This is a genomic window from Morganella morganii H1r, from assembly GCF_000633515.1.
Classification (GTDB): domain Bacteria; phylum Pseudomonadota; class Gammaproteobacteria; order Enterobacterales; family Enterobacteriaceae; genus Morganella; species Morganella morganii_B.
This window is the reverse complement of record NZ_AYMP01000004.1, coordinates 57672-115342: the sequence shown is the minus strand read 5'-3', so window position 1 is coordinate 115342 and position 57671 is coordinate 57672. Positions and strand designations below refer to the sequence as shown.

General features: G+C 49.7%; 52 protein-coding genes, 1 other RNA gene and 1 pseudogene (1 of these 54 only partly in view). 42 read left to right on the top strand and 12 right to left on the bottom strand.

Features of this window, described 5'->3' with window-relative positions:
* Window positions 1-193: 193 nt before the first annotated feature.
* The 18 genes from lon (at window position 194) to U868_RS0101365 (ending at window position 16487) form a co-directional block, all read left to right on the top strand.
* Window positions 194-2551 (top strand): endopeptidase La, encoded by a 2358-nt coding sequence (gene lon / locus U868_RS0101455; RefSeq protein ID WP_025151741.1) that lies wholly within the window; start codon window positions 194-196, stop codon window positions 2549-2551.
* 220 nt (window positions 2552-2771) lie between these two features.
* A complete protein-coding gene (gene hupB, locus U868_RS0101445; RefSeq protein ID WP_004240390.1) occupies window positions 2772-3047 on the top strand; it encodes a nucleoid-associated protein HU-beta in 276 nt (91 codons plus the stop codon).
* A gap of 157 nt (window positions 3048-3204) precedes the next feature.
* Window positions 3205-5073, top strand: coding sequence for a peptidylprolyl isomerase (gene ppiD, locus U868_RS0101440; RefSeq protein WP_025151740.1), 1869 nt, complete (start codon window positions 3205-3207; stop codon window positions 5071-5073).
* 175 nt (window positions 5074-5248) lie between these two features.
* Window positions 5249-6514 (top strand): tyrosine-type recombinase/integrase, encoded by a 1266-nt coding sequence (locus tag U868_RS0101435; protein WP_025151739.1) that lies wholly within the window; start codon window positions 5249-5251, stop codon window positions 6512-6514.
* Between the two features lie 93 nt (window positions 6515-6607).
* Window positions 6608-7501, top strand: coding sequence for a hypothetical protein (locus U868_RS0101430; RefSeq protein WP_025151738.1), 894 nt, complete (start codon window positions 6608-6610; stop codon window positions 7499-7501).
* A 101-nt stretch (window positions 7502-7602) separates the two neighbouring features.
* Window positions 7603-7839, top strand: coding sequence for a helix-turn-helix transcriptional regulator (locus U868_RS0101425; RefSeq protein ID WP_025151737.1), 237 nt, complete (start codon window positions 7603-7605; stop codon window positions 7837-7839).
* Window positions 7800-8267 carry a hypothetical protein gene (locus U868_RS0101420; protein ID WP_345840318.1) on the top strand — a complete coding sequence of 156 codons (468 nt, stop codon included), beginning with the start codon at window positions 7800-7802 and terminating at the stop codon, window positions 8265-8267. The genes U868_RS0101425 and U868_RS0101420 overlap by 40 nt, the downstream gene beginning before the upstream one ends.
* Window positions 8268-8280: 13 nt before the next feature.
* Window positions 8281-8877: a BRO-N domain-containing protein gene (locus U868_RS0101415; protein WP_025151735.1), complete on the top strand. Its 597-nt coding sequence runs from the start codon at window positions 8281-8283 to the stop codon at window positions 8875-8877.
* Window positions 8877-9992 carry a host cell division inhibitor Icd-like protein gene (locus tag U868_RS24955; RefSeq protein ID WP_240182639.1) on the top strand — a complete coding sequence of 372 codons (1116 nt, stop codon included), beginning with the start codon at window positions 8877-8879 and terminating at the stop codon, window positions 9990-9992. The genes U868_RS0101415 and U868_RS24955 overlap by 1 nt, the downstream gene beginning before the upstream one ends.
* Window positions 9989-10177 (top strand): hypothetical protein, encoded by a 189-nt coding sequence (locus U868_RS0101405; RefSeq protein ID WP_025151733.1) that lies wholly within the window; start codon window positions 9989-9991, stop codon window positions 10175-10177. The genes U868_RS24955 and U868_RS0101405 overlap by 4 nt, the downstream gene beginning before the upstream one ends.
* Window positions 10174-10383, top strand: a complete 210-nt coding sequence (locus U868_RS0101400) for a hypothetical protein (RefSeq protein ID WP_025151732.1) — start codon at window positions 10174-10176, stop codon at window positions 10381-10383. The genes U868_RS0101405 and U868_RS0101400 overlap by 4 nt, the downstream gene beginning before the upstream one ends.
* Entirely contained in the window at window positions 10380-10922 is a 543-nt protein-coding gene (locus tag U868_RS0101395) for a hypothetical protein (RefSeq protein ID WP_025151731.1), read from the top strand. The genes U868_RS0101400 and U868_RS0101395 overlap by 4 nt, the downstream gene beginning before the upstream one ends.
* Window positions 10923-10933: 11 nt before the next feature.
* A complete protein-coding gene (locus U868_RS0101390) occupies window positions 10934-11293 on the top strand; it encodes a hypothetical protein (RefSeq protein WP_025151730.1) in 360 nt (119 codons plus the stop codon).
* Complete coding sequence (locus U868_RS0101385) at window positions 11280-13664, top strand: primase-helicase zinc-binding domain-containing protein (protein ID WP_025151729.1); 2385 nt, start codon at window positions 11280-11282, stop codon at window positions 13662-13664. Before U868_RS0101390 ends, U868_RS0101385 begins: the two co-directional genes overlap by 14 nt.
* A 287-nt stretch (window positions 13665-13951) precedes the next feature.
* The gene (locus U868_RS0101380; protein ID WP_025151728.1) at window positions 13952-14449 is read left to right on the top strand and encodes a ProQ/FINO family protein; all 498 of its coding nucleotides are present in this window, start codon (window positions 13952-13954) and stop codon (window positions 14447-14449) included.
* Entirely contained in the window at window positions 14446-14658 is a 213-nt protein-coding gene (locus U868_RS0101375; protein ID WP_025151727.1) for a PerC family transcriptional regulator, read from the top strand. The genes U868_RS0101380 and U868_RS0101375 overlap by 4 nt, the downstream gene beginning before the upstream one ends.
* Before the next feature lie 18 nt (window positions 14659-14676).
* Entirely contained in the window at window positions 14677-14868 is a 192-nt protein-coding gene (locus U868_RS0101370) for a hypothetical protein (RefSeq protein WP_025151726.1), read from the top strand.
* Window positions 14869-15206: 338 nt separating this feature from the next.
* Window positions 15207-16487 carry a DUF4225 domain-containing protein gene (locus U868_RS0101365; protein WP_025151725.1) on the top strand — a complete coding sequence of 427 codons (1281 nt, stop codon included), beginning with the start codon at window positions 15207-15209 and terminating at the stop codon, window positions 16485-16487.
* 1021 nt (window positions 16488-17508) lie between these two features.
* Here the strand turns inward: U868_RS0101365 and U868_RS23315 are convergent.
* Window positions 17509-17926, bottom strand: a pseudogene (locus U868_RS23315) (hypothetical protein).
* 863 nt (window positions 17927-18789) lie between these two features.
* Here U868_RS23315 and U868_RS0101340 point away from each other — a divergent pair.
* The 3 genes from U868_RS0101340 to U868_RS0101330 all read left to right on the top strand — a co-directional run bounded on the left by U868_RS0101340 (window position 18790) and on the right by U868_RS0101330 (window position 20459).
* Window positions 18790-19071 carry a hypothetical protein gene (locus tag U868_RS0101340; protein WP_029990457.1) on the top strand — a complete coding sequence of 94 codons (282 nt, stop codon included), beginning with the start codon at window positions 18790-18792 and terminating at the stop codon, window positions 19069-19071.
* 569 nt (window positions 19072-19640) lie between these two features.
* Window positions 19641-19970, top strand: a complete 330-nt coding sequence (locus U868_RS0101335) for a ComEA family DNA-binding protein (RefSeq protein ID WP_025151720.1) — start codon at window positions 19641-19643, stop codon at window positions 19968-19970.
* Window positions 19971-20048: 78 nt separating this feature from the next.
* Window positions 20049-20459, top strand: a complete 411-nt coding sequence (locus tag U868_RS0101330; RefSeq protein WP_025151719.1) for an acyl-CoA thioesterase — start codon at window positions 20049-20051, stop codon at window positions 20457-20459.
* A gap of 51 nt (window positions 20460-20510) precedes the next feature.
* Here the strand turns inward: U868_RS0101330 and queC are convergent, their stop codons facing one another.
* Both queC and U868_RS0101320 read right to left on the bottom strand, forming a co-directional pair.
* The gene (queC, locus tag U868_RS0101325; RefSeq protein WP_025151718.1) at window positions 20511-21209 is read right to left on the bottom strand and encodes a 7-cyano-7-deazaguanine synthase QueC; all 699 of its coding nucleotides are present in this window, start codon (window positions 21207-21209) and stop codon (window positions 20511-20513) included.
* 46 nt (window positions 21210-21255) lie between these two features.
* The gene (locus tag U868_RS0101320; protein ID WP_025151717.1) at window positions 21256-22296 is read right to left on the bottom strand and encodes a PLP-dependent cysteine synthase family protein; all 1041 of its coding nucleotides are present in this window, start codon (window positions 22294-22296) and stop codon (window positions 21256-21258) included.
* A gap of 114 nt (window positions 22297-22410) precedes the next feature.
* Between U868_RS0101320 and U868_RS0101315 the strand changes: the two genes are divergently transcribed.
* From U868_RS0101315 to amtB, 5 genes are all read left to right on the top strand, one after another.
* Window positions 22411-22887, top strand: coding sequence for an Lrp/AsnC family transcriptional regulator (locus U868_RS0101315; protein WP_025151716.1), 477 nt, complete (start codon window positions 22411-22413; stop codon window positions 22885-22887).
* 30 nt (window positions 22888-22917) lie between these two features.
* Complete coding sequence (locus tag U868_RS0101310) at window positions 22918-24657, top strand: SmdA family multidrug ABC transporter permease/ATP-binding protein (protein WP_025151715.1); 1740 nt, start codon at window positions 22918-22920, stop codon at window positions 24655-24657.
* Window positions 24650-26446 (top strand): SmdB family multidrug efflux ABC transporter permease/ATP-binding protein, encoded by a 1797-nt coding sequence (locus U868_RS0101305; RefSeq protein ID WP_025151714.1) that lies wholly within the window; start codon window positions 24650-24652, stop codon window positions 26444-26446. The genes U868_RS0101310 and U868_RS0101305 overlap by 8 nt, the downstream gene beginning before the upstream one ends.
* Window positions 26447-26647: 201 nt before the next feature.
* Window positions 26648-26986: a P-II family nitrogen regulator gene (locus U868_RS0101295; RefSeq protein ID WP_025151713.1), complete on the top strand. Its 339-nt coding sequence runs from the start codon at window positions 26648-26650 to the stop codon at window positions 26984-26986.
* A 19-nt stretch (window positions 26987-27005) separates the two neighbouring features.
* Window positions 27006-28295, top strand: coding sequence for an ammonium transporter AmtB (gene amtB, locus U868_RS0101290; protein WP_025151712.1), 1290 nt, complete (start codon window positions 27006-27008; stop codon window positions 28293-28295).
* A gap of 70 nt (window positions 28296-28365) precedes the next feature.
* On the opposite strand, the gene tesB is transcribed toward amtB, so the two are convergent.
* Window positions 28366-29229 (bottom strand): acyl-CoA thioesterase II, encoded by an 864-nt coding sequence (gene tesB, locus U868_RS0101285; protein ID WP_025151711.1) that lies wholly within the window; start codon window positions 29227-29229, stop codon window positions 28366-28368.
* A 223-nt stretch (window positions 29230-29452) separates the two neighbouring features.
* Between tesB and ffs the strand changes: the two genes are divergently transcribed.
* An RNA gene (gene ffs, locus U868_RS24355) (signal recognition particle sRNA small type) lies at window positions 29453-29549 on the top strand.
* A gap of 551 nt (window positions 29550-30100) precedes the next feature.
* Here the strand turns inward: ffs and U868_RS0101280 are convergent.
* The 4 genes from U868_RS0101280 to U868_RS0101260 all read right to left on the bottom strand — a co-directional run bounded on the left by U868_RS0101280 (window position 30101) and on the right by U868_RS0101260 (window position 35674).
* Window positions 30101-30304, bottom strand: a complete 204-nt coding sequence (locus U868_RS0101280; protein WP_024474604.1) for an HHA domain-containing protein — start codon at window positions 30302-30304, stop codon at window positions 30101-30103.
* Window positions 30305-30367: 63 nt separating this feature from the next.
* A complete protein-coding gene (tomB, locus tag U868_RS0101275) occupies window positions 30368-30727 on the bottom strand; it encodes an Hha toxicity modulator TomB (RefSeq protein ID WP_025151710.1) in 360 nt (119 codons plus the stop codon).
* Between the two features lie 562 nt (window positions 30728-31289).
* Window positions 31290-34466, bottom strand: a complete 3177-nt coding sequence (locus tag U868_RS0101265) for an efflux RND transporter permease subunit (protein ID WP_025151709.1) — start codon at window positions 34464-34466, stop codon at window positions 31290-31292.
* Window positions 34467-34480: 14 nt separating this feature from the next.
* The gene (locus tag U868_RS0101260; protein WP_025151708.1) at window positions 34481-35674 is read right to left on the bottom strand and encodes an efflux RND transporter periplasmic adaptor subunit; all 1194 of its coding nucleotides are present in this window, start codon (window positions 35672-35674) and stop codon (window positions 34481-34483) included.
* 125 nt (window positions 35675-35799) lie between these two features.
* On the opposite strand from U868_RS0101260, the gene acrR reads away from it, so the two are divergent.
* The 3 genes from acrR to mscK are packed head-to-tail and all read left to right on the top strand — an operon-like array spanning window position 35800 to window position 40309.
* Complete coding sequence (gene acrR, locus U868_RS0101255; protein WP_025151707.1) at window positions 35800-36447, top strand: multidrug efflux transporter transcriptional repressor AcrR; 648 nt, start codon at window positions 35800-35802, stop codon at window positions 36445-36447.
* A gap of 37 nt (window positions 36448-36484) precedes the next feature.
* Window positions 36485-36838 carry a DsrE/DsrF/TusD sulfur relay family protein gene (locus U868_RS0101250; RefSeq protein WP_025151706.1) on the top strand — a complete coding sequence of 118 codons (354 nt, stop codon included), beginning with the start codon at window positions 36485-36487 and terminating at the stop codon, window positions 36836-36838.
* Window positions 36839-36892: 54 nt separating this feature from the next.
* Complete coding sequence (gene mscK, locus U868_RS0101245; RefSeq protein ID WP_051583009.1) at window positions 36893-40309, top strand: mechanosensitive channel MscK; 3417 nt, start codon at window positions 36893-36895, stop codon at window positions 40307-40309.
* Here the strand turns inward: mscK and rsmS are convergent.
* Window positions 40297-40461, bottom strand: a complete 165-nt coding sequence (rsmS, locus tag U868_RS24350; protein WP_071997680.1) for a pleiotropic regulatory protein RsmS — start codon at window positions 40459-40461, stop codon at window positions 40297-40299. The two genes, mscK and rsmS, sit on opposite strands and share 13 nt — an antisense overlap.
* A gap of 19 nt (window positions 40462-40480) precedes the next feature.
* The gene (gene priC / locus U868_RS0101235) at window positions 40481-41026 is read right to left on the bottom strand and encodes a primosomal replication protein PriC (RefSeq protein WP_025151704.1); all 546 of its coding nucleotides are present in this window, start codon (window positions 41024-41026) and stop codon (window positions 40481-40483) included.
* Between the two features lie 165 nt (window positions 41027-41191).
* Here priC and apt point away from each other — a divergent pair, with 165 nt between their 5' ends.
* The 9 genes from apt (at window position 41192) to U868_RS0101190 (ending at window position 51581) form a co-directional block, all read left to right on the top strand.
* Entirely contained in the window at window positions 41192-41755 is a 564-nt protein-coding gene (apt, locus tag U868_RS0101230; RefSeq protein WP_392496458.1) for an adenine phosphoribosyltransferase, read from the top strand.
* Between the two features lie 94 nt (window positions 41756-41849).
* Complete coding sequence (dnaX, locus tag U868_RS0101225) at window positions 41850-43784, top strand: DNA polymerase III subunit gamma/tau (protein ID WP_025151702.1); 1935 nt, start codon at window positions 41850-41852, stop codon at window positions 43782-43784.
* A gap of 44 nt (window positions 43785-43828) precedes the next feature.
* The gene (locus U868_RS0101220) at window positions 43829-44158 is read left to right on the top strand and encodes a YbaB/EbfC family nucleoid-associated protein (RefSeq protein WP_015422952.1); all 330 of its coding nucleotides are present in this window, start codon (window positions 43829-43831) and stop codon (window positions 44156-44158) included.
* Window positions 44158-44775: a recombination mediator RecR gene (recR, locus tag U868_RS0101215; protein WP_025151701.1), complete on the top strand. Its 618-nt coding sequence runs from the start codon at window positions 44158-44160 to the stop codon at window positions 44773-44775. The genes U868_RS0101220 and recR overlap by 1 nt, the downstream gene beginning before the upstream one ends.
* A 162-nt stretch (window positions 44776-44937) precedes the next feature.
* Window positions 44938-46812 (top strand): molecular chaperone HtpG, encoded by a 1875-nt coding sequence (htpG, locus tag U868_RS0101210; protein WP_025151700.1) that lies wholly within the window; start codon window positions 44938-44940, stop codon window positions 46810-46812.
* 211 nt (window positions 46813-47023) lie between these two features.
* Complete coding sequence (gene adk / locus U868_RS0101205) at window positions 47024-47668, top strand: adenylate kinase (RefSeq protein WP_025151699.1); 645 nt, start codon at window positions 47024-47026, stop codon at window positions 47666-47668.
* A 338-nt stretch (window positions 47669-48006) separates the two neighbouring features.
* Window positions 48007-48963 carry a ferrochelatase gene (gene hemH, locus U868_RS0101200; protein ID WP_025151698.1) on the top strand — a complete coding sequence of 319 codons (957 nt, stop codon included), beginning with the start codon at window positions 48007-48009 and terminating at the stop codon, window positions 48961-48963.
* 222 nt (window positions 48964-49185) lie between these two features.
* Window positions 49186-50175: a Wzz/FepE/Etk N-terminal domain-containing protein gene (locus U868_RS0101195; protein ID WP_025151697.1), complete on the top strand. Its 990-nt coding sequence runs from the start codon at window positions 49186-49188 to the stop codon at window positions 50173-50175.
* A 95-nt stretch (window positions 50176-50270) separates the two neighbouring features.
* Window positions 50271-51581 (top strand): inosine/guanosine kinase, encoded by a 1311-nt coding sequence (locus tag U868_RS0101190; protein ID WP_025151696.1) that lies wholly within the window; start codon window positions 50271-50273, stop codon window positions 51579-51581.
* 40 nt (window positions 51582-51621) lie between these two features.
* On the opposite strand, the gene U868_RS0101185 is transcribed toward U868_RS0101190, so the two are convergent.
* On the bottom strand, window positions 51622-53319 hold the full coding sequence (locus tag U868_RS0101185) for a calcium-binding protein (protein ID WP_051583006.1): 1698 nt from the start codon (window positions 53317-53319) through the stop codon (window positions 51622-51624).
* A gap of 384 nt (window positions 53320-53703) precedes the next feature.
* On the opposite strand from U868_RS0101185, the gene U868_RS0101180 reads away from it, so the two are divergent.
* Together U868_RS0101180 and U868_RS0101175 are read left to right on the top strand one after the other, a co-directional pair.
* Window positions 53704-53994 (top strand): hypothetical protein, encoded by a 291-nt coding sequence (locus U868_RS0101180; protein WP_025151694.1) that lies wholly within the window; start codon window positions 53704-53706, stop codon window positions 53992-53994.
* 1 nt (window position 53995) lies between these two features.
* A complete protein-coding gene (locus tag U868_RS0101175) occupies window positions 53996-54286 on the top strand; it encodes a hypothetical protein (protein WP_025151693.1) in 291 nt (96 codons plus the stop codon).
* A gap of 57 nt (window positions 54287-54343) precedes the next feature.
* Here the strand turns inward: U868_RS0101175 and ybaL are convergent, their stop codons facing one another.
* Window positions 54344-56161, bottom strand: a complete 1818-nt coding sequence (gene ybaL, locus U868_RS0101170; RefSeq protein ID WP_025151692.1) for a YbaL family putative K(+) efflux transporter — start codon at window positions 56159-56161, stop codon at window positions 54344-54346.
* Window positions 56162-56769: 608 nt separating this feature from the next.
* On the opposite strand from ybaL, the gene ushA reads away from it, so the two are divergent.
* A protein-coding gene (gene ushA / locus U868_RS0101165; RefSeq protein WP_025151691.1) for a bifunctional UDP-sugar hydrolase/5'-nucleotidase UshA crosses the window boundary here: on the top strand, window positions 56770-57671 show its 5' portion. It continues 766 nt past the right edge of the window; the window shows 902 of its 1668 coding nt (coding positions 1-902); it begins with the start codon at window positions 56770-56772; its stop codon lies off the right edge, out of view.

The following is a 57671-nucleotide window of genomic DNA, read 5'->3' as shown; positions in this document are numbered from 1 at the left end:
CGGAAAGTTAGCGCAGTTGTTATCAGTATTAACCAAATGAGGGAATTTTCCCTCATTTTGCTTTTCTTACTAAATAAAGTGTTGAATGTGAGAAATGCATCCCCATATATTGATTATTCTATGGAGTGGAACCCGTGATAACGCGTTTCACGACGTTCCCAACAAGGCGTAAGCTAAACGAAGAGAGTGCTCTATGAATCCTGAGCGTGCTGAACGCATTGAAATCCCGGTACTGCCTTTGCGCGATGTGGTGGTCTACCCCCACATGGTTATTCCTTTATTTGTCGGACGCGAAAAATCTATCCATTGCCTGGAAACAGCGATGGATATGGATAAAAAAGTGCTGCTGGTCGCACAAAAAGAAGCGTCAACGGATGAGCCGGGCGTCAATGATTTATTTTCCGTCGGGACAGTCGCATCAGTATTACAGATGCTGAAACTGCCGGACGGTACCGTCAAAGTGCTGGTCGAAGGCCTGCAACGTGCGCATATCAAAACATTAAGTGACAACGGCGATTTCTTCTCTGCCCAGGCAGAGCTGATGGAATCCCCTGTTGTGGACGAGCGTGAGCAGGAAGTGCTGCTGCGCACGGCGATCAATCAGTTTGAAGGCTATATCAAACTGAATAAAAAGATCCCGCCGGAAGTTCTGACATCTCTGCACAGTATCGAAGATGTCGCCAAACTGGCTGACACTATCGCTTCTCATATGACACTGAAATTACAGGACAAACAATCCGTCCTGGAAATGTCAGATGTGGTTGAGCGTCTCGAATATCTGATGGCGATGATGGAATCGGAAATCGACCTGTTACAGGTTGAGAAACGCATCCGTAACCGCGTCAAAAAGCAGATGGAAAAAAGCCAGCGCGAGTACTATCTCAATGAGCAGATGAAAGCTATCCAGAAAGAACTGGGTGAGATGGACGATGCGCCGGATGAAGCGGAAGCGCTGAAACGCAAAATTGAAGAAGCGCAGATGCCGAAAGAGGCGAAAGAGAAGGCCGAAGCGGAATTACAGAAACTGAAAATGATGTCGCCGATGTCAGCGGAAGCCACGGTTGTCCGCAGCTATATCGACTGGATGATTCAGGTTCCGTGGGTCAGGCGCAGTAAAGTGAAAAAAGATCTGCTTAAAGCGCAGGAAATCCTCGACAGTGACCATTACGGCCTGGAGCGGGTGAAAGAGCGTATCCTTGAATATCTGGCGGTCCAGAGCCGTGTCAGCAAAATCAAGGGGCCTATTCTGTGTCTCGTCGGACCACCGGGGGTGGGTAAAACCTCGCTGGGGCAGTCCATTGCCCGCGCAACCGGCCGTAAATATGTGCGTATGGCGCTGGGCGGCGTGCGTGATGAAGCGGAAATCCGTGGTCACCGCCGTACTTACATCGGTTCTATGCCGGGTAAACTGATCCAGAAAATGGCAAAAGTCGGCGTGAAAAACCCGCTGTTCCTGCTGGATGAGATCGACAAAATGTCATCGGATATGCGCGGTGATCCGGCTTCCGCACTGCTTGAGGTGCTGGATCCGGAACAGAATATCGCGTTTAACGATCACTACCTGGAAGTGGATTACGATCTGTCCGACGTGATGTTTGTCGCGACATCCAACTCCATGAATATTCCGGCACCGCTGCTGGATCGTATGGAGGTGATCCGTCTGTCCGGTTATACGGAAGATGAGAAACTTAACATTGCCAAGCGTCACCTGCTGCCGAAGCAGATTGAACGCAACGCACTGAAGAAAACAGAGCTGCATATTGATGACAGCGCGATCCTCGGCATCATCCGTTATTACACCCGCGAAGCGGGCGTGCGCGGACTGGAGCGTGAAATCTCCAAACTGTGCCGTAAAGCGGTGAAACAGCTGCTGATGGATAAAACACTGAAACACATCGAGATTAATCAGGATAACCTGAAAGATTACCTCGGTGTGCAGAAAGTGGATTACGGTCGTGCTGATACTGAAAACCGCGTGGGTCAGGTCACCGGTCTGGCGTGGACTGAAGTCGGCGGTGATCTGCTGACCATTGAAACCGCAGCCGTTCCGGGTAAAGGAAAACTCTCCTACACCGGTTCACTGGGTGAAGTGATGCAGGAATCTATCCAGGCAGCGTTAACTGTGGTTCGTGCCCGTGCGGATAAATTAGGGATCAACAATGATTTCTATGAAAAGCGTGACATTCACGTCCACGTTCCGGAAGGTGCAACACCAAAAGACGGCCCGAGTGCCGGTACCGCGATGTGTACCGCACTGGTTTCCGCGCTGACCGGTAACCCGGTGCGGGCGGATGTGGCGATGACCGGGGAAATTACCCTGCGTGGTCTGGTGCTGCCAATCGGAGGTCTGAAAGAAAAACTGCTGGCAGCACATCGCGGCGGCATTAAGACTGTTCTGATTCCGGACGAAAACCGCCGTGACCTGGAAGAAATTCCGGATAACGTAAAAGCGGATCTGGATATTCATCCGGTTAAAACGATAGATGAAGTTCTTTCACTTGCCCTGGTTAATCCTGCTTTCGGTATGGAAGTGGTAAGTAAAAAAGCGTAGGAAATAGTGACCTGCGTCAAGAAGTTCAGATAAATAAAGGGCTGACAGGGACTTTAGGACTTGTCAGCCTTTTTTTGTCCCGCTAATTTAGCGAACATTCTTACGCAACATGCGAAGTCAGCAATCTTGCCAAGAGCGAAAAGGCTTGATATAACGGCTGTGGCTGTCAGGAACATACTTCGTAAATCCGGGCCGAAAATTCTGAAAGGGGATGATAATAGTGAATAAGTCACAATTGGTCGATAAAATTGCTGCAGACGCTAATATTTCTAAAGCTGCGGCTGGTCGCGCGTTAGATGCAATTATTGGTTCAGTAACCGATTCTCTGAAAGGCGGGGATGACGTGGCTCTGGTTGGTTTCGGTACTTTCACTGTTCGTGAGCGTGCAGCACGTACAGGCCGTAACCCGCAGACCGGTAAAGAGATCAAAATCGCCGCTGCGAAAGTCCCGGCTTTCCGTGCAGGCAAAGGTCTTAAAGACGCAGTAAACGGCTGAGTTTTTCCTCAGGCTCCGGGATATTTATTTGTCCCGGACACAAAAACTGTATAAAGCCAGACAGGAAGCGCATCTGAATGATGCGCTTTTTTTTGTTTTAGGGCATAATTTCCCCTGACCTGATTTTTCTTTTACCAAAGCGGAGTTTGGATTTCTTATGATGGAAAACCTGCGCACAGCGGCGAACAACCCTGTGATTAAAATTGTCTTCGCCATCATTATCCTGTCATTTATTCTGACAGGTGTGGGTGGTTACCTCGTCAGCGGTTCTAACTATGCTGCCAAAGTGAACGATACGGAAATATCGGTCCAGCAGTTAGAGCGCGCCTTCCAGGAAGAGCGTAACCGCCAGCAGGCTCAGCTCGGTGACCTGTTCTCGCAGTTAGTCAGTACAGAACAGGGTGTTAAACAAATCCGTTCTCAGGCACTGAACCAGATGATTGATACTATTCTGCTGGAACAGTACGCCCAAAAATTAGGTATCACTGTCAGTGATGAGCAGATCATTAACGCCATTCGTCAGGAACCTGATTTCAGGGTTAACGGTCAGTTTAGTCAGGACGCTTACGGCACATTCCTGTCCCGTAACGGTATCACAGGTGACGCTTATGCCGCCTACCTGCGCAAGCAGATGATTCAGGCGCAGCTTGTTCAGCCGTTTGTCCGTGATTCGTTTGTGCTGGATTCCGAAGTGACCGGCGCGGCAGCGATTTTACTCCAGTCGCGGACTATCCGTACCGCGACACTGGATCTGGCGTCCGCTCAGGCAAAACAGACTGCAACCGATGAAGAGTTACAGGATTATTACGCGAAGAATAAAAACAATTTCATCGCGCCGCAGGTGTTAAAAATCAGTTTTGTTGAGCTGGATGCTGCGAATATCCAGGACAACACTGAGGTCACTGAAGAGCAGATTCAGGACTACTACGACAAAAATACCCCGCGTTTTACCGTGCCGGCTAAAGGCGAATACAGCCAGATCACCCTGGCCACGGAAGATGATGCCAAAGCGGTACTGAATGAACTGAAAAACGGGGCGGATTTCAAAACCCTGGCGAAAGAAAAATCCACCGACAAACTGACTGCCCGTAACGGCGGTGTGATCGGCTGGATGGAAGACGCTGCGCTTGTCCCTGAAATCAAAGGTGCCGGGCTGACAACTGCCGGTCAGCTTTCAGACGTTCTGAAAGTGGATAATGGCTACGCGATTTTCCGTCTGGATGTGTACGAGCCTGAAACCGTCAGACCACTGGCGGATGTGAAAGAAGAAGTCACCCGTCTGGCCAAAGGCGAAGCGGCCAGCAAGGCATTTTTTGACCTCCAGCAGAAAGCCAGTGAAGCGGCTGCCAACGATAATGAATCCCTGATGGGGGTTGAGCAGGCAACCGGCGTTAAAGCCGTTCAGACTGACTGGTTCGCCCTCGGCAACCTGCCGGATGCTGTCAACTATCCGGAAGTGTTAAAAGCATTAACAGAAAACAAACTGTTTGATGAGAAAGGGCCGTCCGGCGATAACTCGGATATCATCACCGTTTCCGGTGACCGTGCCTTTGTGATCCGTGTTGATGAGTACCGCCCGGAAGCAGTGGAATCCTTTGATAAAGTGAAATCAGACATTGATGCACTGGTTAAACGTAAAAAAGCTGAAGCCGCGCTGAATGCGGAAGCGGATAAACTGCTGGCGGCATTGAAAGAAGGTAAAGGGGACGCGGCGTTAACAGAGGCCGGTGTGAAATTCGGTGCGGAACAGACTGTTCAGCGCCTGAATCCTTCAGACCCGGTGATCAATGCTGCCTTTACCCAGCCGCATCCGGCAGACGGTAAGCCGACCTACAGCCGCACTATTGACGGTAAAGGCAACATTGTTCTGGTTCAGCTGGATAAAGTGACAGCCGGTGTTGCCACAGATAAAGAAAAAGCGGAGTTGTATGACGTACTGCGTCAGCAGATGGCCTCCGCTGACCTGGAATCATTACTGCTGAACCTGCGTGCTAACGCAGATATTGATGTGAGAAATATGGACTAGCTTTTCAGAGCATACCACACCAAATCAGAAAGCCAGATAATTCACTGTGATTACTGGCTTTTTTGTTGTCAGAGCATTGCAGAGTGAATCACAATAGCGCATGATTGGAGTGTACCCGTGGGTGTACCCGAGTATACGGATATTTCAAAATTGCTTTTTTGTTGGAAATTGCACAATGCCTAAATTCACCGATAGAGAGATCCGCGCATGGATGAAAGCGGGTGAAACGTTCGAGGGAAGAGCCGACGGAAATGGGCTGTATCTCAGACTAAGGGCAGCAGGCAGCAGCCCGGAATGGCGGTTCAGGTACAAAATAGCAAAGGTGGCGCGAGTTATGGCACTGGGGAAGTACCCCGATTTGTCACTGGCAGGTGCGAGAGCCATCACCCGGGAGTTATCCGCTCGGGTTGCTCTTGGGTATGATGTCGCGGCAGACAGAAAGCGGTCACGGCTTGAGGCAGCGGCGCAAGATGAGGCTGACAAAAAAGCCGTGCGAGTGTCTGGCTTAATTGATGAGTATTTTGAGCGGCAGATAGTCCCTAACTGGAAGAATCATAAAATCATCAGGCAGCGATTTGATAAAGACGTACTGCCCGCTATTGGTGCGATTAAGCTGTGCGAACTCACACCCCGCGATATTGACGGGATGATTAAACAGATATTAGACAGAGGGGCTAACACAGTCGCTAAGAGTGTGCTCAGTTTAGTTACGTCTATGTTTAATTATGCGGTAAGGCGTGGCGTTATAGATAACAACCCAGCTGCGGCGTTTAATGTCTCAGATGCTGGCGGAAAGAGCGAGGCACGTAACCGCTGGCTATCCCGTGATGAGATTGTGGTGACTTTCAGGGCGTTTAAAGACTCGAACTTACGCCGCAGTAATGAACTGGCTTTTAAGTTACTGATGGCGTTATGCGTTCGTAAAATGGAGCTTGCCGCCGCCCGCTGGGATGAATTTAATCTTGCTGGGGCTGTCTGGAACTTTCCGGCAGAGCGCAGCAAAAACGGTGATCCTGTAGATATTCCACTGTGTTCTGATGTGATTGGCTGGCTGAAAGAGTTAAAAGCCTTGTCATGTGATAGCCAGTACTTGTTTCCGTCCAGAGCAATACAGGGCGGAAAGCGTGGACATATCGAAGCCTCAACACTGGATTCAGCACTGACGAAGGTTCGGCGATATCTGCCGCCCGATATGCCAAACTTCACTATCCACGACTTCCGGCGGACAGCCCGCTCACACCTTGCCGCGCTGGGCGTTGACCCCTTTGTTGCTGAACGCTGCCTGAATCACCGGATAAAGGGCGTTGAGGGTATTTATAACCGGCATGATTACTTTGATGAACGGCGGGCAGCACTGACCCAATGGTGCGCACTGTTGGTATCGCTGGAGAAAGGTGAAGATTACAACGTGATCCCTATGGGTACACGGAAAGCAAAATAACCTGACAAGCCGTATCTAGCCCGACGGGGCGAAAAGTGGGGAAGCCTTACTCACCTGATACGGTAATTTCTAAGGCACATAAAAGGTGATGTGATGAGTGTTAAATCGGTATGGGACAAAAATAGCTTACCTGTATTAGAGTATTGCCGGATTGACAGAGCAGCGGAGTTATTAGGCTGTAAGGTTATAGATATCCTTAATCTTGCAGATACAAAAAAGATTAAACTATCATTATTACTCAATGAGTTACCAGCTTTTCCTATGTTAAGTGAAGAATCAATATCAGCGTTGTACCAATATTATGATGAATCAAACCACTATAGAAGATTGGTATTTTCCCCAGCAGCGAGTATGCAGATGGGGTTTTATGATAATACTAAAAAGAATATTCCAGATTTAGGTGCTAACCCTATTTATTATTTGTCAGGGATTTGGAATTTTTCGATATTAGACGAAAATGCGATTGGCGGGGGGTTCTTTCAAAGTTTGGAACAGAATAGTTACAATCTAGATTATTCACATTTAAATCTAAACCTTAGCGAATTTAATAATGTTATTTTTTTAGATGATGGTGAAATTTCTACTGCGCTCTCAGATGTTGATTTTAAACCAATAGATATTTTTTATTCTCACAGTATAACCACTCTTGATCTTTACCTGTCAAGAATTGAAATTGAGAGAATATACACTTGTCGTGGTGCAAGTATTGTAAATACATGGGAAGATACTTTTTCCAGAAACAGCCAAAACAAAGAAATTTCTGATGAAAAATCTAGAAATAGGACAACTGCGAATCAGGCGACATATATTAAATTTTTATTGTTAATGAATGGATTTAGCGATGATGATCTAAAAAAATCACCGCAAACGTTAATTGATGCGATCAGCGCTATGGCTTCTAAGGCTAGGTTAGAAATGCCAATCATATCTGAAAATACAATGAAAGACTGGCTTTCTAGGGCGCGAGATATCAAACAAGTTAAATAAGTTATTAATAATTTCCATAAGTTTTCAATAACTGACTAAAAAGTAAGAACATCATCCGCTTTACTGTGCTCAGTAACCTACAGAAAGGAGCTGAGCACAGCATGACGCAACAACGTAAACCACGAGCTAAAATCAGTACCCCATACCCTACCTGCGGTAACGCCCGCAAACGCCATACTGCCGATTTTTTAGGCATTTCAGACGCAACCCTTAACCGCTGGGAAAAAGCCGGTAAAATCCCGAAATCTTTCGAGCTGGAGAAAGGTTTATCTGTCTTTGACGCTGCGGAAATCCGTTCATGGGTGGACGCGAAGAAAGCACAGCGCGAGGGGGTTTAATGATGAAAAAAAACCGCCCTTGTGGTGGCGGCTTAAATCTTTCAGATATTGAAAATCGCCCCACCATTATAACTATTTCCACCACGGAACGCACGAAGAAACGCACGCCGAAAAAGCACCGCGCCCGTATTGCTGTACTTGGAGCGGGTACTTCCGGAATCACTGAAAACGACATCCTGCGCCGCTGCGGATTGTCGTCAGGCCGGAATTATTGCTCAGAAATTGAAAGGCTGACCGGTATCACATTGAACCGTGAGGACGAGCCGAACCCGGACGGTATTGCAAGCCATTACCGTTACAACATCAGTAACCGTCAGGATGCTCAGAAAGTGATTAATTTGGTTAATAACAGCGCACATTATGGCGGCTATCCCGGGTTATCAAAGCAGCAAGCCGATATTTATCTGAACCTGTACCCGACCGAATAACGGAGTAATCAAAATGGAAAATTTAAAAAGTGGCTTTAATGCCACCAGCCAAACTCACCCTAAATTTGAGTCTGCCGGTATTTTGAATATCAACTCTGATGATATTTCTTTCATCAGGTTTGAAGGTGTACAGGTGCGGATTGTTAAAATTAATAATGAGCCGTGGTTTATTGCTAAAGATGTTTGTGATGCCTTGGGTATTACAAACCCAAGCAAGTCGTTAAAAGCGTTGGATGTGGACGAAAAAAATACTGTAACTTTAAGTTATGGTATTCAGGGCAATCCGGAACGTGGTGTCGTATCTGAATCCGGTTTTTATAAACTGATTGCCCGCAGCCGCAAAGCAATCACTAAAGGAACTTTTGCACATCGTTTCACTAATTGGGTATTCCGTGACGTTATCCCGTCTATCCGCAAGACCGGCGCGTATGGTGTTCCGTTCGGTGAACTGAATGACCTGACCAAACGCCAGCAGCAGTACAAATTAACCTCATCACAGCGCGGGCGTGACCTGCAATCATGCAAAACTGAAAAAGCCAGCTTACAGCGTGAGGAAGTCGAACTGTGGCGGAAGTATCAGCCTGATTTTCTCGATGAGGAGATCCGCTGATGACCGTCACCCCAACCATGTTTGATACACCCAAATCGGTGTATCAAAGCGCAAATATTAATCACATGGCCAGCCAGTGGAAAGGCTCTCTCCTGGACGGCGAGGGGGTAAATTTAATTTACTCCCCTGCTGATTCTGTAGCTTTAAACTACGGTATTACCGGCAACCAATCAGACAAACTTTCGTCCGGCCACTCAGCCAATATTTTGGCTCAGTCATCGGCTAAAGTTTCAGCCGGTCAATCAGCGAAATTTTACGCCGGTCTCAAATATGAAACCCTGAACTATCCGGATATCCCGAATCGTGGGGAAATTACACCATTTAAAGGTTTTATCGGGGTCACTACGCGGGGCGAAATTGAGTTTTGTCAGCCCATAAATGATAGGCGTGTAGAGTTTTCGGAGTCCATAAAAAAGGACTGTGTAGAGTTTTGCGAGTCCATAAAAAGTGATAGAGGCGTAGAGTTTTTTGAGTCCATAAAAAAGGGCAGCGTTTCCACCACCCTTTGCGTGTTCGATATTAAATATCGAGCAAATCAGCCATTACAGAGTAGTCAATGGTTAAAGCCGGGTAAACAGAATATTTCCGGGGAAGCGAAGAACTTTGATGATAATCACTTGTTTTTATCGTCAGATGTTCGTTATAGTGATCGAGCACCGGCAAAATCCGGTGTCAGGTTTCGCAGCCTGAATATACAAACGGCGACACATGACGCGCCTTGCGTCTTTTTTTGTGTCCGTGCCTACGCACACCTGCAAAATACGGTATTATGCCGTCCTGATTCAATGGTGGCGTTGGTGGGGCAGCCTTCGGGCTGGCTGGTTTCCGTTTGTGCCAGTACTGCGAACCCTGTCAACGTCACCACCCTCAATGAGTTTCGCAGCTCAGGTGGTGACTCCGCGTTAATACAAACGGAGATCATCGTTATGATGGCTATCCCTACCCAAACTCAATTCAAATTCCTGTTTCTGGCGGTAAAACGCACAGACAGCACAGATATTCCTCACCGCATCGAAGCCACAGCACCAAACGAGCATAGTGCCCGCCTGCTGCTGGTACGCGATTACATCCTCGCCTTTGCCGGACGTTTACCGGTTCGGGAGGTGACAGCATGAGTAAGCCACTTCCGTTAGATGCCGCCACCTACAAAGCGCAGCAGGCCAGTTCGCTGTTTACTGTCATTCTGGAACAGGCGGCAAATGAATGCTCCAGCGAATTATTAGACCTTATTTCTATCGTTTGTGACCTGAACGGTGAAATCTGGCAATCACTCAGTCATGTGACAGGAGTAAAGCGATGAAAACCATCAAATTATCGGAAGGTGATATGGCGCGGTTTGAGTCTGCTTTACATGTCAGTGAGGAGATCATCGCGCTACTGCTTCCGGTGCTGACCGCTGTAGAAAATGAGGCTGAACCCGATACACACCTGATGGTCAGGGCAATCAAACGCATTGCGGTTGAGCAGTATGAAAAACTGAGAGGACTGGCGGAGGTGCTGAAATGAGCGAATACCGCACCGAAGTCACCGGCTCCGCCGTGGATGTGATGAAACGCAACGCTGCCGGTAAATATCAGCATATCGCCCTGATACCGCTGGCAGACATTCCCGCCCGTGCGGATGCCGGAGAGTGGGACAGTGACATGCTGCTGGGGCTGCGTCTGACTGCGGCATATTTAGACCACGCTCAGGGTGACAAAGAGAAGGATTTACGGGCTTTCCGCTGGATGGTTGCCGTGCTGTATATCCGTGAAACCACCGCAAAGAACGGGATGCCGTACTACCGCAATCACGGGGTTATGCTGCCGCTCCTGCCGGACTGTGAGCGGATAGCAATGGCGAACCACATCGAGGGCGCAATGACTGAACGCCACGGTACAGACAACGCAGAGCACATCGTCAGCCTGTACACCTCAATGATTGACGGCAGCGGCACGTTACGCCTGTCTGAGTGGGGCACTGACATCATGGATGCTATGCACGAAGCACTGACACTGGATGTAGCGGGCGGCGTGCTGGATCAGCCGGAACTGCGGACACACTGAGGATAAATAACATGGCACTAATCACAAAAAACTTCCGTGTGAATGCGCTGGCAAACGAATTTGCCGGAGCGGTTTATCACGATGTCACCACACAGAACGGCGGCGACTGGTTCCCGATGAATATCGGCAGCAAATCCATTGAGGTGGCAATTATTGACGGTGTGAAAGGTATCCGGATGCTGATGGACAGTTACCTGCTGGAAGCCTTGCAGCAGAATTTTGAGGCATGGGAGCCGGTGGCGGTTCAGATGCTGGAACGGTGCGTTACTAACGGGTTTATCACCGGGTTTGGGCGCGAGGTATGGCAGAGCATGATTAACGATATGGGCGACACGCTGGCGGACAACGGAGGTATTCATGAAATCCATTGATGTTATCCGCGAGGTGAAACTGAAAGCCAACGGACAATGGCAGGGAATTCTGTCAGCCGTGGGCGCGGATGTGCCGGTCAATACCCACACGGCGTGTCCTGCGTGCGGTGGCAAAGACCGGTTCCGCTTTGATGATAAAGACGGTAACGGCACGTTTATCTGTAACCAGTGCGGCTCAGGTGACGGGTTAGACCTTGTTCAGCGTGTGCTGGGCGTGGGTGTGACGGAGGCCGCGAAAGAAGTCGCCGGGATTATCGGTATTGATACCCGTTCAGACCATCTGCCCGCCAGAGAACAGATTACGGTTAACGGGCAGCAGGAGAGTCACAGAGCGGCGCAGCAGCAGAAAGAAGCCCGTAACGCAACAGAGCGGTTAAAACTTTTTACCGCCCGTTACAGCAGTCTGTTATCGCAGGTTCAGCAGGGAGAGTCTGTCTATCTGGCAGGTAAAGGGCTGACCGGCTTCATGCTGCCGTTACTGCCTGACGGGTCAATCCTGATCCCGCTGATGAATGCGACCGGTACAGTGACCGGCGCACAGACCATTAAGCCTGACGGCGGGAAACGCCTGTTAACGGACAGTACGAAGAAAGGCAGTTACTACCCCGTCAATGCGCCTGAGAACGTTTCTGAGGTGATTATTGCTGAGGGACTGGCAACCGCACTCACCTGTCACGTAATCCGCCCTGACGCGCATGCAGTCGCAGCAATCGATGCAGGTAATTTAATTCACGTTGCCGAGGTGATGCGGGGTAAATATCCGGCAGCACTGATAACCATTGCGGCAGATAACGATGCGGACAATACGGTTAACACCGGCAGAGAGAAAGCAGAAGCGGCGGCACGGGCTGTTAACGGTCAGGTGACGATACCAGCCACCAGCGGCGACTGGAACGATGTGTATCAGGCAGAGGGGCCGGATGCCGCAGCACAGGCATTTGATCAGGGAATGTATGAGGTTCAGGGAGAAGCAGCAGTGATTATTACAGGCCACCGGAAAAAACGGAGTATTGATACGGACAGCGAGATCGGGAAGCTCGCCCCTAACCAGCTTGCGCAGTTGCTGATAGAACGGTACGGCAGACTGTCCGTTAACCCTGACTCTCTCACGGTATACACCTATAACGGGATAACGTGGGAGCCAGTCAAAGACAGTGAACTCTCCCGCGAAATGGCTGATTTTTTCATCGAAAACGACACCCATTTCAGCATGAGGCGGATCAGCGGCGTGATTGATGTGCTGAAAGTTATCGCGGAGCCGATGGGGGAACCTGATATTGACCTTATCGGGTTTACCAACGGGGTTCTTGATACCAAAACACACCATTTCAGGCCGCACCGGGCGGACGACTGGCTGCTTAATGAGAACGGGATCACCTATACCGAACCGGCGGCAGGGGAAAACCTGAAAACGCACGCGCCTAACTTCACCAAATGGCTGAACCACGTCTCTGGCGGGAATGAGCGTAAAGCACGCCGCATAAAAGCCGGGCTGTATATGGTGTTTGCCAACCGGTATGACTGGCAGATGTTTATTGAGGCAACCGGTGCGGGTGGCAGCGGGAAAAGTGTGTTTGCACATATCGCGGAACTGCTGGCCGGAAAGCACAACACCTCAAGCGGGGATCTGAAATCACTGGATGATGCCAGAGGGCGGGCGCAGTTTGTCGGTAAAAAGCTGATCCTGCTGCCAGATCAGCCGAAATATGTCGGGGATGGTGCGGGACTGAAAGCCATTACCGGCGGCGACCCGGTAGGGATTGACCCGAAGTATGAAAAGCAATTCTCAACCGTGATGAAGTCCGTAGTATTCATGACCGGAAACCGTCCCATGCAGTTTACCGAACGCAGTAACGGGGTGGCACGGCGGCGGGTTATCTTCCACTTTAACGACACGGTGGCCGAAGATAAAAAAGACCGGAACCTGCCAGAAAAGATACAGACGGAGATCCCGGTCATTATCCGTGATTTGCTGCGGGAGTTTCCGAACCCTGAAACCGCTAACACTTTACTGATTGAGCAGCGCGGCTCCGGTGAGGCGACAGAGGTCAAGCGCGAGACTGACCCGCTGATAGACTTTTGCGCTTATCTGGTCGCACTGGAGAGTGTTTCGGGGATGTTTATGGGGAATGCCAATATCGCACCACCTGCCCCGAGAAAGTATCTGTATCACGCCTACATTGCATATATGCAGGGGAACGGCAATAAAAACCCGCTGACCCTGACAACATTCGGTCGGTCTATTGATGGAGCGTTGAAAGAGCTGGGGAAAAAATATATTAAGGATAGGTTCACTCATGGAGTAAGAACAAACCTCGAATTAAACGAAGTGGAAGCGGAAGACTGGCTTCCTCGGGTACCGTCAAAATAGTGTGCGGGTAAAGTTTTAAGAAAAAGTGTTCATACTGTTCATTATTAAAAAATAGATATAAATATCAATACATAAAGAATGAACACTTGAGTTTTAAGTATTCATCAAGTGTTCATAACTGTTCATTGTTTTATGTAGAGTGATCATCAAGTGTTCATAACTGTTCATTGTAGTGTTCATTAGTAACATGCTGTTATTTATAGATATTGTCTTTTTATGAACAGATGAACAGTTGAAGCATAAAACTTTTTGCACACCGTACGCACAAATATAATTAAGGATAAAAAATGAACAACACATCGGAAAAATCGAAAAGATATTGCGTTACTTCTGGCCGATCTGTACTCACGCTGAAACGAAAAGCACCACACGTTACCGCACCTGATAAAACGCAGCAGGAAGCCCTACAGCAACCGCAGAAGAAAAACAAGGCAGAGGCTCACGCGAAGAAACGGAAACGCCGTACAGACCGGATAGCGCAGCACTGGCCTGTATTCGCAATGCAGGGAGTCAGACCGCTGACAATCGGCATACGGGAACAGATGATTGCGGATGCTGAGGCGCGGGGGCTGGATATTACTGTCTCACACATCAAACAGGGGCTGTACGACTACATCAACCGCGTGGTGTATCTGAAAGCCCTTACTCTGGGCGGCAGTCGCTTTGATATGACCGGACAGCCAAACGGCGAGGTTACAGCGGAACAGCAGCAGGACGCACAGCGGAAATTGGATAAGTGGGACAGTGCCAAAACTGGGCAGTCAGTGAATGAGGTGAGCCGGTGAGAAAGGATTCTAAAGCGGAGGCACTGGAGGAAGCCGGATTGTATTACAGAGCAGCGCGGCGGTGGCTGGAGGTGTTCGACCTTTGTGAGGATGAACAGGGACGCAATTACGCAATAGAACAGCGTGAAAGATGCCTTACTCTGGCAGGCAATCCGGCAGAAGCAAAAGCGCGGCGCAAGCGGGAATACAAAGCCCGTCACCGCCTGTAGTGATAACGGAGGCAGACCATGCAGCAAAGCACAAAGAAACAGACTAACCGCTACTTTAACGGTACACCGACAACACGCCTGATAGTGACCTGTGAGCAGTCTGTCATTGACGCGGTAGACAGTCACATTAAGCGCAGCAGGTACATGCGGGGCAACCGTGCAGAGTTTGTCAGACAGGCTATCATTGAGAAGCTGGGGCGTGAACTTTGATGATTTAGACACCAGTACGCGCACGCGCACGAGGCTGGCAGCTTTGATGATTTTCGGACACCGTAGTAAGCCCGTGAAAGCGGGCTGAATAGCGACAAATACAGACCGTAAATCTTAACAAATCCTAACTAAAATTGGGTTTTGAGAGTCTGCCACGATTATCAGGGCGATATTAATGATCGCTCAGTATAAAAATTATGCGATATCCTGCTGACCAAAGAAAAATATAATGACTTTCCTGACTGAGTTTCACTTATGGGTTAATATTCTTACGTGATAATAACTAACCCAGAGATAATACAATGTCAGGAAACAGACCCAATATATTCGGAAAAGCAATGGCGATTGATGGTGACAAAACCACAACAGGAGCCACCTGTATCGCGTCGTCAAGCATGATAAAATACAAAGGTACACCAGCGGTGATTGTCGGCGACCTCACCACCACCTGCCCGCAGTGCAAACAGACCGGCACGATAGCAACCGGAGACAGCAGGATGATGAATAACCGCAAACCACAGGCCGTTGACGGTTCAATCGTGCAGTGCGGCTGCCCTTACGGCTCCAATACCATTATTGCGGCATCATACAAAAATGCCGGCACATTTAAATTTTCGCCATTTTCGCCACAGGAAACTTCATCAGGTTACAGTCAGTATAATGACCCGCAATATGACCGTTCTTTTCGGGAATATGCGGATCCGGTTTCTGACGAACAAGACAACCGAATCAGACTTGACGCCCAACGCTTAATTGATTGCGCCGCTGAAATTTGTGAAAAACACCTGTGTTACCCGGAAGTCAAAGCCGAGTTCAAACGGGAAATTCAATCCGCTGCCGATGATATTGTTCAGCAGGTCGAATCAGGACAAATGAGCTATGAACAAGGTTCAGCGGAACTGAAAAAAGAAGAAAAAAGCTTACTTGAACAATCCATTGACTGGGTTATTAACGGGTTATCTATTCTCGGTGGTTTAGGTATGACAGTAGCAGGGTTCGCGCTATGCACTACCGGGGGAGGTTGTCTGATTGGTGCTCCGCTTATGGCTCACGGCATTAATGGTATGTATGAGGGAGCTATTGGTTTCTATGAAGGACACAGCAACGTACAGGGGCCTCTCAGGGAAGGGTATAAGGCCACAGCGAAACTTCTTGGTTTTAATGAATCGGTAGGAAACCTCGCCTATGATCTTGTTGATATGGGGATATCCATACGCGGAAAATTACAATTGGTTCCGAAATTAACAACACGGTATGGTGAAAAAAGAAAAATAAAACCATTTGTGCTGTACCATTACGGACGGAAAGATCTGGATTATGCGGTTCGACAAGCTAATAAATTTTTATTAAGCCTAGAAATTGCCGGTGATGTAATTAATTTTTTAAAAATAAAAGATGATATAAAAAATGCGTTTATTCTAGATAAAGAAACAGGAACAATTATGTTAACTGTAGCAGAGCCTGAAAAAATAACAAATGTAGAATATATAAAAGAACATTGCAGTATGGTTATTACTATCATAGGATCTGATAATGCGCCATCATCATACTATATGTGTAAAGATAAAAATGGGAATCGCTATGATGTAAGCAATGATGGAAACTTAATAACTGAGTAAGTGTGAAATGGAAATTAAAATATATGTTTTTTTTGTTCTATCACTTGTTAATATTATTTTGTTTTTTAAAATGAACAAAAAAAAAGAAAAGACCATAAAGTATAGAATGTGTATTTTTTATTTCTATTTAATGTTTTTCGTATATGGAGACATGCTTTTATCTTTAAAGTCTGGCGATATACCGCCGTATTTCACGCTATTTGTATTCGTAACGTTAATGATTGTTATAAATGCTATTTTCTTAACTATTAAAGAATGATGAGCATTAATCAATGGTTAATAGGAAGATGGATGCTAAAATATATATTTTCTTTGTTTTTCAGTTATTAATGTTTTTCTTTTTATATTAATGGAAAAATAAATGTATAACTAAATTCTGTTAAAAATGGCTCATTGATTACAAAATCATACTGTACTCGGTGAGCCACACCTTAAAAAATCTATAAATGTTTCCGGTTCGCATGTATCGGAATGTATCGGTATTGTGCGCAAAGTGCGGGCAGGTGTGAACTATCACAAAGCCTTTATCCATAAGGCGCGAGGCAGGATTGTGCATTATTTTTATGTATAGAAATGTCGAGGTGAAAATGCGCAAAACGAAACCCGAAAACTGCGCACTGCGAACCAAGTGCGAACCACGGTCAAAGCCTTATGTCACAAGGGTTAACGTGATGTTTGCGCAAATACCGATGTATAGAAATGTTAAGGTCAAATTGCGAATTGCGGAAGGACTGCGCAAAGCGCGAATCACGCTTAACGTCAGTGTTCATGCGGGTTTGACGATTATTGCGCACGTTTTGATATATAGATTTATTGAGGTCTGCTGCGCAATGTCGGCGGAAAACAGCGCTTAAACTGCGAACTGCGAACCACTCTGCGCAAAGTGCGAACCGAGTGCGAACCTGTCACAAGCCTTGTAACATAAGGGATTAAAGAGAATTAGACTCGGCAGCATGCGCAAAAAAATGCTAAGATTTGCTAAGGTGATTCGCAGTTAAAAAGCCAAGAATTACAGGGGTAATTAACTGTTGAGCTTCCCGGCAATATCCTTGTGCCGCTTCCATGCTGAATAGATATCCTTGTCCCACGCTTTACCGGCCTTTGTCTGATAGCCAGCTTCGTTAATCCGTTCAGCAATAACACGCCCATTATCCAGCCCCTCAGACAGTACCTGATTCCACAGCGACGATAGCCGGTTCATTGTAGGCGCGAGGCGGGATATCGGCTTTACCGGCTATCAGGGAAGCAGCGGCGGATTCCAGTCTTTCCACCAGCATCAGCATACGGGCATCAGGATTTCCCTCTGGACGGTTCAGCTTCTCTTTAATGGCTGAGACTATCCATGATGTTTTATCGCTGCCGGAAGCTGTTACAGCGTCATTAAACAGGGGCTGTAGTTCGGCAGGGAGACGAAAGGCGACAAGGTTAGAATTGCTCATGATGATAGTCCTTTTACTGGTAATTACTGGATATTATACCAGTGTATAACGCTGTTATACAGTTCAAATAACAAACAAATATCAATCTAACCCACTGTTAAAAAAGCAAAGCTCAGATTTGCGCTTTGTACTGTTGTGGTTGTCGCAATAGCCGGAAAGGGTGATAGTTAGAGCACTGGAACGATGAGTAAGCCAGCCAGAGGAAAGCTCTCAGACGTTTACAAATGTTAACTTTTAAACCGGATGCCGGAGAGTGCTCATGTTGACAAATGTTGACATCTGAACCTGACAAAACCTGACATCGAACAGTCGCCGGATGTGGATCAGCTAGGCGCGATTACTGGCTTTCCGTGTTTCGGTATCCAGCCGCGAGGTATCCACTAAGGTATCCACCAAAAAGGCAGTATCTGCGTGAAGTACGCAGACTGGTACGCACCGGAATAGCCTGTATGCTACTGCGTACCGGACAATCACCGGACAGACCACCAGCTTATGCCATGCTAACCGCTGCCGGTATCAGGACAATGACCGGACAGGAGGCTCTGGTATCGGTGGGTCATGCCAGAATGCTAAATCACACTCTGGATAAATATCAGTATGTTAAGTCATATCACCCTGCGCGGGACAAAGTGACGGCCTCGGAGAACAACAAGATTACAACAAGGGTCAGGGCTATATAACGGTGAGATTACGGGTAGGGTTTACGGCAAGATTACGGCAAGGTTTTACATGCGGGATTATCCCGTATCATCATTGGTCATTAATTCAGTGACCAATGGCAGCAGTGTTTCCGGCTCTGTACCGGAATGAAACATTATCAATGCGTTATACTATCCGCAGTCTCAGCAGCCAGCAGGTGAACCATGCGTACATACCGAAAAGCAAAGCCCATCACAGCCACAGTAACCGGCACCGTCACAAAATCACCTCAGCGGGTTAAAACGGCAACCGGTAAAGTAATGGCAACAATGACCATTCAGGCAGAAAGCGAACGCCGTAGCCCCTATCCGCTGAAGCTGGTGGCATTTGATATTAACGCGCTGGAACTGATGGCCTGCCGGAAAGGGTGCCGGATTGTTGCTACTGGTCGGCATGAATGGTTTAACGGGTATCAACTCACCGGGGCGCAGATAGTCACCTGTTAGTAAAAGTTAGCATTGTCGGATTTGAAATCGGGAAATTCAAAGATGAGGAATCCCGACTTTAAAAGTGGCAGCAATCTGCCATTTAACTGACCCAATATTATTGGGGTAGTTCGGTGTGTGGGATAGGGGTAAACCATTATCGGGATATCACGGTTCCGTTTGAAACGGAGGCAGTGGAAAATGACGGGGAGGTTACGGGTAGGGTTCTGCTTAGTCGGTGTTTCACTATCTGCAATAAATTATGGTGGCGGTGATATTTTTTCAGCATTGGCTGATAAATCAGGGTTGGTTAAAATGCGAACAATTGCGTTTTTGGTGTACCCGTGGGTGTACCCATTGTTGTGGATGTAAAATATATTTATTAAATATCAATAGATTAATTTAAATTTCCATATGCATGTGAGAAATATGGACTAACATTTTTCGATCTGTGCCGAAAAATAAAATGTCGTTTTACATCCCCTGAAAGGCTGCGTTCGCAGCCTTTCGCATTTCTGTTCTGAAAATCCCCCGGCAGAAAAAATTTTTGCGACACTCCGTTTCGTGCTAAACACAAAAGGAGAAATAGCATGAAAACAAAATGGACATCTGCATTATTATTAACTTCAGCACTTTTAACCGGCGGTTTTTTCAGCACATCCGCACTGGCTCAGGCGGCACAGCCGGCAGAAAGTACGCAGGTTCAGCCGTCTGTCTCACAGGAAAACCGTATCAGTATTAATACCGCGACAGCGGAAGAGCTGGCACGGGAACTCAGTGGTGTCGGGCCGAAAAAAGCGCAGCGGATTGTGGAGTACCGCACGGAAAACGGGCCATTTACTTCTGCGGAACAACTGAAGGATGTATATGGTATTGGTGAACGTATTTTTACGATGAACAGTGATAAAATAGCATTGTAAGATCAGCAGAGGCTGATTTCCCTTCCCCGGGCTGACGGGGAAGGGAATACCGGAAACAGAAGTAAAGGGAGATATATTATGAGCACCACAATTAAAGTGATTGGCTACCATATTGATGCCTTCGGACATGTTAACAATGCGCGTTATCTGGAGTTTCTGGAGGCCGCCCGCTGGGACTGGCTGGAAAGCTATGATGCTTACCGCTGGTTTAAACAGATGGATATTGCCGTGGTGGTGGTGAATATCAATATTAACTACCGGCTGCCGGTGTATGTGGGAGAACGGCTGGTGATAGACAGCTATTTACAGCACGCGGGTCAGAAAAGCGGTATTCTCAAACAGATTATTACCCGTCAGGAAGATAAGCAGGTTGTGGCGGATGCGGAAGTGACCTTTGTCTTTGTGAATATGAAAACCGGTAAAGCGATCCCGATTGAAGGGGAAATCCGTGATAAATTTGAGTTGCTGGCGGCACCGAAAGAAAGTTGATCACCGCCAGTACAGAAAAATGCCCGGCGGGGTGCCGGGCGTAACAGGCGCTTATTGCAGGCCGGTGATTTTTTTCATGGCGGCCATAACAGCACTGCGATCAGCATGATAGTTGTCCAGCCCGTTGCGGCGCAGATGGCAGGCCGCGCATTCCCCGCAGCCATCCCCCTGAATACCGTTATAGCAGGTCAGTGTTTCTGTGCGGACAGTATCCAGCTGTCCGTAATAGTCAGCCAGCGCCCAGGTCTGTGCTTTATCCAGCCACATCAGCGGGGTTTCAAAGCGGATATCACGGGCAAGACCGGCGTTGACGGCTTTGTTCAGTGCTTTGACAAACTCATCCCGGCAATCCGGATAACCGGAAAAATCGGTTTCACAGACACCGGTGATAATCGCTTCGGCATTGACCTGATAGGCATAAATCGCCGTCAGAGTGAGAAACAGGATATTACGGCCGGGGACAAAGGTATTCGGGATATCACTTTCTTCACTTTCACTGAATCCCGGAACCGGAATGTTATCACGGGTCAGACTGCTGACCGCCAGTTCATTCAGCAGAGAGACATTCAGCACCTTATGTGCTGCCGCACCCAGTTGCAGACTGAGTTTACGGGCAACGTCTATTTCCTGACGGTGGCGCTGTCCGTAATCAAACGTCACACAATGCACTTCATCATAGTTACGGAGTGCCTGAATCAGGCAGGTTGTGGAGTCCTGCCCGCCACTGAATACGACCACAGCACGTTTCATCGCTAAACCTCATTATAAAAAGATAAGGTTTATGGTAACGGCTGTATCACCATTTGGGTAGTGTTGCCTGTGCGTCAGTCAGATCACCGATATTGTCCGCCACCCACTGCGGGTTGTAATAGGTGTCCGGATAGCGTTCGCCGCTGTCGCAAATCAGTGTCACAATGGAACCGCTCTGTTGCCGTTCATGCATCTGTTTTGCCAGTTGCAGGGCGCCCCAGACATTGGTGCCGGTGGAGGCTCCGGTACGGCGGCCGAGCAGTTTTTCCAGCCAGTAAAGGGTGGCGATACTGCACTGGTCACTGACTTTGATCACATCATCAATTACGCCCGGGATAAAGGACGGCTCTGCGCGCGGACGGCCGATACCCTCAATCTTACTGCCGGTATCGCAGCGCAGATGTGAGCATTTCTGATGGTAGCAGTCATGAAAAACGGAGTTTTCAGGATCAACGACAATCAGTTTTGTGTCATGCCCCTGGTAGCGGATAAACCGGCCGAGGGTGGCTGACGTACCGCCGGTGCCCGCACTCATTACAATGTAACGCGGCACCGGATGGGCTTCCCGCGACATCTGACGGTAAATACTTTCGGCGATATTGTTGTTGCCGCGCCAGTCAGTGGCACGCTCGGCATAGGTAAACTGATCCATATAGTGTCCGCCGGTTTCGCGGGCCAGACGCTCGGATTCCGCGTAAATCTGTGCGCTGCTGTCCACAAAGTGGCACTGTCCGCCGTAGAACTCTATCTGTTCAATTTTACGGCGTGCGGTACAGCGCGGCATCACGGCGATAAACGGCAGGCCGAGCAGGCGGGCGAAGTAAGCTTCTGAGACAGCGGTACTGCCGGAAGATGCCTCAATCACCGGCGTGCCTTCACGGATCCAGCCGTTACACAGGCCGTACAGGAAAAGTGAACGCGCCAGGCGGTGTTTCAGACTGCCGGTCGGGTGAGTACTTTCATCTTTGAGATATAATGAAACCCCCGGGTAAACGGGTAATTCCAGCGGGATCAGGTGGGTGTCCGCACTGCGCTGATAATCGGCCTGAATGGCATTAATGGCGGATGTTGTCCATTGGGTTGTCATGTAGTATCTCCTCACGGTCTGTTGATGCATCTTAGCAATTCTGTGAGAGAAAAGGCTTTTTCTATTTTCTGTATCATGCATGATATGGAGAAATTTATTCTCTCTGGTGGCGATATGTTAGATAAAACAGACCGTAAATTGTTACAGCTTTTGCAGGAAGATGCTTCATTATCACTGAACACCCTGTCCGAAGCGGTGAACCTGACATCCACACCCTGCTGGAAACGGCTGAAACGGCTGGAGGATGAAGGGTATATCCGCAAACGTGTGGCGCTGCTGGACCCGGAAAAACTCGGGCTGGGACTGACCGTGATCGTCATGATCAAGACACAGCACCACAGCAGCGAGTGGTATACTCAGTTTGTGGAATTTGTCCGGCATATGCCTGACGTGGTCGAATTTTACCGGATGGCCGGGGAATTTGATTACATGTTGCAGGTCGAAGTGGTGGACATGAAATGTTTCGATCATTTCTACAAAAAACTGGTGAACGGTGTGCCCGGTTTAATTGATGTGACTTCCAATTTTGCGATGGAGCGCATAAAGTACACCACCGCGTTGCCGATTCCGGAGAAATGCAAAGCGGACTGATTATTAACCTGAGATGTTATACGGGATCCTGTGAGATTATTTGCCCAATTAAAATGGTATTTCCTCAGTGAATGGCGGCGCTATACCGGTGCGGTCACTTTTCTGATCATTATCGCGGTGTTACAGATCCTGCCGCCGCGCTTTGTCGGCATCATTGTTGACGGCGTGACCAAAGAGACGATGACCACCTCAGCGTTGTGGGGCTGGGTCGGTGTGATGCTGCTTATCGCGCTGGTGATTTATATCCTGCGCTATATCTGGCGGGTCTGGTTATTCGGTGCCTCCTACAAGCTGGCGGTGCGTCTGCGGCAGGATTTTTATCAGCAGTTCAGCCGCCAGTCACCGGCCTTTTATCATCGTTACCGGACCGGTGACCTGATCGCCCGCAGTACCAATGACGTGGACAAAGTGGTGTTTGCCGCCGGCGAGGGCGTGCTGACGCTGGTGGATTCTTTTGTCATGGGGCTGGCGGTGCTGCTGACGATGAGTATTGAGATCAGCTGGCAGCTGACTCTGCTTTCCCTGCTGCCGATGCCGCTGATGGCTCTGGCGATTAAACGTTACGGGCAGCAGCTGCATCAGCGTTTTAAAACAGCGCAGGGCGCTTTCTCCTCTCTCAATAACCACGCACAGGAAAGTCTCAGCAGTATCCGGATGATTAAAGCCTTTGGCCTGGAAGATCACCAGTCTTCCCGGTTTGAATCTGTTGCGGCGGAAGCCGGACGCAAAAATATGCATGTGGCACAAATAGATGCCCGGTTCGACCCGACCATTATTATGGCGATCGGGATGTCAAACCTGCTTGCGGTTGCCGGCGGCAGCTGGATGGTGGTGCAGGGCACACTGACGCTCGGCGGGCTGACCAGCTTTATTATGTATCTCGGGCTGATGATCTGGCCGATGCTGGCATTAGCCTGGATGTTTAACATTGTGGAACGCGGCAGCGCGGCCTACAGCCGGATCCAATCCCTTCTGGAAACCCCGCCGGTACTGGCGGACGGCACCGAATCCCCGCAACCGGGGCGCGGTGAGCTGTCAGTGGCAGTGGATAAATTTTGTTATCCGGAAAGCCGCCGTGCGGTTCTGCATGATATCCGTTTTACCCTCAGACCGGGCCGGTTGCTCGGGTTGTGCGGCCCGACCGGCTGCGGAAAATCCACGCTGCTGGCACTGATCCAGCGTCATTATGATGTGACAGCGGGAAATATCTGTTTTCAGGGCAGACCGCTGCCGGAACTGACATTCGACGGCTGGCATGCCCGGCTGGCGGTGGTGAATCAGACGCCGTTTCTGTTCTCCGATACTATCGCCAACAATATTGCGCTGGGACGGCCCGGGGCGACACAGGAAGAGATTGAACACGCGGCCCGGCTGGCCAGCGTTCACGATGATATTGAACGATTACCGCTCGGTTATGAGACTCAGGCCGGTGAGCGGGGTGTGATGCTGTCCGGCGGACAGAAACAGCGGATCTCCATTGCCCGCGCTTTGCTGATGGATGCCGAGATCCTGATCCTTGATGATGCACTTTCCGCAGTGGACGGGCAGACGGAATACCGGATCCTGCAGAATCTGCGGCACTGGGGGGAAGGCCGTACGGTGATTATCAGTGCTCACCGGCTTTCAGCACTGATGGAAGCCGACAATATTCTTGTGCTGCAACAGGGCGGCATCAGTGCGCAGGGGCGTCATCAGGAACTGATTAATCAGAACGGATGGTATCGCGAAATGTATCATTATCAGCAGTTAGAGGCCGCGCTCGATGAGTGAACAGACCCGTCCGGAAACGGCAAAAAACCTGTGGCCGTCGCTGAAACGTCTGCTCGGCTATGGCCGTAACTACCGCCGCCCGATGGCGGTCGCCATTGTGATGCTGTGGCTGACTGCCATTGCGGAAGTGGCGGCACCGGTTCTGGTGAGCTATTTTATCGACAATATGGTGGCTAAAAACCAGATTGTCCTGCCGGTGACCCTGCTGCTGGTGGCCGGGTTTATCGCTTTACAGATTGCCGCCTCACTGCTGCACTATTTTCAGCTTATCTATTTTAACCGGGCCGCTGTCGGTGTGGTACAGACACTGCGCGCAGATGTGATGGATGCCGCGCTGCGTCAGCCGCTGAGCGCCTTTGATACTCAGCCGGTCGGGCAGTTGATCTCCCGTGTCACCAATGACACCGAGATGATCAAAGACCTGTTTGTTAACGTGTTGCCGACACTGTTCCGCAGCGTGGCGCTGATTGTGGTGATGCTGATCGCCATGTATTCCCTGGATTGGCGGATGGCGCTGGTGGCAACCGCCATGTTCCCGGCGGTGATGCTGGTGATGTGGATCTATCAGCGGCTGAGTACGCCGATTGTGCGCCGGGTGCGCAGTTATCTGGCGGATATTAATGATGGTTTTCATGAAATTATCAGTGGCATGACGGTGATTCAGCAGTTTCGTCAGCAGGCGCGTTTCGGGGAGCGGATGTTTGCCGCCAACCGCCGCCATTATGAGGTCAGAATGGCAGCCCTGCGGCTGGACGGCATTTTGCTGCGTCCGCTGCTGAGCCTGTTTTCGGCGGCGATCCTCTGCGGCCTGATGCTGCTGTTCGGGATCGGAGGCACCGGTGTTATCGGTGTCGGGGTGCTGTACGCCTTTATCACCTACCTCGGGCGGCTGAATGAACCGCTGATCACGCTGACATCCCAGCAGTCTGTTTTACAGCAGGCGGTGATTTCCGGTGAGCGTGTTTTTGAGCTGATGGACAGCCCGCAGCAGAAATACGGGGCGGATGATCAGCCGCTGACCGGCGGCAGTATCCGTGTATCACACCTGACATTTGCCTATCAGCCGGGAAAACCGGTATTGCGCGACATCAGCATTGATGTGGCGGAGCACAGTTTTGTCGCCTTTGTCGGGCACACCGGCAGCGGGAAAAGCACACTGGCAAACCTGCTGATGGGCTACTATCCGTGGCAGGCCGGGGAAATCAGCCTCGGCGGGCGTCCTTTGGAACAATTTTCACATAAAGCACTGCGGCAGGGCATCGCGATGGTGCAGCAGGATCCGGTCATTATGGCCGCTTCCTTCCGCGACAATATCACCCTCGGACGGGATATTGATGATGAGCGCATTCACCGGGTGCTGGAGATGGTTCAGCTGAGTGAACATGTCTCACAGCTTGAATACGGGCTGGATACTGAACTGGGCGAGCAGGGTAATACGCTGTCTGACGGGCAGAAACAGTTGCTGGCCATGGCACGGGTGCTGGTGCAGACCCCGAAAATCCTGATTCTGGATGAAGCAACCGCGAATATCGATTCCGGCACGGAGCAGGCTATTCAGAAAGCCTTACAGCTGATCCGCCGTGAAACCACACTGGTGGTGATTGCACACCGGCTGTCCACGATTGTTGATGCGGATACCATTTATGTGCTTAACCGCGGCGAAATGGCGGAATACGGCTCTCACCGGGCGTTACTGGCAGAGAAGGGCCGCTACTACCAGATGTATCAGTTGCAGCAGGTCGGGGAATCACTGAATGCCCCGGAAGAGAACGCTGCCCCTGCACTATAATTGTGAGATCGTTCACATAAACAGGTGCATGATGCTGTAAAAAAGTGCAATCCCCGCATCACCGGAAAAGGTGCCTGATAAATCAGGCACCTTTTTTATTTCTATCCCATTGTTATCAATGGATTTAATTTTCACTCTGCTTATTGGCATCACTTTTGCAATTTATCCGCAGGACACCAGCAACCTGAAGCGGAGAATGCGATGAAAATGATAATGGCCATCATCAAGCCTTTTAAACTTAATGACGTCAGAGATGCGCTGAACGAAGAAGGTATTCAGGGATTAACGGTACTGGAAGTGCGGGGCGCGGGCAGACAGAAGGGGCATACTGAGTTGTACCGGGGTGAAGAGTACAGCACGGATTTTCTGCCGAAGACACAGATTAATATTGTTGTGCCTGATGATTCCCTTGATCGCATTATTGAGGCAATTTGCCGCTCGGCATACACGGGCAGTATCGGTGACGGGAAAATATTTGTTTCAGATATTACACAGGCGGTGCGGATCCGTACCGGTGAACAAAATGATGAAGCTATTTAAACCGCGCGGAGATACTCAGATGATGAAACGAAAAATGATCCTGCCTGTTGTGATGTCTTCAGTGCTGCCGTTTCCGGCCTTCAGTGCAACGGAAGGAATGGATCGTGCGGATAATGGTTTTATGCTGATTTGCGCCGCACTGGTGTATTTTATGACACTTCCCGGTATCGCATTGTTTTACGGCGGACTGGTACGGCGTGAGAATGTGCTGTCAGTCATGACACAGGTGATTGTCAGTTTCGCACTGGTACTGCTGTTATGGGTTTTTTACGGTTACAGTATGGCATTTTCTGACGGAAATGGTGTGATTGGCGGCTTGTCGAATGCATTTCTCAGCGGGATCACGCCTGTCAGTAACAGCGGCAGCATCAGCCAGCTGACGCATGTTATTTTCCAGGGGTCATTTGCGGCGATTACTGTTGCGCTTATCACCGGTGCACTGGCGGAGCGGATAAAATTCACTGCCTTTCTGCTGTTTACTGTTATCTGGTTCTCTCTGGCTTATGTGCCGATGGCGCATATGGTCTGGGGCGGCGGCTGGCTGGCGGAAGATGGCGCGCTGGATTTTGCCGGAGGTACGGTTGTGCATATCAATGCAGCAGTTGCCGGGTTAGTTGGTGCTTACATATTGGGAGCGCGCCTGTTACCGGGCAAAACTGCCACCAAACCGCACAGTTTGCCGATGGTCTTTACCGGCACGGCGATCCTTTATATCGGCTGGTTCGGGTTTAATGCCGGGTCGGCGGGAAAACCGGATGGTATTGCGGCGCTGGCTTTTCTGAATACGGTGATTGCGGTAGCAGCGGGTGTGCTGGCGTGGGTGACTGCAGAGTGGTGCATGCGGGGTAAGCCCTCACTTCTCGGCGCGTGTTCCGGTTGTATCGGCGGTCTGGTCGGGATCACCCCTGCGGCCGGGACAGTAGGTATCGCCGGGGCAATCGTCATCGGGCTGATAAGCGGTCTTGCCGGTTACTGGGGCGTCACCGCATTGAAACGCCGCCTGAAAGCGGATGATGTCTGCGATGTCTTCGGGATCCACGGGGTTTGTGGTATTGCGGGCTGCCTGCTGACGGGGGTTTTTACTGCGTCTGCGCTCGGCGGTACCGGTTACGCGGAAGGTGTCACTATGCTGCATCAGGTATGGATTCAGGCGGAAAGTATCCTGGTGACTGTGCTCTGGAGCGGAGTGATTACTTACATCGCATTCAAATGTGCGGCACTGACAACCGGTGTGCGCTGTACAGAGGAAGACGAGATCAACGGGCTGGATATCAGCACGCACGGCGAACAGGCCTATAACCGGTCATAAGCCGTAAAAAAGTAAGCCCCCGCTCACAACTGTGCAGCGGGGGCTTTTTTTATTGTTGTCAGCGGGATATTTACTTCTCCCGTAAGCGCAGAACACCTTCCTGCACCGTCGAAGCAACCAGAACACCGGCCTGATTATAGAAGTGACCCCGGACAAATCCGCGTCCGCCGGACGCTGTCGGGCTTTCCACCGCATACAGCAGCCATTCATCCAGCCGGAACGGGCGGTGATACCACATTGAATGATCGATGGTGGCAATCTGAATTTCCGGCTGCATAAAGCCGTAGCCGTGCGGCTGGAGAGCAGTCGGCAGGAAATTGTAGTCAGAAGCATAACTGAGCAGATACTGATGCAGCGCCTGATCATCCGGCATTGCGCCGTTGGTTTTCAGCCAGGTATAGCGCACCGGTGGATTCTCCGGGTTCTGAAACGGGCTGTAAAACCGCACCGGCCGCCATTCAATGGCCTGTTCCCGCAGGAACAGCGCCTGCATTTTCGGCGGCAGATTCGCGGCAATCTTGCGGGCGATATCGGTTTCAGAGGCCAGTCCGTCAGGGCCGGGAACGTCCGGCATGGTACTCTGATGCTCAAAACTGCTCTCTTCCCCCTGGAAAGAGGCGGTCATATAGAAAATCGGTTTTCCGTTCTGAATAGCGCTGACACGGCGGGCACTGAAACTCTTGCCGTCACGCAAATTTTCCACATCATAAATAATGGGTTTATGGCTGTCGCCCGGGCGCAGAAAATAGCTGTGGAATGAATGAACGCGGCGATCAGCCGGAACAGTCTGTCCCGCTGCATACAGTGCCTGTCCGGCAACTTGTCCGCCAAAGACCTGCGGCAGGCCGAGATCTTCACTTTGCCCCCGGAATAACCCGTCTTCGAGTTTTTCGAGTGCCATCAGGTTTATCAGGTTTTCTAATGCCAGGCTCATAGTTACCCTTATTAAGTATTTCAGCAGGAACCGGTCATTCTAATCGCTGTCAGTGCAATTGAAAAATGATAAACCGCCGTTATGTGCGGTCCCGGCCGGCAGAGATCTGTTGTTATGTCAGTAGTGTGTAAAAATACAGCGGTCAGCGCCGGTTGTCTTGCTATTTCAGTGCTGATCCCGGATAATGGCACCGCCTCATTATTGAGGGTTCCTATGGGGGCTTTGTTGGTTCTCCCGCAACATGAACTTGTTAACTCGGTCAGGTCCGGAAGGAAGCAGCCATAGCAGGGGAATTGTGTGCCGGGATGTCGCTGGCAGGGCCCCCACCCATTTCAGTTGTACCCGTCTCTGTGATTATCCCGTTCCTGATTCTGAATCTCCCTGTCTGAACAGACGATATCTTCTGATATTCATCCGGCGCATATTGTTCATATATTCATGATTTAACATTATCTCTGTCTGCACAAACCGGGACGTTCAGCAGATAACATCAGATATAAGGATATAGCAATATGTGTAAAATTTGTTTTATGTTGTCAGTATAAAAGAATGAGTTTCACATAAAACAGCATGTTCAGATAAAAATTTTATTTTTGATTTAACACATTATAGTGGTAAATAGTGAAAATGAAATTTTCTGTATAGCCGGTGTATTAATAAATACGTACCGGAATTTAATAACCTGGTGAGTGAAACAAACATAAAATATATGCTTTTGTGATAAATTATATCTGTATCGTAATATAGGTAAAGAATAGCGGGATAAATAGCGGGCATGAGCGAAAGCCAAAGTCAGCCAGTTGTGCCTTTGGCCCGGGATCACTAAAAATAAGACTATTGCCTGAAAGAGAGGCAGTTACAGCAGACTGAATTAACGGACAAACTTCCAGACAGATGCCGGGATTTTGTCATACAGTTTATTCATGGTTAATTCGGCCAGACGATGATCAGCAGCTGAATAAAAAACCTCCAGCTCGTCATCAGTCAGTTCATATTTGTTCTTCTCAATGACACGTTCCAGTGTTTCAATTGAAGTGCACTTACGTAAGCGCATGAGATAGTCCAGTTTAGTCATCATATGTTATCTTCTTGCTGAGTTGTTAGTACGCAATATACTGATATATAAGTCTGTATTCCGTTAGTGGACAAGATGCCCCTCGCTGGTCAGCATGCTGCTTACCAGTGATGCCATCTTCTTCCATTCCTCAACGTCATTAAATGAAACTTCCATCTGACCAAACAGCGCGTAAGTTTCATCGATGTATTCATCGACAAATGAGATGAGGTCCTTATTTTGTGTATGTTTTATCTTAAAACTCCAGGTTACGTCAGCAATGTAACCTAATAATTCGTTAAGTTTTAAGTTTGAATCTGAGGCTAAATCATTAACCCAATAATTATTGCTTCTGATGAGCGTTTGCGTGCCTTCACGGCAAAGTTCATCACACAGATACTTCAATACCGCAATATCGTAATTTCGTGGAGAATACTCGTCCATAATCACCTCCTGAATGTAACCGGGAATGATAAGGCGCTGAAAAACGTTAAATTATAATTAACACATGAGTAAGGTATTACGTTATCGACGTCGGTATATTATATATAGCATCAGCCTTTAATTATAAATAAAGGTAACGTAAAGATCCGTTCAGCACAAGCGGATAACCAGACGCTGATTACGTGTTAATCTGTTTCAGTCAGTGAACGTGATGTTCCGGAAAAAGATGTGGATAAAAAGGTCTGAGTTAACCCTGTTGGTAATATAACACTATTTCGGCTCTTGTCACTAGCCAAAATACAAAAAAAGTAAATTTAAATACAGAATAAATGCGTGGATGCACAGTCTGTTATTACTCATCTGCTTAAATTTACTGAATTTTTATGAGGAAGGGCAGGTGATGAATCATAACGTGTTATGACAAAACCTTACATTTGCGAAAAGTAATAATTTACACTCATCTATTGTTTATTTAAGTTTTTCTTACTCAAATTTAAAAATATTCGTCATGTCAAAAATATAAAAAAGGTCACTAATGTGACCTTTTTATGTTTAAGCAGGATTAAAATCCGTCAGGACTATCACTTTTCTGCGTGACCGCATGCGCATGCTCAATGTCGTCACTCTTCTTACTGAAGCGGCGGCGGATAACCACATAGAAGACCGGCACGAAGAAGATAGCCAGTGAGGTCGCGGCGATCATACCACCGAATACCCCGGTACCAACGGCGTTCTGTGCACCGGAACCGGCACCGTTACTCAGGACTAATGGTATAACCCCGAGCATAAAGGCCAGTGATGTCATCAGGATAGGACGCAGACGCATCTTAACGGCTTCCAGTGTTGCCTCAATCAGCCCTTTACCTTCTTTCTCCATCAGGTCTTTGGCGAATTCCACTATCAGGATGGCGTTCTTCGCCGACAGACCAATGGTTGTCAGCAGGCCGACCTTGAAGTACACGTCGTTATCCAGCCCGCGTGCATGGGTCAGTAACAGTGCGCCGATAACCCCGAGCGGAACCACCAGCATAACAGAGAACGGAACCGACCAGCTCTCATACAGGGCCGCCAGACAGAGGAAGACCACAATCAGAGAGATAGTATACAGTGCAGGTGCCTGGTTACCGGACAGTTTTTCCTGGTAAGACATACCTGTCCATTCAACACCAAAGCCCTGCGGCAGTTCTTTCGCCATGCTTTCCATCAGTGCCATCGCATCACCACTACTTTTACCCGGTGCGGCGCTGCCCTGAATCTGCATAGCCGGAATACCGTTATAACGTTCAAGGCGCGGTGAACCGAAGGTCCACGGATCCTTTTGCGTATCGATAAAGGCAGAGAATGGTACCATCTGACCCTGATTATTGCGGACATACTGCTCAGCAATATTTTTCGGCTGCATACGGAACGGGGCATCAGCCTGTACGTACACTTTCTTCACACGACCGCGGTCGATAAAGTCGTTGACGTAGCTGCCGCCGAACATGGTGCTCAGCGCGGCGTTAATGGTTTGGATATCAACCCCTAATGCCTCTGCTTTCTGCTGATCGACATGGATATGATACTGTGAGGTATCTTCCATCCCGTTCGGACGCACCTGCACCAGCATATCCGGATGCTCGCCTGCCATCTTCAGTAACTGGTTACGGGCAGCGGTCAGTGCTTCATGACCCTGGTTGGCGTTATCCATCAGTTCGAGATCGAAGCCGCTGGATGAACCCAGTTCCACAATCGGCGGAATGTTAACCGCGAAGATCATGGCTGAGGTATCGGTAAAGAAGTGCTGGTTGGCGCGTGCAACAACCGCTTCCACCTTATCTTCTTTCGCCTTACGTTCATCCCAGTTTTTCAGAACGATAAACGCCAGACCCATATTCTGTCCCTGACCCGCAAAGCCGAAGCCGTTAACGGTAAAGACAGATTCAACCACGTCTTTTTCATTTTCCAGATAGTACTTACTGACACCATCAAGAACAATCTGGGTTTGTTCCTGTGTGGAGCCCGGAGATAACTGAACCATCGTCAGCAGTACGCCCTGGTCCTCTTCAGGCAGGAACGATGTCGGCAGACGGGTAAACATGAAGATCATGCCTGCAACCAGCAGCACATAGATCAGCAGGTAACGCCCGGTCCCGCGCAGCATACGGCCCACACTGTTGGTGTAGTGGTTGGTCTGCTTCTCAAACATACGGTTAAACCAGCCGAAGAACCCGGTTTGTGTGCCGTGGCTGCCTTTGGTGATTGGTTTAAGCATAGTGGCACACAGTGCCGGTGTCAGGATCAGTGCCACGAAGACGGATAATATCATCGCGGAAACAATGGTAATCGAGAACTGACGGTAGATTGCCCCGGTTGACCCGCCGAAGAAGGCCATCGGAATAAATACCGCTGATAACACCATGGCGATACCGACCAGGGCGCTCTGGATCTGAACCATCGACACTTTTGTGGCTTCTTTCGGCGGCAGGCCGGTCTCCTGCATAACACGCTCGACGTTTTCCACCACCACGATGGCGTCATCCACCAGAAGACCGATTGCCAGTACCATCGCAAACATCGTCAGGGTATTGATCGAATACCCGAAGGCGGCGAGGGTGGCAAAGGTCCCCAGCAGTACCACCGGTACGGCGATTGTCGGGATCAGCGTTGCACGGAAGTTTTGCAGGAACAGATACATCACCACAAACACCAGCATGATCGCTTCGACCAGTGTTTTCACCACTTCGAAAATGGAGATTTTGACGAATGGTGTCGTATCGTACGGATAAACAACAGTCAGACCGTCCGGGAAGAACTCGGACATATTGTTCAGTGTATCGCGGACTGCTTTGGCGGTATCCAGTGCGTTAGCGCCGGTCGCCAGTTTGATCCCGATACCCGCTGCCGGTTTACCGTTATAGCGGGCGATACTGCCGTAGTTTTCTGCACCCAGTTCAACATATGCCACATCTTTCAGGCGGACAACGGAGCCGTCAGTGTTAACCCGCAGCATGATTTCCTGAAACTGCTCAGGACTGTTCAGACGGGTCTGTGCAATGATGGAGGCGTTCAGGCGCTGGTTTGGTACCGGCGGGGTTCCCCCTAACTGACCGGCGGCAACCTGGTTGTTTTGTACCTGAATGGCATTGATGATATCAATCGTACTCAGGTTGTATTTAACCAGTTTATCCGGGTCAAGCCAGATACGCATAGCATACGGGCTGCCGAACAGCTGGGTCTCACCCACACCGCCGACACGGCTGATCGGATCTTTGATGTTGGAGCCGACATAGTCCGCAATGTCATTTTGTGACATTGAGCCGTCTTCAGAGATAAAACCCGCCACCAGCAGGAATGAACTGGCTGATTTCTCAACCGTAATCCCCTGCTGCTGAACTTCCTGAGGAAGCAGCGGCATTGCCAGCTGGAGTTTATTCTGAACCTGTACCTGAGCAATATCCGGGTTGGCGTCCGCTTCAAAGGTCAGCGAGATATTCATGTTACCCGCTGAGTCACTGGTTGAAGACATGTACACCATTTTGTCGATACCGTTCATGTTCTGTTCGATAACCTGCGTTACCGTGTTCTGAACCGTTTCGGCATCGGCGCCCGGATAGTTTGCGGAAATTGAAATAGTCGGCGGTGCAACAGTCGGATACTGTGCCACCGGCAGTTTCATGATCGCCAACAGACCTGCAAGCATGGTAATAATGGCGATTACCCATGCAAATATCGGTCTTTCAATAAAAAACTTTGGCATGAATCACTGACTCCTTATTGGGACTTCTGAGCAGATTCAGTATTTTTCGGCGCAGCCGCCGGCTGTGCATTTAAATCTGCTTCTGTTGCCTTAACGGCAGCACCCGCTTTGATTTTCTGGAAGCCTTCAACCACCACGCGCTCACCATCGTTCACACCGGATGTGACCAGCCATGAGCTGCCGTAAGACTGACCGACAGTGACCGGACGGACTTCGATTTCATTTTTGGCGTTCACAATGTTAACCACCGCACCCCCTTTGGCTGTACGGATAACACCCTGCTGAGGGATCAGGATGGCGTCAGGACGCACACCTTCATCAACACGGGCGCGGACAAACATGCCCGGCAGCAGGGTTTCCTGCGGGTTCGGGAACACGGCACGCATGGTGATAGAACCGGTGGTTTCGTCAACCGTCACATCGGAGAATTCCAGATAACCTTTATGGGTATAATCTTTGTTTTCCGCTGTCACCAGACTGACCGCCACTTTACCCTGTTCTTTATCCACGACACCGCTGGCGATTTCGTGTTTCAGACGCAGATAATCATCGCTGGACTGAGTCACATCCACATAGATAGGGTCAATCTGCTGAACCAGTGTCAGTGCCTGGGTCTGACCCGTTGCCACTAATGCACCTTCAGTCACGTTTGATTTCCCGGACAGGCCGGAAATCGGTGATGTAACTTTGGTGTAGTTCAGGTTGATTTGTGCTGTCTGAACAGCGGCTTGTGCAGCCTGGACTGCAGCCTGAGCCTGTGCGTATGTGGAGACCGCCTCATCATAATCCTGGCGGCTGATATAGTTTGTTCCCAGCAACGGTTTATAGCGGTTCACTGTCAGGCGGGCCAGTTCGGCATTTGCTCTGGCTTTGGCCAGTTCAGCCTGCGCGCTGTTCAGCGTGGCCTGAAAAGGAGCCGGATCAATTTGATAGAGCGATTCGCCTTCTTTGACGTCACTTCCTTCTTTGTAGTTGCGTTTTAAAATGATGCCGCCGACCTGAGGGCGTACTTCCGCGATGCGGTAAGCAGAAGTTCGTCCCGGCAGTTCTGTGCTCACTGTCAGTGGTGCAGCTTTCAGTGTGACAACTTTAACATCCGGCGGTGGCATTTCGCCCCCTTGCTTCTGCTCTTCACCACATCCGGACAGCAGAAAGCTCCCGGACAGAACGAGCATCGCCAGAGGTAGAACGCCTCTGTTTTTTCGCATAGTAAACCTCTATAAAATGTCGATTTTTAACCGGTAAATATGGTTGATTAACTAATAAATCAGCGTGCTATAATACAAACATACACGAATGTATGTAAATTAACTTCAGATGACACAGGCCTTACATGGCACGAAAAACTAAACAACAGGCCGGCGAAACCCGCCGGCAGATTATTGATGCCGCATTGACCGCCTTCAGTGAGCGGGGCGTGTCTGCGACGTCATTAGTGGATATTGCAAAGCAAGCAGGTGTGACCCGTGGTGCGATCTATTGGCACTTCAAAAATAAAGTTGATCTGTTTACTGAAGTCTGTTCGATAACCGATACGAAAATTGGCTTTATTGAACAAGAGTATCGGGCAAAATACCCGGATAATCCACTTTTAGTGTTTAAGAAAATATTAATTTACATTCTGACGTCTGTGGCATCCGATCCCAAAATGCGGGCTATTTTGAGCATTTCATTTCATAAATGTGAATTTACCGGTGAAATGAGCGAATTAATTACCATCAGGCAAAATTTATATGCTGCGGAATACTCCAGAATAGAATCTTTTCTGATAGAAAGCGTCACACTGGGGCTGCTGCCGTCAACCCTCGACCTGCGCCGTGCGGCTATTATGCTGCGCGGGATGATAACCGGGCTGTTAGAAAACTGGCTCTTTTCCAGCGAGAGTTTTAATATCAGCGGGCAGGCCGAATATTTGGTTGACGGTTATCTGGATATGTTAATGCTCAGTAAAAATATGCAACTACCGTCGGCAGACGCCTGATTTACATTTTATAACATTAACCTTAAGGATATCATGTATGAAGCCTGTATTAATTATTGCTAACGGCGCTGCGTATGGCAGTGAATCTTTATTTAATGCTCTGCGTCTGGCAATTGCGATTAAAGAGCAGGATACTCAGGTGCCGATGAATATTTTTCTGATGTCAGATGCGGTGGTTGCCGGGTTACGCGGTCAGCAGCCGAAAGAAGGTTATAACCTGAAACAGATGCTGGAGATCCTGGCGGCACAGAAAACAGAGATTAAGCTGTGCAAAACCTGTACCGATGCGCGCGGTATCACTGAGCTTCCGCTGGTGGACGGTGTGCAGGTCGGGACGCTGGCCGAACTGGCACAGTGGTCACTGGATGCAGAAAAAATCATTACCTTTTAATCAGATAACCTGAAACAAACAGCCGGGGAAGGGCAGATACAGGTGGATATTATTATGAAGCGAATCAGCCGTGTCCCGGCTTCCGGTCTGCTGAGGCAGATTTTCCTCCGTCTTTTTACCTGTTTTATCTTTCTGCTGCCGGTACTGGTTCAGAACAGTGCACTGGCGGCCGCGCCGGATATTCCGGACCGTAACACCATTCAGACCGAACTCAATGCCCTGAATAACCGCAAAGAGCAGACTGCTGCTGATAAGTTATCAGTGCAGGATCTGGAGCGGGCGCTGGTGTTTTATGACAATCTCGATGCCCTGAAAGAGAAATCACAGGCACTGAAAAAACGGGTGGATGAAGCCCCGAAACTGTCAGATCAGGTCACACAAAAATTAACGCAGATTAAATCATTAACGGATGAAGGCGTGGCGGAGTACCGGGCCTCCATTGAGAATCTGCCGCTCTCACAGCTGGAGATGAAACTTAACAGCACCCTTGAGGCGTTGCAGACCGCACAGAATAACCTCTCTTCTTATAACAGTGATCTGATTGCACTCCAGACTCAGCCTGAACGCGCGCAGAATATTATGTATGCCAATGTGCAGCGCCTGCAGCAGATCCGAGTTGAACTGAATGACTCTATGGCGGCCCAGAAAGTGCTGCGGCCGACGGAAATTGAAGCCCTTCAGGTAGAGCAGTATTACTTACAGCAGCAGATTGATTATCAGAAGCGGGCATTACAGTCGAACACCCTGCTGCAGAACCTGCTGCAGGTGCAGCGTGACTATGTGGTGGAACGCATCAGGCAGCTGGAAAGCAATATTGATGTGATTCAGGAAACCGTCAGCAGTAAACGGCTGGATTATTCGGAAGAAGCAGCCAAAGAGGCTCAGAGTTCGGATGATACCCCGCGTAATATGCAGGACGATCCGCTGGTGCAGCGTGAAATCGCGCTCAATCATGATTTAAGTGAAAAACTGGTCGCCGCTACCCGTGATAATAACCAGCTGGTGCAGCGCACGATTAAAATACGCAGTATTCTGGATCGCGCGCTGCAATCCGAGCGCAACCTCAAAGAGCAGATTACGGTGTTGCGCGGCAGTCTGCTGCTCTCCCGTATCCTGTTTAAAGAGCAGATCAACCTGCCGCCGGATTTGCTGATTAAGGATTTACCGGACAGAATTGCGGATATGCGCCTGGCGCAGTTTGAAATCAACCAACAGCGCGACAAGCTTTATCAGCCGGACAATTTCGTCAGTACCCTGATTGATGAATACGCCAAAACCCATGATGTACCGGCGACCGAAGCGGATCTCCGGGCTCAGAAGCATGCACTGATGCAGGTGGTGTCCGTCCGTCAGGATCTGCTGGATCAGCTGAATACCCAGATGGGCAACCAGATTTCCCAGGCGATTAACCTGCAGCTGGATCAGACTCAGCTGGTTACCGTAGTGGCTTCACTGGAGAAAACCCTCGCGCAGCAGATTTTCTGGGTCAACAGTAACAAGCCGGTAAACCTGGCCTGGTTTCAGTCTTTCCCGGGCGCAGCCAAACAGGAGCTGACGTCACTGGATCTGAACTGGTCACTGCAAAGCCTGGTCAACGGTTTTGTCAATTCCCTCTTTATTACCATTCCGCTGCTGATTATTGCGCTGCTGCTGCGTTTCGGCACCAAGAATATTGATACCAAACTGGCTGAAATTAATGCCGATGTCGGACGACTGAAAAAAGACCGGCAGATATACACGCCGATGGCGCTGGGGCTGACGCTGATCAAAACCCTGCCTTCCTCACTGCTTGTGATCGCTTTCGGGTATTTTTGCCTGAAAACCGGCAGTGCGGATTCCGCGCTGATGTGGACTATCTCCCGCCAGCTGGCTCTCTTCTGGGTGCTGTTCGAGTGGAGCTACCGGGTGATGAAACCGGAAGGAATTGCGGTCACGCACTTCGGGATTGACCCGGAGATCTGCCGTACCGGCCGCCGCAGACTGGTGCGTCTGGCCCTGCCGCTGCTGCCGATTATGCTGTGGGCCGCTTACGGCATGGAATATCCGCTGCGTCTGGTGGATGATGTGATTGGTCAGCTGGTGGTGCCGGTGGCGCTGGTGTTCGTCTTTGCATTCACACTGCCGTTCTGCATTGAGATCTGGCGCGAGAAAGGCTCTCACCTGGTGCGGGCGTTTCTGCTGACCCTGCTGACGTTCTCCCCGCTGGTTCTGGTGGTGCTGGTCGGTCTGGGGTATTACTACACGGCGCTGCGCCTGAGCAGCCGCTGGATAGACAGCCTCTATCTGCTGCTGATGTGGTATATGGTGTATCACACCTGTCTGCGCGGCCTGGCTCTGGCGGCGCGGCGGCTGACTTATCAGCGTGCGCTGGCCCGCCGTCAGAAACAGCAGGTTCAGCATAAAGAACAACATGAGGGGGATGATGTCCCGGATATGATTGTGGAAGAGCCGCCGATGTCGATGGAGCTGATTAACCAGCAGTCGCTGCGGCTGACCTCGATGGTTCTGTTTATTGTCTTTGCGGTGGCGTTCTACGGTATATGGTCTGATTTTATTACCATATTCTCCTTCTTCGACAGTATCACTCTGTGGCATTACAACGTCGATACCGCGCTGGGGAATGTGGCAGAGGCGGTTACGCTCGGGGATCTTATCCTGTCTGTCCTGATTGTGGTGATTTCCTGGATAATGATGCGCAACCTGCCGGGGCTGCTGGAAGTCCTTGTGCTCTCACGTCTCTCACTGCGTCAGGGCACCTCGTACGCCATCACCACGATTCTGACTTACCTGATTGTCGGGATCGGGACGATTGCCGCGTTCGGTACGCTCGGGGTGTCGTGGGGTAAATTACAGTGGCTGGCGGCAGCCTTAACCTTCGGTCTCAGCTTCGGGTTACAGGAAATCTTTGCCAACTTTGTCTCAGGTATCATTATTCTGTTCGAGCGCCCGATCCGCATCGGCGATACCGTCACTATCGGCACCTTCTCCGGTACGGTTAACAAAATCCGTATCCGTGCGACCACGGTGATTGATTTTGACCGCAAAGAAGTGATTATCCCGAACAAAGCCTTTATGACCGAGCGCCTGACCAACTGGTCACTGTCTGATACGGTCACGCGGATTGTGATTAATGTCGGTGTGGCTTACGGTTCGGATCTGGCGAAAGTGAAAGAGGTCTTACTGAAAGCCGCCACCGATAACCCGAAAGTAATGACTGACCCGGCACCGGGCGTGTATTTTACCGAGTTTGGTGCCAGCAGTCTCGATCACCAGCTGCGTTTCTATGTGCGCACCATCGGTGACCGCAGTGCCACCACGGATGAAGTGAACCGCGCGATTGACCGGATGGCGCGCGAAAACGATATCAATATCGCCTTCAACCAGCTGGAAGTGTATCTCCACGATCAGAACAGCGGTAAAGAAGTGCAGGTGCAGGGAAAAGATAAGGATGACGGCGCTCAGCCGGCCTGATCACCGTCAGTATCGCGCAGTTTGTTTTCATAATCGCGACGGACAATCTGTAACGCCGCGAGCACGGTTACGGGCGGGATGCGGTTCTCTTCCAGCAGACAGATAAGATCGACCGCCAGTTTTACCTCATCGGGGGCATTTTCAAGACTCATGGGGATATCCGGTATCTGATTAAAATTCGGTGCCGTCGTGGCGTTCAATCTGCCGCTCTATCCGCTGCAGCGCCTGACGGCAGCGGACAAGGCGTCCGGCCAGTGCTGCCAGCTCTTTCTGCAGTTTTTGCTGTTCGGCAAAGGTCTGTGCGCGGCCGAGGGCCAGCTCGCGGTCATCGGTCATCTGTGCCAGCCGGCGCTCATAATCCTGATGCTGCGCCAGACGCTGATAGAGATCCACCTGGCTGTCCCGTTTCACATAGCTTTGCTCTTTCTGCCGCAGGGACTGCGTTGCCGCTTCGCGGCTCAGTGCCGCAATCTGGGCAACAATTTTTTCCGCCAGAAAGCGTACCTGTTCTGCCCGGTTTTCATCCGCACACAGCTCAAGCTGATCAGTATGGTGCAGTAATTCATCCATGCAGAGACGCAGGGTTTTATTACGGGCGGCGAACAGGGTATCATCGAAGCAACGCTGGCTCAGCTCCCGGTCTGCTATCGGGGCAATTTGCGCTTCCAGCGCGCTGATTTTCTGCCGCAGCGCCTGTAACAATTGTCTGGTGTTCATATCCGCCTCAGTGAAATGTGCCCGGGATCGTTGTTGAGGATCTGATAACTACGGAAGCATTTTTTAGTCTGTTTGATATAAAACAACAAATAACCGGCAAAGTCACGGGATACGGTTGCAATTTTCCCCTGATTTGCATAGATTCTGAGGTTTCGTGTTCTCTCTATGGCACCTATTATGAGCGCAACTGCTGAACAACTGCAATTTATTAAAGAAAGTATCCGGACTATCCCTGACTATCCTAAGGAAGGGGTACTGTTTCGCGACATCACCACATTACTGTCTGACCCTGAAGCCTATCGTCTGACGATTGATATGCTGGTGGCGCATTTCGCAGACAAAGGGATCACCAAAGTCGTGGGCACTGAAGCCCGCGGATTCTTATTCGGCGCACCGGTTGCGTTACGTCTGGGTGTCGGCTTTGTCCCGGTCCGCAAAAAAGGGAAATTACCGTGTGATACCCTCAGCGAAACCTATGATCTGGAATACGGCACTGACACCCTGGAGATGCATAAAGACAGCATCAGCAGCGGTGACAATGTGCTGGTTGTCGATGACCTGCTGGCCACCGGCGGCACCGTCAATGCGACCATCCGTCTGATCCGCCGTCTGGGCGGTGAAGTGCATGAGGCGGCCTTTATTATCGGCCTGCCGGATCTCGGCGGCGCGAAACGCCTTGAAGCGGAAGGTGTACACAGCTTCTGCCTGCTGGAATATGCCGGCGGCTGAGTCTCTCCCCGTATTAAACGCAAACTCAGCCTCGCCCATTGTGGTGAGGCTGTGGTAGCATGATGGAAAATCATGTTCACTCTCTGCGGAATCCATGAGCTATCAAGTCCTTGCCCGTAAGTGGCGACCACAAACATTTTCACAGGTTATCGGTCAGCAGCATGTTCTGACAGCGCTCGCAAACGGGCTGGAACATCAGCGGCTGCACCACGCCTATCTCTTTTCCGGTACCCGCGGGGTCGGAAAAACCACCCTGGCACGCCTGTTTGCCAAAGGCCTTAACTGTGAGCAGGGCATCACCGCCACGCCGTGCGGCAAATGCCGGAACTGCCTGGAAATTGAGCAGGGGCGGTTTGTTGATCTGATTGAGATCGATGCCGCGTCGCGCACCAAGGTGGAAGATACCCGTGAACTGCTGGATAACGTCCAGTACGCCCCGTCACGCGGGCGTTTCAAAGTCTATCTTATCGATGAAGTTCACATGCTCTCCCGCCACAGCTTTAATGCGCTGCTGAAAACCCTGGAAGAGCCGCCGGAGCACGTCAAATTCCTGCTGGCGACCACCGACCCGCAAAAGCTGCCGGTGACAATTTTATCCCGCTGCTTACAGTTCCATCTTAAAGCGCTGGATGTGGATCAGATCAGTCAGCAGCTTGATACCATTCTGACCGCAGAACAGATTGAAAATGATGCCCGTGCACGACTGTTACTGGCCCGTGCCGCCGACGGCAGTATGCGTGATGCGCTGAGTCTGGCGGATCAGGCGATTGCGCTTGGTGCCGGAAAAGTGACCACGGACGTGGTCACGCAGATGCTCGGTACTCTCGACGACGAGCAGCCGCTGACTATCCTGGAAGCCCTGGTGAAAGGGGATGGCGTTCAGGTGATGAACGGTGTGAACGATGCCGCATCACGGGGCGCGGACTGGGATAATCTGCTGACAGAAATGCTGGCGGCGCTGCATAAAATTGCCATGCTGCAACTGCTGCCGGTACAGGAAAACAGTGCTGCCGGTGTGACAGAAGAGCGTCTGCGTATCCTGGCCCGGGCTATTGCTCCTGCGGATCTGCAACTCTATTACCAGACACTGCTGGTCGGCCGCAAAGAGCTGCCGTATGCGCCGGACAGACGTATGGGAGCGGAAATGGCACTGTTACGTGCGCTGGCATTTCATCCGCGTAATGTGATTGATGACGTGATCACCGCGCCGTCCGTGGCACCGGTTTCTCTGCCGTCACAACCGCAGACCGCAGCACCGGCCGCACCGGCACGCAGTACACCGCCGCCGGTGATGCCGCAGGAAACGGAAAATAACCCGACAGCCCAGCTGCTGAGAGCCCGTGATGCGCTGAACCGGCAGGAGACCCCGCCGTCAAAAAAGTCTGAGCCGGTTACCTTAACGGATAAGGGGAAACCGGCGAACTCAGCACTGGAGCGACTCGCTGCCGTGACTGAAAACCGCCGGGGACGTGCTGTGTCTGCACCGCAGCCGAAAGCATCCGGAAAACCGCAGCCGTACCAGTGGCGTCCGCAGAAACAGGATGAACCGGAAGAAAAAAACCCGGTTGCGCGCCCGAAAGATATCAAAAAAGCCCTTGAGCACGAAAAAACACCGGAAGTGGCTGAAAAGCTGGCTGTTGCTGCCCGGGAACGGGATCCGTGGGCGGCGGATATTGATAAAATGCAGCTGCCGAAACTGGTGCAGCAACTGGCGCTGAATGCCGTGAAAGAGCAGACCGGGGAAGACAGTATTTGTCTGCATCTGCGTACCTCGCAGCGCCACCTGAATTCAAAATCAGCACACAGTGTGCTGAGTGATGCACTGAGTGAACTTTATGGTAAAGTTATCAGTCTCACGATTTGTGAAGACGATGATGTCAGCATGAAAACGCCGCTGGAATGGCGGCAGGCTATTTATGAAGAGATGCTGGCGCAGGCGCGTCAGTCCATTGTGACGGATAAAACCATTCAGACTCTGCTGACTTTTTTTGATGCGGAACTGGATGAAGAGAGTATCCGGCCTGTTTAACCACCCTGCGTTGGAATACGCAATTCAGTCAAAGAGAGAAAACTATGTTCGGTAAAGGCGGTTTGGGCAATCTCATGAAACAAGCCCAGCAAATGCAGGATAAAATGCAGCAGATGCAGGAAGAGATTGCAAATACGGAAGTCACCGGTGAATCCGGTGCAGGCCTGGTTAAAGTGACTATCAACGGCGCACATAACTGCCGCCGTGTGGAAATCGATCCAAGCCTGATGGAAGACGACAAAGAGATGCTCGAAGATCTGATTGCTGCCGCATTCAATGATGCCGCGCGTCGTATCGACGAAACCCAGAAAGAAAAAATGGCGTCAGTCTCCAGCGGAATGCAGCTGCCGCCGGGCTTTAAGATGCCGTTCTGATGCAAACCAGTCCGCTTCTTGAAGCACTGATGGACGCCCTGCGCTGCCTGCCGGGCGTCGGGCCGAAATCGGCGCAGCGTATGGCGTTTCAGCTGTTACAGCGCGACCGCAGCGGCGGGATGCGCCTGGCACAGGCGCTGACCCGTGCCATGTCGGAAATCGGTCACTGCCGGGACTGCCGGACGTTTACCGAGCAGGAACAGTGTACTATCTGCGCCAACCCGCGCCGTCAGCAGACCGGCCTTATCTGTGTGGTGGAAAGCCCGGCGGATATCCACGCGATTGAGCAGACAGGACAGTTTTCCGGCCGTTACTTTGTGCTGATGGGACACCTGTCACCGCTGGACGGCATCGGTCCGATGGATATCGGGCTGGATAAACTGGAGGCGAGGCTGGCTCAGGAAACCATCACTGAGGTGATCCTGGCGACCAACCCGACAGTGGAAGGGGAAGCCACCGCCAACTATATTGCGGAAATGTGCGCGCAGTATGATGTCTCCGCCAGCCGTATCGCCCATGGTGTACCGGTCGGCGGTGAGCTGGAAATGGTGGACGGTACGACCTTGTCCCACTCCATTGCCGGACGTCAGAAAATCCGTTACAACAGCGGTTACTGACAGCAATTTTTGCCTGTTACCCGGACAGACGGTCTGTGCCGTCTGTCACTTTTTCTCAGAATTGTCACAAAAAATTCCCCGTTTGCCTTGAAAATGTAAAGACCGGCCCCACCTGATTTTTATCCTGTTTTTTTTCGTTGATAAGTCAGTCTGAGGTTATTCATGAGTCTGCAAGAACAAGAAACCCGTGGTTTTCAGTCAGAAGTAAAACAACTTCTGCAGTTAATGATCCACTCACTTTATTCCAACAAAGAAATTTTCCTGCGCGAGCTTATCTCCAACGCCTCTGATGCGGCCGATAAACTGCGTTTCCGTGCCTTATCCGACAATTCACTGTATGAAAATGACGGCGATCTGCATGTCCGTCTGTCCGCTGATAAAGAAAAACGCACTCTGACCATCAGTGATAACGGTATCGGGATGACCCGTGATGAGGTTATCGACAACCTGGGCACCATTGCCAAATCCGGCACCAAAGCTTTCCTCGAATCGCTCGGCTCTGACGCGGCAAAAGACAGCCAGCTGATCGGTCAGTTCGGGGTGGGTTTCTATTCCGCCTTTATCGTGGCAGACAAAGTCACGGTGATCACCCGTGCCGCAGGTGTGCCGTCTGATCAGGCGGTATTCTGGGAATCGGAAGGGGAAGGGGATTACTCTATCGCCAAAACCCATAAGGATTCACGCGGTACTGAAATCACCCTGCATTTCCGTGAAGGGGAAGATGAGTTCCTCGATGACTGGCGTCTGCGCTCAGTTATCGGCAAATATTCTGATCATATTGCGCTGCCGGTGGAAATCGAAAGCAAAAATGAAGAAGACGGCACTGTTATCTGGGAAAAAATCAACAAAGCTCAGGCACTGTGGACGCGCAATAAAAACGACATCAGTGATGAAGAATATAATGAGTTTTACAAGCATCTCTCCCATGATTTCGCTGATCCGCTGACATGGGCGCATAACCGTGTGGAAGGGAAGCAGGAGTACACCAGCCTGCTCTATATCCCGTCTGTGGCACCGTTTGACCTGTGGCACCGCGACCAGCGTCGTGGCCTGAGCCTGTATGTCCAGCGCGTGTTTATCATGGATGACGCGGAACAGTTTATGCCGAACTATCTGCGCTTTGTGCGCGGTCTGATCGATTCCAATGATCTGCCGCTCAACGTCTCCCGTGAAATTTTACAGGACAGCGCTGTGACCCGCAGCCTGCGCAGCGCACTGACCAAACGTGTTCTGCAGATGCTGGAGAAACTGGCCAATAATGATGCTGAAAAATACCAGACCTTCTGGCAGCAGTTCGGCCTGGTGCTGAAAGAAGGTCCGGGCGAGGACAGCAGCAATGCAGAGCTGATCGCCAAACTGCTGCGTTTTGCCAGCACGAAGGAGGATACCTCCGCGCAGACCGTTTCCCTGGCGGATTATGTATCCCGCATGGCGGAAGGTCAGGAGAAAATTTACTACATCACTGCTGACAGCTATGCGGCTGCGAAAAACAGTCCGCACCTGGAACTGTTCCGCAAGAAAGGTATTGAAGTGCTGCTGCTCTCCGATCGCATCGATGAGTGGATGATGAACTACCTCAATGAATTTGATGGTAAAACCTTCCAGTCTGTCAGCAAAGCGGATGAGTCGCTGGAAAAACTGGCGGATGAAGATCCGGCAGCGAAAGAAGAAGCAGACAAAGAGCTGGCACCGTTTGTTGAGCGGGTGAAAACACTGCTCGGTGATCGCGTGAAAGAAGTGAAACTGACCCACCGTCTGACTTCAACCCCGGCGATTGTCACCACCGATGCTGATGATATGAGCACACAGATGGCGAAATTGTTTGCCGCCGCCGGCCAGCAGGCGCCGGAAGTGAAATACAACTTTGAACTGAACCCGGAACACCCGCTGGTGAAACTGGCTGCAGAACAGCAGGATGAAAGCCGCTTTGCCGACTGGATCAATCTGCTGCTCGATCAGGCGCTGTTTGTTGAACGCGGAACCCTGGAAGATCCGAACGAATTCGTTTCCCGGATGAATAGTCTGTTATTAGGCTAAAAACAGGCGTTCCCGCGACGGGTGAGCGAAATCGCGCATAACCCGCTTAAAAACCACATGATTTCATGACGATCATGTGGTTTTTTTATTGAAGTCAGGAAAAACGAACGGCAGAGTTTCCCCGCTTTTCTTGAGTCCATACCCTGACAAATGGTATGGTAGCTTGTTTTTATCCGAATTATAAAAAAGCAACCAGCAAGGGGTTTACGCAATGCGTATTATTCTGCTCGGCGCTCCGGGCGCCGGTAAAGGGACTCAGGCTCAGTTTATCATGGAAAAATACGGGATCCCTCAGATCTCGACGGGTGACATGCTGCGTGCAGCAGTGAAATCCGGCAGTGAATTGGGTCTCCGGGCAAAAGAACTGATGGACAACGGCAAATTAGTGACTGACGCATTAGTTATCGCACTGGTTAAAGAGCGCATCAAACAGGATGACTGCCGTAACGGCTTCCTGCTGGACGGGTTCCCGCGTACCATTCCGCAGGCAGATGCAATGAAAGAAGCCGGTATCACCGTTGATTTCGTTCTGGAATTTGATGTTCCGGATGAGATTATCGTTGACCGTATTATCGGCCGCCGTGTACATGCGGGCTCAGGCCGTGTGTATCATGTAAAATACAATCCGCCGAAGACAGAAAATAAAGACGACGTGACCGGTGAAGAACTGACCATCCGTAAAGATGATCAGGAAGAGACCGTCCGTAAGCGTCTGGTGGAATACCATCAGCTGACTGCACCACTGATCCAGTACTATCAGAAAGAAGCTCAGATGAGTGACGTGAAATACAACCGTATTGACGGCACCCGTCCGGTAAGCGAAGTCAGTCAGGAATTAGCCCGTATTCTGGGTTAATCCGGCACTTATTTCTGTCAGGCAGCCAAACGGCTGCCTTTTTTTATCCTGATCTGCGGCATACCGGGAGCATACATCAGTATGTGACCGGGGTGACAGAGAGCAGCCAGCGAACCTGCGGACACAGGATGAAGGACGGTGTTCAAAATCATTTTGTTTGCAGGCAGGCGGCAAACGAAGGCACACCGGGAGCATACATCAGTATGTGACCGGGGTGACAGAGAGCAGCCAGCGAACCTGCGGACAAAAGAATGAAGAACATGGCAGAAAAGAATAAGAATCATTACATACAATACATTACCCTGACAATCATTCTCAGTTGCTGACAGGATTTTCTGATGACAAATCAATACAAACGCGGCGTTTTACTGGTTAATTTAGGGACTCCGGATGCGCCGGAAACCCCGGCGGTAAAACGCTATCTGAAGCAGTTCCTGAGTGACCCGCGTGTGGTGGATGTCTCTCCGCTGCTCTGGCAGTGTATTCTGCGCGGTATTGTGCTGCCGTTCCGCTCACCGCGTGTGGCGAAGCTTTATCAGTCTGTCTGGATGGAAGAGGGTTCCCCGCTGCTGGTATACAGCCGCCGCCAGCAGGCGGCACTGGCTGCACAGATGCCGGGGACACCGGTGGAACTGGGGATGAGCTATGGCTCGCCGCCGCTGGAATCTGCGGTTGATGCCCTTCTGGCGCAGGGCGTGACACATCTGGATGTTCTGCCGCTGTATCCGCAGTATTCCTGCTCAACCACCGCTGCGGTCTTTGACGGGCTGGCGGATATCTTTAAACGCCGCCGGACATTCCCGTCACTCCGTTTTATCCGCAGTTACGCGACTCACCCGCTCTATATTGAGGCACTGGCACAGTCGGCAGAAGCGGCATTCGCAAAACACGGGGTGCCTGACCGGCTGATTTTGTCCTATCACGGTATTCCTGTCCGTTATGCGAAAGAAGGGGATATTTACCCGGCGGAATGTGAAGCGACAACAGCATTACTGCGGGAAAGACTTAATTTCCCGGCAGAACGTATCATGCACACTTATCAGTCCCGCTTTGGCCGCGAGCCGTGGCTTACGCCTTATACTGATGAAACCATGAAGTTATTACCCTCAAAAGGCGTTAAATCCGTTCAGGTGATGTGTCCGGGGTTTTCTGCGGACTGTCTGGAAACATTAGAAGAAATCAGGGAACAGAATAAAACATTCTTTTTGTCTTCAGGAGGGGTTGAATATCATTACATTCAGTCTCTTAATGATGATGAAATTCATATAAAACTAATGCGGACGTTAGTTGGTTAGTTTTTTCACATACCAATCTGGAATAGTCCGAAATATACCACTGCTATGCGTAGAATTTTAAGGAATTAATGTTAACATTACCTATGTGACAATTAATTAGCTGAAAAATGGCAGATATTACTGTTCATTTTAAGTAAAATTCAGTATTTCACATGACAGATATTACTGTTTATTTTACCTAAAATTCAGTATTTCATTGCAGACAGGACGGGTGCTACGGATATGGTGAATGAGAAAGGGTCAGTTAACCTTAATAATGACGAGATCGATATTATTGATCTGCTGAAGCTGTTGTACCGGCATAAGATTTTTATCGTCATTGTGACCGTATTATTCGCTGCCGCCGGGTTTGGTGTCGCCAAAATACTGCCGCAGAAATGGACCAGCACAGCCGAAGTGACGGAGACAGATCTCCGCGATATGCCGGATCTGGATAACGTCCGTCTGCAGATGAATGCACTTAACGTGTCTGCGGTCTCTGATTTACCTGCGGCATTTAATGTTTTCGGTACGGTCTGGCAGTCGCCGTCAGTACAGGAATCATTTCGTCTCTCACAGGGGGATACCACCGTTTCCGGATCCTTCGGCTTTCAGAAAACGGACGGAAACATACTGGAACCGGCTACCGCCAAAGTCACCTTCACCGCTGCTGATCCGCAGACCGCACAGCAAATGCTGTCGGATTACCTCGATTACACCGCGCAATACAGCCGGAATGTGATGCAGACACAGTTGCAGGAAAACCTCGGGGCTGCGCTGAGTGCCGGTCAGAGCCAGTACCGGGTGGCACTGGTGAAAGCAGAACATCAGCGCGAGCAGACGCTGGCTTACCTGGCGGCGGCAGAACGGATTGCACCGGTGGCGGCTTCTGCCCCGCCTCAGAATCCGGGAGCAGACCCGGTAGCGTCTTACAGTGCCATGGGCCGCCCTGCGGTGACACAGATGATAGACTCCCTGAAAGCACTCGATTTACCGGCGGTGGATGCGGATCTTCTGGACAGAGCCTATACCCTGAAATCCATCAAAAGTATCGCGCCTTTCTCACTGAATATTATTCCGTTCACCGTGACCGAATCCCCGGATCTGCCGGTGGTGAAAGACGGCCCCGGTACGAAAATGTACCTCATTGCATCTGCCTTTTTAGGGTTTATCCTTGCAGTGATGGCGGTTTTTTCATGGAATATGTTTGTTAACAGAAAAAAAACAGCATAATTTCCGGTTGAGCGGACATTGAGGGTTCTGTCCGCTCACATTCTTCGTTGCATTATGATAAAATGCGACATCTTTTTTTCCGGCCATGAACCTTTATGAAATTCCCCGGCAGACGCAAATCCAAACACTATTTCCCGGTCAGCCTGCGTGACCCGTTATTACAGCCAGTCCAGCTGATGAAAGATGATGAAAATACCCGCGCCTATATCGTTGGTATTGATCAGACGCTGGTGGATATTGAAGCCAATGTGGATGATGATTTTATCCGCCGTTATCAGCTCAGCCGCGGGCATTCGCTGGTCATTGAGGATGATGTGGCTGAAGAGCTCTACCGGGAGCTGATTGAGCGTTCGCTGATCACGCATGAATTTGCCGGCGGCACTATCGGTAATACTCTCCACAATTATTCCGTCCTGGCAGACGACCGTTCTGTGCTGCTGGGCACCATGTGCAATAATATTCAGATTGGCAGCTATGCCTATTATTATCTGTGCAACACATCCAGCCGTATGGATCTCAACTATTTACAGGGTGTTGACGGCCCGATTGGCCGCTGTTTTACCCTGATCAGTGAAAACGGCGAGCGGACATTTGCCATCAGCCCTGGGCTGATGAACCAGCTGCGTCCGGAAAGCATTCCGGAAGCGATCATTGCGGAAGCCTCCGCACTGGTGCTGACCGCCTATCTGGTGCGCTGCAAACCGGGCGAACCGATGCCGGATGCCACCATAAAAGCCATTGAATACGCGAAAAAACATGATGTGCCGGTGATCCTGACACTGGGCACCAAACATGTGATTGCGGAAGATCCGCAGTGGTGGCGTGATTTCCTCGCGGAAAACGTCTCTGTGCTGGCAATGAATGAAGAAGAAGCGCTGGCACTGACCGGAATTGCCGACCCGCTTCTGGCGTCAGATAAAGCTCTCGATTGGGTGGATCTGGTGCTGTGTACCGCAGGTCCTGCCGGGTTATATATGGCCGGTTATTCAGAAAAAGAATTTATGCGCGAAACCACCCACCCGCTGTTACCGGGCGCACTGGCGGAATTTAACCGTTATGAATTCAGCCGAGCAATGCGTCAGAAAGATTGTCAGGATGCAGCGCGGGTCTATTCCCATATCGAGCCTTATATGGGCGGCCCGGATAAGATAATGAACACCAACGGTGCCGGCGACGGGGCATTATCGGCATTACTGCATGACATTACGGCCAACAGCTATCACCGGATGAATATCCCTAACTCCAGTAAGCACCAGCGCCGCTATCTGACCTACTCTTCTCTGGCACAGGTCTGCAAATATGCCAACCGTGTCAGCTATCAGGTACTGATTCAGCACTCACCGCGTCTGACCAAAGGGTTACCGGACCGGGAAGACAGCCTGGAAGAATCATACTGGGAACGCTGATAAAAATACCGGATATAAAAAACGCCGGAATTTTCCGGCGTCAGATAACGCTCAGTACCTGATTTTTAACTAACATATCTAATGTATAATCATGGACAGTAATAACATGATCCGGATGTGTAATAACAACATTTCCGCCGGAATTATGTCCGTGAGACAGTACATCATTCACATCTTTAAATATATCTGATGTAAACAGAATAACATCATGATCACCGGCATACTGATTGAAATCCATAATATCTGTTTTTCCGCCGCTGTTTTTGTCAAAATGAAAAATGTCATCACCTGTCCCGCCAAATAAAATATCATTGCCCTTACCCCCGTACAGAAAATCATTTTCCCCGCCGCTGTATAATTCATCATTACCATCGTTGCCAATCAATACATCATTGCCTTGTCCGCTGACCAGCAGACTGCCGGTTTTCAGAGCGTGCAGTGTATTGTTACCTGCCGGGGAAAAAACGGCACTGCCGGTTAAATCATCAGCCTCATCAGTACCTGTTACTGATTTTTTATAACGAATTTTTCCTTCCTGTTTAACGGAAAATAAAGATTTATTTCCCGGTGTATTATGAATGGAATAGATCTTATTATATTCGGATGAAAATTCAGCTTTTTCAATATCTCTGACTTTTTTCATTCCGCTGCCGTCTTTTGGCCTGAAAAATACAAATTCACCTGATCTGTAACAATCCCAGTCTTTGGCATAACCATGCAATAACAGTGTATCCGTACCGGTTCCGCCGTTGATTACGTCTGCACCATAACCGGGTTTTATTTTATCATTACCCGGTCCGGCTGAAATATAATCACCTGCATTATTTCCTTTTAACATATTATTGTATTGATTCCCGAGAATAAATGCCGGTTTACCGTAATGTCCGGTATCCGGATAAATATCACCCACCCATTTTGTATTGCGCATCAGACGGGATAAATTATCGATGATAATAACACTGTCTTTATTCATCAGCGGATAAAACTCAGAGGTCGCAATACGTTCCCAGCTGTCTGTGATCATATTAATAACATGAGGCGTCCAGCCGACCGGGATATTCAGTAACGACTTCGCGAGATAATTTCCGCCACCGATCAGATTAAGAGAGTGCGGATCATCGAAAGAAATAACATTGTTGAGCGTGGAGTTATAATGCCGATCCGGATTGACCACAAAGGGTTTAGTCCCGGAAAGCGCGTCAAAAAAGGAACCGGCGTCACCGGCAATACGGAATACCGCATCATTTTCAAATCCGGCATTCAGAACAGAGCCGTCATCATGAATATAAGGACTGGCAAATGCAATGTAATTGCTGTTTTTAAAGAATCCGCCCGCCAGTGTCTCTCTGGCTTTCGCATTGATATTAACCAGTCCGCCCCCCAGACTATTTCCGGTGATAATAATATCTTGTGCAGATAAATTGTTTTTTACAGCCAATGATTTTACCGCATTCAGTAACGGCTCGAGGTGCGGTGTTATATTGCCATTATTTAATTGTGTATAATCCGGAATATCAAGGAGGTCATTAGTACCCGTCCAGGAGAGTGCGATATTCTGTATTTTATTCTGATGGTCAAATTTCCCCAGAATACGAGATTGCAGCCCCATTGACGAAATGATTTTACCGGTTACCGGGCTTGTTACTTTATAATAACCGAAGCTGTCAACGGCACTGTCAGGTAAGTTCAGTTCTGCTGGTTTCAGTTCGCGCCATCCGGGCGGGATACTGACATTCATTTTACCGGGTATCCAATGGAGTGATGATGAGAGAGGCTCAAGTATCTTAGTAATAATTCCGGCAGCAGGAATAAACCTGAACATCATATAAAGATTATCATACATTGCAATTCGTTTTGCAGTAATAACTAAGCTGATTGATTCATTTTTTGAATAATTCCTGTAATTAAATAACATGGGCAGACCCTTTCAGTAGCGTAGTGAAGCGGTTTTATTGTTTATGTTACAGGTAATAACGCAGGGTTAGCATGAAAACAAGGGTTTTATTTATGACAAAAATATCAAAAAATAGTTATCATTATTACTGCAGGACAAAATTAGGTTTTCAGGATGATTTTTTTTTGTGCAGGATAAAGCGTTATTCTTTATTCATCAGGAGGCTCAATGCTTGATAATGGTCAGTATTTTATTGCTGTGTTACTGAGTCTGGTTAATATTATCTGTTTCAGGCGGGCAATACTAAAACAAACAATAATAAACAAAGTAATTATATCCATATTTGTATCATTATTCTTTGTCACCGTATTTCCTCTTTTAAAGTTAAGTATATTAAAAGAGGTGTATTTCAATTTTTCATTTTGTACAGATACTCATTATGTTATGGCTGTTATCGCAGGCGGTGTTATGAATCTGATCTCACTATGGGTATCAGACTCTGTAAAAAGGATTAAATAATATGAAATTATTAGCCAGATATATGATGGAAAGTGTTTCAGGTGCAGGTAATCAGGATAACATTGATAATATTAAATTTATAAATGACCTGGTATTAACGGCTGCAATAGGTGCATCAATGACACCTGCAGCACCAGTGGTCGGAGCCGGAACTGCGGTGGTAGGTAGTTTAATTCACGACGGTATAAAACAACTTCCTGTCAATGTACCAATACCTATACTTGTTAATCCGACACAAATCACACCCGAGCAGATGGAAATGTACAGAAATTATTTTAATTCACAGCACTAAGCATCAGATACAAGCCCGGAAAATCCGGGCTTGTATTTCACAGCGGATTAAAACAGATTATGCCGACGGATGCGGATTCTGGTTTTCCGGGGCGGTATCTGCTTCCGGTTTGCGCAACATCTCATGCAGTGAGCGGCCTTCTGTCTCTGCTTCCGGTGCGGTTTCTGCCGCCGGATTGATGTTGACCGGGCAGCCAAATTCATGGTCGGTCTGGTTTTCCGTCAGCAAAGAGCTCATTGCGCGGGCGATTTCAAACTCACCAATTACCACACGGTTTGCACCGCGCTCCATAATATAGGTACGCTCATCGTCATAATGCGCGCGGACAATGATCGTCATATGCGCATTCATGGCGCGGGCTTTGGCGACAATCTCACCGGCCTCATAACCGTTCGGAATAGTCAGCAGCAGCGCACTGGCGCAATCGGCACGGGCAAGATCCAGTACATCCTGTGCCACCGCGTTACCCATCACGGAAGGGTAGCCGCGTTCTGCGAGTTCCTCGAAACGGGCGCGGGTATCTTCCACCACCACAACCGGATACCCTTTATTATGCAGCTTATCCGCCAGCATCGCACCGACACGGCCATAGCCGACAATAATGGTATGTCCGCAGATATTGACCGGCACCTGGGTGATTTCTTCCAGCGTTTCCTCTTCCTGCTGCTCTTCCGGCGTCTCGGTTTTATCCAGATAGCGGTCCAGCAGCGTAAACAGCACCGGGTTGAGCATGATAGAGACAATCGCACCGGCCAGGATCAGGTCATTGGCCTGGCGGTTGAGGACCTCCAGCGTGACCCCCATTCCGGCGAGGATAAATGCGAATTCCCCGATTTGCGCAAGGCTGACGGCAACAGTCAGGGCTGTTCGCCGGTTATGGCCGAACATCCTCACCAGCAGCAGAGCGGCGGCGGATTTACCGATGATAATAATTGCCAGTACACCGAGCACGCCCAGCGGGTGGTTAATCAGCACCATCGGGTCAAACAGCATCCCGACAGAGACAAAGAACAGTACCGCGAAAGCATCACGCAGCGGCAGGGTATCCTGTGCGGCACGGTGGCTCAGCTCTGACTCATTGAGCACCATACCGGCAAAGAACGCGCCGAGGGCAAACGAGGCATCAAACAGGGCGACGGCGGCATAAGCAATACCCAGCGCCAGCACCAGCACTGCCAGGGTAAACAGCTCGCGGGAGCCGGTAGCGGCTGTTTTGGCAAGTAACCACGGGATCACACGGCGGCCGATAAAAATCATAATCAGGATGAATGCCACGACCTTACCGATAGTAACGCTCAGGCTCATCAGCAGTTCTGATGTGCTGGCACTGGATTCCGGATTATTAATGATAGAGGCGGCAGCCGGTAACAGTACCAGGGTTAACACCATGGCGAGGTCTTCGACAATCAGCCAGCCGATAGCTATCTGACCGCGCTGGCTCTCTATCAGCTGCCGCTCTTCCAGGGCGCGCAGCAGCACCACGGTACTCGCGGTGGATAAACTCAGACCAAATACGATCCCGGTAAATAATCCCCAGCCGAACAGGGCGGAAAGGCCGAGACCCAGAATGGTGGCGACAGCTATCTGACAGATAGCGCCGGGAATAGCGATATTTTTAACCGCCAGCAGATCTTTCAGTGAAAAATGGAGTCCGACCCCGAACATCAGCAGAATAACCCCGATTTCCGCCAGTTCCGGTGCCAGAGACGCATCGGCAACGAATCCAGGGGTAAAAGGGCCTGCTAACACACCCGCCGCCAGATAACCCACTAACGGGGAAATCTTTAACCGCTGCGCTAACATACCGAGTAAATAAGCGAGAACGAGACCGCCAACAATAGTTGTGATAAGAGGCGTTGAATGCACTTTTTTCATTCTCCTTTTGATTAGTGGTGTGAACGGATGAGGGCTGACTATAAATATAATACATGTTTCCGTGATATAAATCGCGTTAAAAATATAACTAATTATGTAAAAAACAGGACTTAACAGCAGATACCATTCAGCTTTAACTATTTTCAGCTTATTCTGCTCTTTGTGATCCCCGTTGCCGCCGTCATTGGTTTACTTTAATCGTTTACATTATTGTTAGTTAACAATGTGTTGAGGTTATTTAATCTGTTTTTAATATCGATAATGATATATTTATAAAAATAACCTGAAAAAAATAGGTTTAATTGCGATATTTATGCCGGTAACAGCACTGTAATATCTCCGCAGTATAAAATAACCGCACTGTCACCTGGTGGATAAATACCTGATTTTTCTCTGTTGTATATTGATATTTAACGATTTTTTAAGGATTCGTTCTCGTATTTGTGCGGATCCGTAAAATGACAAAATATCGATTCAGGTCGCACTTTTTTTGCTGTGTTTATCATAACGGGTGTAAAAATTTGTGAATTTTCATCATACTTTCAGCAGAACGCCGGAGAGAGTTGTTTCTGTGCCGGTATCATTATTCAGACACACAGGGAATGACCATGACATTTACACTGAAAACCACAGCCTGTGCGCTGGCGGTATCTGCAATACTTTTTCCGGCGCTGGCGAATGCCTGGGAAAAAGATAAAACCTATGACATCACCATTCTGCACACCAATGACCACCACGGCCATTTCTGGCAGAACGATCACGGTGAATACGGCCTGTCCGCTCAGAAAACGCTGGTAGACGGGATCCGTAAGGAAGTGGCGGAAAAGGGCGGTTCGCTGCTGCTGCTTTCCGGCGGTGATATCAATACCGGCGTGCCTGAATCTGATTTACAGAATGCCGAGCCGGATTTCAAAGGGATGAACCTGGTCGGTTATGATGCGATGGCGCTGGGCAACCACGAGTTTGATAATCCGCTTGAAACGCTGCGTACTCAGGAAAAATGGGCCACATTCCCGTTCCTGTCCGCCAATATCTATAAGAAAAGCACCGGTGAACGCCTGTTTAAACCGTATGCCATCTTTGATAAGCAGGGCGTGAAAATTGCGGTGATTGGTCTGACAACGGATGATACAGCGAAAATCGGGAACCCGGGTAACTTCCCGGATACGGAATTCCGCGTTCCGGCAGACGAAGCTAAAAAAGTGGTTGAAGCACTGCGTGAAACCGAAAAGCCGGACATCATCATCGCCGCCACCCATATGGGACACTACGATGACAGCAATCACGGCTCCAACGCCCCCGGGGATGTGGAAATGGCACGCAGCCTGCCGGCCGGTTATCTGGATATGATTGTCGGCGGTCACTCGCAGGATCCGGTCTGTATGCAGCCGGAAAACAAGAATTACAAAATCGCCGATTACGTTCCCGGCACCCCGTGTGCGCCGGATAACCAGAACGGCACCTGGATTGTACAGGCTCATGAATGGGGCAAGTATGTGGGACGTGCGGA

Excerpts from the sequence above, each read along its gene's own strand:
- lon (WP_025151741.1), top strand. The coding sequence starts at position 194 with ATGAATCCTGAGCGTGCTGAACGCATTGAAATCCCGGTACTGCCTTTG.
- ppiD (WP_025151740.1), top strand. The coding sequence starts at position 3,205 with ATGATGGAAAACCTGCGCACAGCGGCGAACAACCCTGTGATTAAAATT.
- U868_RS0101435 (WP_025151739.1), top strand. The coding sequence starts at position 5,249 with ATGCCTAAATTCACCGATAGAGAGATCCGCGCATGGATGAAAGCGGGT.
- U868_RS0101430 (WP_025151738.1), top strand. The coding sequence starts at position 6,608 with ATGAGTGTTAAATCGGTATGGGACAAAAATAGCTTACCTGTATTAGAG.
- U868_RS0101425 (WP_025151737.1), top strand. The coding sequence starts at position 7,603 with ATGACGCAACAACGTAAACCACGAGCTAAAATCAGTACCCCATACCCT.
- U868_RS0101420 (WP_345840318.1), top strand. The coding sequence starts at position 7,800 with ATGGGTGGACGCGAAGAAAGCACAGCGCGAGGGGGTTTAATGATGAAA.
- U868_RS0101415 (WP_025151735.1), top strand. The coding sequence starts at position 8,281 with ATGGAAAATTTAAAAAGTGGCTTTAATGCCACCAGCCAAACTCACCCT.
- U868_RS24955 (WP_240182639.1), top strand. The coding sequence starts at position 8,877 with ATGACCGTCACCCCAACCATGTTTGATACACCCAAATCGGTGTATCAA.
- U868_RS0101405 (WP_025151733.1), top strand. The coding sequence starts at position 9,989 with ATGAGTAAGCCACTTCCGTTAGATGCCGCCACCTACAAAGCGCAGCAG.
- U868_RS0101400 (WP_025151732.1), top strand. The coding sequence starts at position 10,174 with ATGAAAACCATCAAATTATCGGAAGGTGATATGGCGCGGTTTGAGTCT.
- U868_RS0101395 (WP_025151731.1), top strand. The coding sequence starts at position 10,380 with ATGAGCGAATACCGCACCGAAGTCACCGGCTCCGCCGTGGATGTGATG.
- U868_RS0101390 (WP_025151730.1), top strand. The coding sequence starts at position 10,934 with ATGGCACTAATCACAAAAAACTTCCGTGTGAATGCGCTGGCAAACGAA.
- U868_RS0101385 (WP_025151729.1), top strand. The coding sequence starts at position 11,280 with ATGAAATCCATTGATGTTATCCGCGAGGTGAAACTGAAAGCCAACGGA.
- U868_RS0101380 (WP_025151728.1), top strand. The coding sequence starts at position 13,952 with ATGAACAACACATCGGAAAAATCGAAAAGATATTGCGTTACTTCTGGC.
- U868_RS0101370 (WP_025151726.1), top strand. The coding sequence starts at position 14,677 with ATGCAGCAAAGCACAAAGAAACAGACTAACCGCTACTTTAACGGTACA.
- U868_RS0101365 (WP_025151725.1), top strand. The coding sequence starts at position 15,207 with ATGGCGATTGATGGTGACAAAACCACAACAGGAGCCACCTGTATCGCG.
- U868_RS0101340 (WP_029990457.1), top strand. The coding sequence starts at position 18,790 with ATGCGTACATACCGAAAAGCAAAGCCCATCACAGCCACAGTAACCGGC.
- U868_RS0101335 (WP_025151720.1), top strand. The coding sequence starts at position 19,641 with ATGAAAACAAAATGGACATCTGCATTATTATTAACTTCAGCACTTTTA.
- U868_RS0101330 (WP_025151719.1), top strand. The coding sequence starts at position 20,049 with ATGAGCACCACAATTAAAGTGATTGGCTACCATATTGATGCCTTCGGA.
- queC (WP_025151718.1), bottom strand. The coding sequence starts at position 21,209 with ATGAAACGTGCTGTGGTCGTATTCAGTGGCGGGCAGGACTCCACAACC.
- U868_RS0101320 (WP_025151717.1), bottom strand. The coding sequence starts at position 22,296 with ATGACAACCCAATGGACAACATCCGCCATTAATGCCATTCAGGCCGAT.
- U868_RS0101315 (WP_025151716.1), top strand. The coding sequence starts at position 22,411 with ATGTTAGATAAAACAGACCGTAAATTGTTACAGCTTTTGCAGGAAGAT.
- U868_RS0101305 (WP_025151714.1), top strand. The coding sequence starts at position 24,650 with ATGAGTGAACAGACCCGTCCGGAAACGGCAAAAAACCTGTGGCCGTCG.
- U868_RS0101295 (WP_025151713.1), top strand. The coding sequence starts at position 26,648 with ATGAAAATGATAATGGCCATCATCAAGCCTTTTAAACTTAATGACGTC.
- amtB (WP_025151712.1), top strand. The coding sequence starts at position 27,006 with ATGATGAAACGAAAAATGATCCTGCCTGTTGTGATGTCTTCAGTGCTG.
- tesB (WP_025151711.1), bottom strand. The coding sequence starts at position 29,229 with ATGAGCCTGGCATTAGAAAACCTGATAAACCTGATGGCACTCGAAAAA.
- U868_RS0101280 (WP_024474604.1), bottom strand. The coding sequence starts at position 30,304 with ATGACTAAACTGGACTATCTCATGCGCTTACGTAAGTGCACTTCAATT.
- tomB (WP_025151710.1), bottom strand. The coding sequence starts at position 30,727 with ATGGACGAGTATTCTCCACGAAATTACGATATTGCGGTATTGAAGTAT.
- U868_RS0101265 (WP_025151709.1), bottom strand. The coding sequence starts at position 34,466 with ATGCCAAAGTTTTTTATTGAAAGACCGATATTTGCATGGGTAATCGCC.
- U868_RS0101260 (WP_025151708.1), bottom strand. The coding sequence starts at position 35,674 with ATGCGAAAAAACAGAGGCGTTCTACCTCTGGCGATGCTCGTTCTGTCC.
- acrR (WP_025151707.1), top strand. The coding sequence starts at position 35,800 with ATGGCACGAAAAACTAAACAACAGGCCGGCGAAACCCGCCGGCAGATT.
- U868_RS0101250 (WP_025151706.1), top strand. The coding sequence starts at position 36,485 with ATGAAGCCTGTATTAATTATTGCTAACGGCGCTGCGTATGGCAGTGAA.
- mscK (WP_051583009.1), top strand. The coding sequence starts at position 36,893 with ATGAAGCGAATCAGCCGTGTCCCGGCTTCCGGTCTGCTGAGGCAGATT.
- rsmS (WP_071997680.1), bottom strand. The coding sequence starts at position 40,461 with ATGAGTCTTGAAAATGCCCCCGATGAGGTAAAACTGGCGGTCGATCTT.
- priC (WP_025151704.1), bottom strand. The coding sequence starts at position 41,026 with ATGAACACCAGACAATTGTTACAGGCGCTGCGGCAGAAAATCAGCGCG.
- apt (WP_392496458.1), top strand. The coding sequence starts at position 41,192 with ATGGCACCTATTATGAGCGCAACTGCTGAACAACTGCAATTTATTAAA.
- dnaX (WP_025151702.1), top strand. The coding sequence starts at position 41,850 with ATGAGCTATCAAGTCCTTGCCCGTAAGTGGCGACCACAAACATTTTCA.
- U868_RS0101220 (WP_015422952.1), top strand. The coding sequence starts at position 43,829 with ATGTTCGGTAAAGGCGGTTTGGGCAATCTCATGAAACAAGCCCAGCAA.
- recR (WP_025151701.1), top strand. The coding sequence starts at position 44,158 with ATGCAAACCAGTCCGCTTCTTGAAGCACTGATGGACGCCCTGCGCTGC.
- htpG (WP_025151700.1), top strand. The coding sequence starts at position 44,938 with ATGAGTCTGCAAGAACAAGAAACCCGTGGTTTTCAGTCAGAAGTAAAA.
- adk (WP_025151699.1), top strand. The coding sequence starts at position 47,024 with ATGCGTATTATTCTGCTCGGCGCTCCGGGCGCCGGTAAAGGGACTCAG.
- hemH (WP_025151698.1), top strand. The coding sequence starts at position 48,007 with ATGACAAATCAATACAAACGCGGCGTTTTACTGGTTAATTTAGGGACT.
- U868_RS0101195 (WP_025151697.1), top strand. The coding sequence starts at position 49,186 with ATGGTGAATGAGAAAGGGTCAGTTAACCTTAATAATGACGAGATCGAT.
- U868_RS0101190 (WP_025151696.1), top strand. The coding sequence starts at position 50,271 with ATGAAATTCCCCGGCAGACGCAAATCCAAACACTATTTCCCGGTCAGC.
- U868_RS0101185 (WP_051583006.1), bottom strand. The coding sequence starts at position 53,319 with ATGAATGTCAGTATCCCGCCCGGATGGCGCGAACTGAAACCAGCAGAA.
- U868_RS0101180 (WP_025151694.1), top strand. The coding sequence starts at position 53,704 with ATGCTTGATAATGGTCAGTATTTTATTGCTGTGTTACTGAGTCTGGTT.
- U868_RS0101175 (WP_025151693.1), top strand. The coding sequence starts at position 53,996 with ATGAAATTATTAGCCAGATATATGATGGAAAGTGTTTCAGGTGCAGGT.
- ybaL (WP_025151692.1), bottom strand. The coding sequence starts at position 56,161 with ATGAAAAAAGTGCATTCAACGCCTCTTATCACAACTATTGTTGGCGGT.